Origin of the sequence: Alistipes sp. DJF_B185, assembly GCF_964250025.1 — a bacterium.
GTDB classification, from domain to species: Bacteria; Bacteroidota; Bacteroidia; order Bacteroidales; family Rikenellaceae; genus Alistipes; species Alistipes finegoldii.
In genome coordinates, this window is record NZ_CAXUDY010000008.1 from 57,672 (window position 1) to 107,086 (window position 49,415).

Here is a 49,415-nt window from a genome sequence, read left to right on the forward strand (position 1 = left end):
GGGGCAAGAAGCTCGACCACTTCTATTACGGCAGGCTGACCTCCGGGACGCCCGAAACGGCCGATTTCGAGATCGTCGTCGAGGACGGCATGGGCAACACCTACCGCACGTCGAAACTTCAGACCGACTTCATCGGATTCTGATTCCGGCCTGCAAAAAGCGATGCCGCGCTCCTTCCGGGGCGCGGCATTCCTTTCATGCGGAAATCCGTCAGCGGAGTCCCAGCTTGTCCATCATCCTGAGGGGATAGTTCGTGATGCCGTAGACATCGCTGCGGATGCCCTGATACCACTGCATCTGCTCGTCGGTGTCGATCTGCCACAGGCTCAGCCGCACCTTGTTTTCGGGAAAGCTCTTGGCCCGCTTGGTGTCCAGCCCGAAATCGGCGAGCTTCATGTTGGCCCACGGAATGTCTCTGGCGATGAAGTCGCCCGGTTCGTAGGCCGCCGCTCCGTACGACACGGGCCACGCCGAGCGGACCGCGGGAATCACCTTGTCGCGTATGGCAAGACGGCCGACGATGAATCCCACGAAATTCTTGGCCCTCTTCTCGTGGACGATTTGCGCGGCGGCGATGCCGGTCCGGCTCGCTTCCGCATTGCCGCCCGCCTCGTCGCCGAGCGTCTTGACGTCGATCCACAACTGCGTGCAGCCGCCTTCGAGCACCACGTCGATGAACTCCTCCAGCAGCGGCAGTTTCTCGCCGTTGGCCAGCGTGCCCTTGGCGCACAGCTCGGCATAGGTGGCGTCCTTGAAGCAGGTGTTGCCGAGGTAATAATCGTCGTGGTAGACGACCACTTTGCCGTCTTTGGTCAGGTGGATGTCGCACTCCGAGGCGAAGAGCTTCATCTCGACGGCCTTTTTCAGCCCGGCGACGGAGTTCTGCGGAAATCCGGTCTCGGCATAACAGCCGCGGTGCGCCACGACCTTGTTATCGACGGGTTCGGGTTCGGGATAGACCGCCGGTTCGCCCGTCTGCTCCCACCACCAGTCGGGCAGCGGTTCGTAATCGTCGTCGGAGCATGCCGCCAGCCATACGCAGGCCGCACAGCACACCATCAGCAGATATTTCAGCTTTTTCATCGTTCTTGTCGTTTTTGGACCGGGGAGCGCCCTTCGGCGGGCCGCACCCCGGTCGGTTGATTACTTCTTGACTTTGTAGTTTTTCACGCAGCGGATGCCCACAGCCGGGTTGCCGGCGTCGAGGTTGTCGTTGAACCAGTAGTTGCTCGTCGCCTTGACGTTGTTCAGACGCCACGTCTTCTTGGCCGAGGAGCCAATCAGCGGCACCCACGAATGGGCCGTGTCGCCGTACTGCCCGTAGCCGTTCTTGTTGAGCCGCCATCCGGTCGGATAGAGGTTGAAGTCGAAGGCGTCGGCGGCACGGGCGGGAGTGCTCGTCCAGCCCTCCTGCGCGCGGAGCCACGGAGCCACGTTGTTGGCGTTGGTGGCGACGAGTTTGGCGATGGTCAGCATCTCCTCCCGGACGGGATAGGTCCCATCGCCGCGCGAAGCTTCGAGCGCAGCATAGGCCAGGTCGTACCAGTCGCGGAAGTTGGCGATATGCCAGCCGTAGGGGCAGATGCCCTGAATCTGGGCCGAGAGCGCCGGATTTTCGGCGAAGAACCGCTCGTCGTCGGTCACGGCTTTCATCTCCGCGGACTTGAAGACGCGCGCCGTGATCTGCGTGCCGACGGCATCGACGAATGTCGAACCGACATTGTAGGCCGAAGGCCATTCGATCGAGGTGATGCCGCGGCCCAATCCGCCGGCGGGCGTGCCCAGCAGGATTTCATCGAGCGTATAGAGACGTCCGTGACGGTCCGTGACGGCCTGATCGCCCTTGACCGATCCGCCGCTCTCCTCTTCGTCGTAGGCGGGATTGCGCTCGATGTAGGGGTCTTGGGGATCGTAGCCGCCCGACGTCGCCGAGCCGGAATAGGCCGGCACCAGACGCGACCCCAGTTTCATCGCGCCGATCTCCGGACCGCCGTTCCAGTTCAGGTTGCGGGTCATCCATATCTTCACGCCGCCGTCCTTGGTCCGGAACGCCTTCGACGGGCAGGCGGCCGCCGCGTCGTCGGGCATGCAGTTGGCGATCGCTATGCGCGACAGGGTGTAGGTCATCGCATTGAGGTCGATGGTCAGCGTACGCATGCCGTCGATGTCGATCGCAGGCCCCGCGGGAACCGCATCCGCCGCCGAATTGAGCGTGACGATCCGCCCGTCGGCCGCAAGCGCGTAAGCGGGGTAGTAATCGGCGCGCAGCACGGTGTTGACGCGGATTTCGGGTGCATTCCCGGCGGTGAAATAGGCGTCGAAGCGGTAGACGCCCGTCTCGGACTTGGTCATGCGCCGGGCGAGTTCGAACCGGTCGTAATCGAACAGCGACGCACCCCAGACATAGCAGTAGAGGTCTTTGGCCAGCTGCGTGACAGGAATCTTCGCCGTAGCGGCGCTCGTCTCCTCGCTGCCGACCGTGATATAGACGTTGGCCGTGCGCGGCTGCTCCTCGTCGTCCCACGGCGCGGCCGTGAAGCGGATCACATTGCCGCCCAAGTCCTCCCACGAAATCCAGTCGGCGTCCTCGTCTCTGGAGACCGCATAGACGTCGCCCATGTTGGTCGTGAAGCTGACATCGACCGGGACGATCTCGTCGACGTTGAACTCGATCTGCTTCGGGTCCACCGTGACTTCGGCGTCGGGGTAGACGCCCGTCTGCACGACCCGGAGCGTCTCCTGCGTACCGTCGGCCGCCGTCAGGGTAACGGTCGCCGTGCGTTTGTAGGCCGTATTTTCGGTCGCGGTGATCCGGAATCCGCGGTGCGTGACGCCGTCGGCGTCGGTGACGCTGCACTCCGTCAGCGTGCACCACGTTTCGGTTTTGTCCGTCTCGGCGCTCCATGCCATCGACCTGCGTGCCTTGGGGTTGAGCGTGACGATGACGTTCTGTCCCTGATCCTCCTCGGCATTCCGCCCGGCGTTGTCGAGGGTCACGACTTCGGGCGAGAAGGCGATGCGTGTGGCCTGCACGTTGTTGTCCATGTCGTCGGTGTCCGCCAGCGGATTGCAGGCGCATGCGAGGGCCGCGGCGACGAGCGCAATATAACAGTTGATTTTCATTGTCGTTCGTTTTTCGGGTTATGTATCAATACCAGCCCTCCGTCTGTTTGAGCTTGGAATTCTTGATGATGGACTCCTGCGTGATGGGCCACAGGAGAATGTTGGCGTTGCTTTCGCGCTTGTCGGCGACATCCTTGTTGTAGTCCCAGACCGCGTCCAGACGGATCAGCGTCCACCACGTGCGCCCTTCGCCGACCAGCTCTTTGAGGCTCTCCTCGACGATGGCCCGTTTTACGGCCGCGTCGCTCTGATCGGTGTAGTGGGCGGCGTTGCCGTAGGCGCGCTTGGTGATTTCGCCCAGCGCCGTCAGCGCCCCGCCGTAGTCCTTCCGGTAGTATTTGATCTCGGCATCCATCAGGAAGGCCTCGGCATAGCGGTAGAGGATGAAGTCGGAGTCGAAAATGCGCGCGCCGCTTATCATCTGCCCGACGCCCTTTTCGGTCCACTCGATCGACTTGATCGTCGTGCCGTAGTCGGCCCTGTTGTAGGTCAGCTTCGTGCGCGTATCGCCCTCGACCGAGGTCAGCAGCGCCTTGTAGCGGTCGGTATACCACCACCACTGGTTGCCGCCGGTGATGGGCACCGGATTGTTCTGGTAGGCCGCTTCGACGTAGTTGCTGTTCCAGCCGAGGTAATACCCCGGTCCGTTGACGGCTTCGCCGTTGGCCTGATGGACGGCGAAGATCACCTCCTTGTTGAGCTTGTTGGCCGAGGAGAAGACCTGAGCGTAGTCGCTTTCCAGACGCGACGCCGAGAGGTTCAGCGCCTCGATGGCCTTCTCGGCCATGGTGAGGTACGACGAACCGCCTCCGGCGACGCGGTACATCCACAGCGCGTAGTCAGCCTTGAGCATCTGCACCGCGGCGGGCGTGGCTACGGCCTTGTCCGAATTGTCGGTCACGTACCGCTCGGCTTCGGTCAGGTCGCTTTCGATCCGGGCGAAGATCTCGGCCTTCGGCGCGCGGGGCAGGTAGAGGTCGCCGGCCGTGGATTCGTACCCCGTAAGGGCCAGCGGAGCGTCGCCCCAGATGCGTGCGATCCAGAAATAGCACCATGCGCGGGAGAAATAGGCGTTGCCCAGACTGAAATTGCGGACCGATTCCGAAATTCCCATCTCCGGCACGTGCTTGAGAATCAGGTTGGCCTGATTGACGGTCTTATACATGACGCTCCAGTCGGCATAGGCGTTGCTCGAAGACATGGTGCTGGTGCGCACCTGCGTCTGGTCCACGCCCGACAGCGTTTTGTTCGTGCCCGCGCCCCAGAGACCATTGCGAAATTCACCCCAGCAGAGGTAGATGTCGTGTACGCTCTTGAGCGCGTCGCGCATGTAGAGGTAGATGCCGTAGGTCGCCGTCTCGGCGTCGCTTTCGTCGATCCACATGTTGCTGGCCGAGAGCTTGTTGTCCTGCATGATATCGAGGTCGCCGTGGCAGCCGCTCATCGTGCACGCCGCAGCCAGCAGGGCAGTCAGTATCTTTTTGCATTTCATGGTTTGGTAGTTTTAAGGGGTTAGAACGTGAATTTGGCGCTGAACAGGATCTTGCGCGCGGGCGGATAGGGGCTGAAACCCGTAGCATAGGTCGAAGCCGAATTGTAGAGTCCCCCGGTGGTCGCCGCTTCGGGCGATACGCCGTGCACGGCCGTCCAGTAGTAGAGCGTGTTGCCCGAAACGGTCAGGGTCACGTCCTTCATGCCCAGCCGGCTCGTCCAGCGCACGGGAAGCTTGTACGAAAGCGAGATGTCGCGGATGCAGAGGTAGTCGCCCTTCTCGACGAAGACGTCCGACATGCGCGAGAAGTTGCGGTTGCCCCAGTCGGGGTCGTTGGCCGTGAAACGGGCGTACTTGGTCTTGTCGCCCGGCTGCGACCAGCACTGCTTCACGTCGTTCACCAAGTTCCAGTTGCAGTTGCCCATCGTCGCCATGAAGTAGCGCATCTGCATTTCGTTCTGGATCGAGTGGCCCAGCGCATAGTCCATGTAGATATTCAGCGACCAGTTCCGGTACCGGAAAGTATTGCCGATGCCGCCGGTCGAGTGGGGCGTGGCGTAGCCGAGCAGGAACTGGTCCTCCTCGTTGATGATGTCCCGGCCGTCGCGCTGCGTCGATCCCGCGCGGTTGACCCATTCGTAGTCGCCGATGTCCTTGCGTCCGGCGATCTGCCTGCGGTCCGAGCGGCGGTATCCGCGCGACGAAGCGTCGTACATCGCCGCATCGGCGTCGGCCTGCGTCTCGATGATGTGATCGACCTTGTAACCGTAGATGCGGCCCATGCGCTCGCCCTCGGCGATGCCCCCGAACTGGCTGCCGTCGCCGATGGTGATGCCGTCCATGCGGTTGCGCACGTTGCCGTTGTCGGGCAGCTTCAGCACCTTGTTCATGTTGAAGTTATAGGTGAAGTCGGTGGTCCACGTGAAGTCGCCGCGGCTGATGTTGACCGACGAAATCGCCAGATCGACGCCGTAGAAGCGGACCTTGCCCACGTTGGAGACCACCGAACCGTAACCGGTGGTGTTGGGCAGCGTCACGTCGAACAGCAGGTTGCGCGTCACTTTGTCGTAATAGTCGAAACTCACGCGCACCCGGTCGTCGGCCAGCCCCATGTCCAGACCGGCATTGACCTGCGTCGTGGATTCCCATGTCAGGTTGCTGTTCGGCATTTCGCCGGTCGTGGTGGTGGACATGCCGTTGTACTGGTACGCCGAGTTGTAACTGCCGTAGGTGTCGTAAAGCCCGATGCCGTTGTTGCCCGTCAGACCGTAGCTGGCCCTCAGTTTGAGCGAGCTGACCACCTTGTTCCGCGGCCAGAACGCCTCCTCGTCCACGATCCAGCCGGCCGAAGCCGCCGGGAAGTAACCCCAGCGGTTGCCCGCGGCGAATTTCGACGAGCCGTCGGCGCGCATGGTGAACGACAGCAGGTATTTCTCGCGGAAGTTGTAGTTGACACGTCCGAAGTAGGAGATCAGCACCTCGTCGGTCCGCGTGCTGGTCGGGTAGTTGGTGATGTTGGAGGTCCCGACGTTCAGCGTCGGAATCTTGTCCGATGCCGCCCCCTGCACGCGCGCGTCGATGCTGTTGTTCTTGTCCTTCATGTAGTCGTAACCGGCCACCACGTCGATGTTGTGGTCTTCGGCGAAGGTTTTCTTCCAGTTCAGGTAGGTCTGGAAGTCCATGCGGTTGGTCTCCGTGAAGGCCTCTTTCGTGGGCCGGATGTTGGTGCCCGTCGTGGGGTTGTTCTTCACGAAGAAGTGGCTGCGCGAATGGCGGTTGTGGTTCGAGAACTGGGCCACGGCGCGCAGGCCGTCCACGATCGCCCATTCGAGGTTGATGTTCACGCTCGACCGCTTGGTCGTCTCGCCCGTATCGCTGTAGTAATAGTTGTAGTAGGCGGCGGGCAGCGTGGTGTTGTTCGGCCCCATGGCGGGCGTTCCGGCCAAATCCTCCCCGGCTTCGGCGTCGTACCAGTCGCGGTGGGTGGCGGGTACCGAAAGGCCGCGGATCACCGAATTGCGCTTGTTGAGCGCCCCTCCGTCGAGCATCTGCCGCTCGATCTGCGAATAGTCGAAGGTCGTGGTCGCCGTCAGGCGTCTGGTCACCTTGAACGAGGTGTTGCCATGGAAGGTGAAGCGGGAGAATCCGGTGGCCATGCCGATGCCGCCGTCGTCCGTATAACCCGCCGACGCGGCATACCGGATGTTCTCGCCGCCGCCGTTCACGCCGATATAGTAGTTCTGCCAGAAGGCGTCGTCGAACCACTGGCTCTGCTGGTCGTTGTCTTGGAAAACGATGATCTTGCCGGGGTTCACCGGGTCTTCGATCCATTTGTAGCCTTTCGGCAGCGATTCGCCCGGATTGAGGTAGCGCGTCGTCCAGCGCGAAGCGGCGCTGTTGCCGGCTCCCGCCGATTCGGCGCCGTCAAGAATGCTGAGCGGGTCCGCGCCGCCGCAGTAGCCTTCGGCGATCGCCGGGCGCAGCGTGAGCAGGTAATCCCGGCCGTTCATCAGATCGAACTTCGTGGCCGGACTCTCATAGGCCCACTGCCCCTCGAAAACGATCTGCGGTCCCTTGTGGGGCGCGCCCTTCTTGGTGGTGATGAGAATCACGCCGTTCGATGCGCGTGAACCGTAGATACCGGCCGACGCGGCGTCCTTGAGCACCTCGATCGACTCGATGTCGTTCGGGTTCAGGCCCGCCATTTCGCGTACGGCGCCGTCCACCAGCACGATCGGATCGTTGGAGTTGTTGATCGACGAACCGCCGCGAATCAGGAATTTCGGCGCCGAACCCGGCGTAGCGTCGGTCGTGGCGACCTGCAAGCCGGCGATACGGCCTTTCATACCGTCCCCGACGAGGTTCACGGGCATGCTTTCGAGGGTTTTGCCGTCCATTTTCGAGATCGCCGAAGTCACGGTCTTGCGCGTCTGCGTGCCGTATCCCACGACCACGACCTCCTCCAGCACCGACTGGTCCTCCTGCATCGTGACGTCGATCACCGAACGGCTGCCGACCGGCTCTTCGCGTTCCGTGTAACCGATGTACGAGAAGAGCAGGACCGCGCCGGGCTCCGCCTCGACCGAATAGGTGCCGTCGGCCCCGGTGGTCGTGCCGCGCGTGGAGTCCTTCACCAGCACCGTGGCGCCGACCAGCGGGCTTCCCGCCGCGTCGCAGACACGGCCCGTCACGCTGTTCTTCCGCTGCGGCTCCGCAGTGCGGTCGTATGTCAGCACGACCGTGCGGTCCACGATTTTGTAGCGGAATCCCCGTTTGGTGAATACGTTATTCAGAATCCGCTCCAGCGGGGCGTTGCTCTCGCGTACCGACACGTCGCCCATCGGCATGGACGCCAGCGCCGATTCGTAGGAGAAAAGCACGCCCGTCTGCTTGGTGAAAGCGTCCGTAAAAGTCTGTAGGGTAGCGGACTTGACCGTTAGGTCCACATCGTGGTTTTTCCGGAAAGGGGAGCCTCCGTCGTCTTCGGCATAGGCCCTCAGGCTCAAGCCGGTAAACAAAAGAAGCATCGCCACTCCCCAACGGAAGATGGAATTTTTCTTCATGATTTTAAGGTTTGCGAAAAAGGTTAATTTGGGTGAAAAGCCCCGTCCGCGGCGGCCGTCCGCGGACGGGACAGGGGATAGCTATTTACCGCGCACGACCTCGCAGCGCTGTCCGGTCATGAATTCGACGATGTCGATGACCTCTTCGAGCGAGTTGGTGCGCAGGTAGTTGATGTCGTATCGTTTCCGGTTGTCGGGATCGGCTATGCGTATCCGCACGCCGTAATTCGATTCGATGCGGGCGATGATTTCGCCGATCGTGGCGTTCTTCATCGCCACGAGGTTGTAACGCTCCGTCACGAAATGCTCGGCGTAGATCTCTTCCACCTCGATGTCGTCCTTCGCGGCGTCGAACACGGCCCGCTGGTTGGGATGGAGCCGCACGAGATTATAGCCTTCGGGGGTCTGCAGGCGCACCGAACCGCGTTCGAGCACCACTTCGGTCAGCGGATCGGCGGCATGCGCCCTGACGTTGAACGCCGTGCCCAGCACCCGCACCGACAGGTTTTCGGTCTTCACCACGAAGGGATGCGCTTCGTCGTGCGCCACGTCGAAGTAGGCTTCGCCGTCGATGCGCACGATACGCTCCTCCGACCCCGCGCCGACCGCATATTGCAGTTCGGTCCCGTCCTGCATCCACACCTGCGTGCCGTCTTCGAGACGCAGGGCCGCAATTTCGCCGCTTTCATTCAGATAAGTACGGAACAACTCGTCCCCCGGCGTACCGATGCTGGCGAACCACGCCGCGGTTACGGCGACGGCGACCACCGCCACTGCGGCCGCAGCCAACGCCCAGCGGCGCCATGCGGGACGCCGCCGCTTCACCTCGCGGCGCATCGCTTCGTCGGCGTCGATCCGCGCGTTGAGCCGGCGCATCATGGCGTCGCAGCGCTCGCCGAGCTGTTTGGACGAAAGGGTTTTGTGGGCGCTCCAGATCGCGGCGATCTCGAAATAGAAGGTGCGGTGCTCCTCCCGTTCTTCGAGCCATGCGTAAAGCCGCCGCTCTTCGGCCTCGGTCGTTTCGTGATTCAGGTGCTTGTATAATACAGAATCGATGCTGTACAATACGGTGTCGTCGGTGTGTGCCAATGCGTATCTTTTTTAGGTGCTTGCATAATAACATACAGGCACCCCGGAGAAAATACCTACTCGGTACGGCAAATTTTTTCCTATCGCATGAACAGCAGGGCGAGCAGCAACAGCAGCTGCTCCTTGGAGAGCTTCCGGCGCAGTTGTTTGAGCGCCGCATACATATGATTCTCGACCGTACTTTGCGAGATGCCGAGCCGTTCGCTGATCTCGCGGTTCGAAAGGTCTTCGAGGTAGCTCAGTTTGAATACCTCGCGGCATTTGGGCGGCAGCGACTCGATCGCCGCGTCGAGACTCGCGCGCAGGTCGTCGGAATAGAGCTTACGGATGATCGGACTGTTGTCGGGCGCATAGTAGGCGCTGCCCATCGAGGCGATCCGCTCCTGATAGTAGGCGCGGTAATCGCCGGCGCGCCTGTTCTTGTCCAGATAGTTGAGCGCGCGGTTGTAAACCGAACGCAGCAGATATTTATACAGGGAGTTCGAATCGTCCAGCGCCGCGCGGTTCTGCCACACGTTGTAAAAGACGTCCTGCACCACGTCCTCGGCCCAGTCGTCCTTCATGAAAAGGCGGGCGTAGGAGACCAGCATGGCATAGTACCGGCCGCAAAGTTCGTCGAAAGCCTTGCGGTCGCCGTTGCGGATCCGTGTCGTAAGCAGAATTTTCTCCATCGGACAATCTGATTCGCCACAAAAGTAAACATTCTGAATTTATGAAACAATCCCCCGTGTTATTTTTAATTTTTTTGTAATTCCGTTAGGTGGTTTCGTCCGATCGGTTGTATTTAATATGTCACAACCGAACTACACGACCGATGGGAAAAAACCTCTTTCCGGCGCCGGACGCCGCAGCGCAGTCCCCGGCAGCCATACTCCGGCAGTACGGCGGCGTTTGCACGCACGACGGCACCTGCCGCCGCGCCTTCCCATCCCCGGCGCAGACACATCATGCGATTCTGGTAATCATCAATCATAGATAGAATGAAAAAAGCTATTCAATTCGGAGCGGGCAACATCGGACGCGGATTCATCGGCGCCGTGCTGGAAAAGGCGGGCTACCATGTGGTGTTCGCCGATGTGAACGAACAGGTCGTGGACCGGATCAACCGGGACAAGGGCTACACGGTGCAGATCATGGACACCGTATGCGAGGAGGTGCGCATCACCGACATTTCGGCCGTGGATTCGCGGAGTCCCGAACTCGCGCAGCAAATCGCCGAAGCGGAGATCGTCACCACGGCCGTCGGCCTTACGATCCTGCCCCGCATCGCAGGAGCCATCGCCGCGGGCATCGAGGCCCGCAGGGAGCAGGGCGTCGAGCAGCCGCTCAACGTCATCGCCTGCGAAAACGGCGTCCGCGCCACTTCGCAGCTCAAAGCCGCGGTGCTGACGCACCTCGACGCCGCCGGACAGGCCTACTGCGAGCAGTGCGTCGGCTTCCCCGACTGTTCGGTGGACCGCATCGTACCGCCCGTCAAGAGCGAAAACCCGATCGACGTGGTCGTCGAACGCTTCTTCGAATGGAACGTCGAGCGCGCCGCATTCAAGGGCGCCGTACCCGAAATCCCCGGCATGAATCCGGCCGACAACCTGATCGCCTACATCGAGCGCAAGCTCTTCACGCTCAACACGGGCCACGCCATTACGGCCTATCTGGGCCGCATGAAGGGCTACATGACCATCTGCCAGAGCATTTCCGACGAGCAGATCCACGCCGTCGTCAAAGCCGCCATGCGCGAGAGCGGGCGGGGACTGGTGGCGCGTTACGGCTTCGACCGCGACGCCCACTTCGCCTATATCGACAAGATCATCGGCCGCTTTACGAACCCCTACCTCTGCGACGACGTGACCCGCGTGGGCCGCGAACCGCTCCGCAAGCTTTCGGCGGGCGACCGGCTCGTAAAACCGGTCCTCACGGCCCGTCAGTACGGCATCGGCACGCCCAACCTGCTGCTGGGCATCGGCGCGGCCCTGCACTACGACAATCCGGAGGACCCGCAGAGCGTGGAGATGATCGCCATGACCGCACGGCTCGGCGCGGCGGCGGCCGTAGCCGAAATCGCGGAACTGCCCGCCGGCGATCCGCTGCCCGCGCTCGCCGCGCAGGCGTACGCCGAAGTAGAACGAATCATCCGCTAATCCCCGCCTGCGACATGAAAAACACGAAACTGCTACTGCTGGCCGCATGCTGCGCCGCAATCATGCCCGCCTGCGCCCAAGCCCCCCGGCTGCACACCGTGAAGATCGATTCGATCGAGGAGCTGCAGGCCTATTTCACCTACGATCCCGCGCGCGACGTGATCGTCAGCGGCCACCGTGGCGGCATGATGCCCGGCTATCCCGAAAACTGCATCGAGTCGTGCGAAAAGACGCTGTCGCTGATGCCTACCTTCTTCGAAATCGACTTCAGCTTCACCAAGGACAGCGTCATGGTGCTCATGCACGACCTGACGATCGACCGCACGACCACGGGCAAGGGCCTCGTCGCCGACTACACCTACGACGAACTGCGCCGCCTGAACCTCGTGGACCGCGACGGCAAAGTCACGCCCTACAGGATTCCGCGCCTGAAGGATGTGCTGGAGTGGGGCAAGGACAAGGTGGTCTTCAACTTCGACAACAAGTACATCAACACCAAAGGCGTGAGCGACGAGGTGCGCCGCGCGAGTCTCGACTACTATATCAGGCAGCTCCGGCCCGGCGGCGAGTGGTCCATGTACCACAACATCATGCTGAGCGTCCGCTCGATCGAAGAGGCGCTCTACTACTGGAACCACGGCATCCGCAACGTCATGTTCTGCGTCGAAATCAGTTCGATGGAGCACTTCCGGGCGTACGAGGCTTCGCCCATTCCGTGGAAATACATCATGGCCTATATCCGTCTGGCGGTCAATCCCGAACTCCAACAGGTCTACGATCTGCTGCACGCCGAGGGCGTGATGACGATGACCTCGATCACCGGATCGTCCGACAAGGTGAAGAATCCCCACGACCGCCGCGTGGCCTACATGCGCGAACTGCTGGCCGAACCCGACATCATCGAGACCGACTGTCCCTCCGAATTCATCGGCCTGCCGTGGTCGCGCGACGCGATCCACGCCCTGCAGGACGCCGCCATACGCGGCAACAGAACCACCACCGACCTGAAGTAAAACCCGAACCAACCTGAATAAATGTCTGCAAAACAACTCAATCCGGCATATGCCGGCATGACCGACCAACAGGTCAAACGTTTCAAATACTGGGAATTCCGCACCATGGCGATGTGCATCTTCGGTTACGCGCTCTTCTATTTCGTGCGCAAGAACCTGAGTATCGCCATGCCGTATCTCAACGAGGAGATGGGCATTTCGAAATCCGACCTCGGCCTCTTCCTCACGCTCCACGGACTGATCTACGGACTCTCGAAGTTCGTCAACGGCATCTGGGGCGACCGCAGCAACGCACGCTACTTTCTGGTCACGGGACTCGTTTTCTGCGGCATCTGCAACCTGCTCTTCGGATTCAGCTCCTCGGTGCTGGCGCTGGGCATCTTCTGGATTCTCAACGGCTGGTTCCAAGGCATGGGCGTCCCGCCCTGCACGCGGCTGATGACCCACTGGATCGTCCCCGAACGGCTGGCGACCAAGATGTCGGTCTGGAACACCTCGCACTCGATCGGCGCCGGACTGGCCATCATCTTCTGCGGCTATGTCGTCAGCCTGAACTGGGGCGCATGGTTCGACGCTTCGTCGATGCTCTCGCAGCACTGGCGCTGGTGCTTCCTGCTCCCGGCGACGATCGCCCTGCTGGGCGCGGCCGTCGTCTGGGCCTTCGTCCGCGACACGCCCTCGTCGGTGGGCCTTCCCGAACTCAAGACCGGCAAAACGGCCGAAAAACCGCAGTCCAAAGCGGAGGAGAAGGCCGAATACAAGGCCTTCCTGCGCCGCAAGGTCTTCCTGAATCCGACGATCTGGATCATCGCCGTGGGCAACTTCTTCGTCTACATCGTGCGCTTCGCCGTGCTGGACTGGGGACCGACGATGCTCAAGGAGCACCTGCACATGGACATCAGCCATGCGGGCTGGACCGTCGCGGCGTTCGAAATTGCCGGTATCGCGGGCATGCTGGCCGCAGGCTGGGCCACCGACCGTTTCTTCGGCGGCCGTGCGCCCCGCACGTGCGTCATCTGCATGCTGATGGCCGCCGTGTGTCTGGTGGGACTCTATTCGCTCAACGAGCATACGCCGCTGATCGTGGCCGTTGCGATTCTGATGGCCGCCGGATTCTTCATCTACGGCCCGCAGGCGCTGGTCGGCATCGCCGCGGCCAATATCGCCACCAAGCGCGCCGCCGCTACGGCAGGCGGTTTCTGCGGGCTGTTCGGCTACGGCAGCACGATCGTTTCGGGCTGGGGACTCGGCATGCTGGTGCAGTACACCGACTGGAGCATCGCGCTCTATACGCTGGTGGGCATGGCGCTCGTCGGCACGGCGATCTTCGCCGCCGCATGGAAAGCCAAACCCAACGGCTACGACGACTGACACGAGGTTTTAGGTTAATGATAATGTGTGAGCGAAATCCCCGCAGCCGTACGCGGCTGCGGGGATTTCCATGTTCAGCTATTTTCCGGTGCCGGGGCTATTCCACCGTCACGGACTTGGCCAGATTGCGCGGCTGGTCCACGTTGCGGCCCTTGTTTACGGCGATATAGTACGCCAGCAGCTGCAGCGGCACCGAGACGACGACCGGCATCAGGCAGTCGGTTATCACCGGAACCTCGATCGTGTAATCGGCGCTGCGGCGCACGTGCGTATCGTCGCGGGCGATCACGGCGATGATCTTGCCGCCACGGGCGCGGATCTCCTCGATGTTGCTGGCCGTTTTTTCGTAGGTATTGTCCGGCGTGGCGATGGCGACCGTCGGCATTTCGTTGTCGATGAGCGCGATCGCGCCGTGTTTCATCTCGGCGGCGGGGTAGCCCTCGGCGTGAATATAGGAGATTTCCTTCAGTTTGAGCGCGCCTTCCATCGCCGTGGGGTAGTTGTAGCCGCGGCCCAGATAGATGAAATTGTGGGCGTAGGTGAAGATCTTGGAGAGGTCTTCGATCCGCGGGCCGAGCTTCAGCACCTCTTCCAGTACGGCCGGAAGTTCCAGCAGGCCCTTCGCCACCTCACGGTAGTACTCCTCCGTCACGGCGCCCTTCTCGCGGCCCACGGCCAGCGCCAGCATCGCCATCACGGTCACCTGCCCCGTAAATGCCTTGGTCGAAGCCACGCCGATCTCCGGTCCCACATGGATATAGGCGCCCGAATGGGTGGCGCGGGCGATCGAGGAACCTACGACGTTGCAGATGCCGAAGACGAAAGCCCCGGCCTTGCGGGCCAGTTCGACGGCGGCCAGCGTGTCGGCCGTCTCGCCCGACTGAGACACGGCGATCACGATGTCGTCCTCGTAGATGACCGGATTGCGGTAACGGAACTCCGAAGCGTACTCCACTTCGACCGGAATCCGGCAGATATTCTCGATCAGGTGTTCGCCGATCAGCGCCGCGTGCCACGACGTACCGCACGCCACGAAGATGATGCGGCGGGCTTGGAGGAATTTCCTGCGGTTGTCGATCACGCCAGACAACTTCACCTCGCCCGTTTCGGGGTTGATGCGGCCGCGGATGCAGTCCACGATGGTCTTGGGCTGTTCGTAAATCTCCTTGAGCATGAAGTGCGGATAGCCGCCCTTTTCGAGCTGCGAAATGCTCATCTGCAGCTTCTTGATATCTATTTTGCCTTCATGGTTGTCCAGCGTGACGATCTTCAGCGGCTTGTTGCGGTTGATGACGGCGATCTCCCCGTCGTTCACGTAGACGAAATCCTGCGTATACTCGATGATCGACGCGGCATCGGAGCTGAGAAAGTACTCGCCCCGGCCGATGCCGATGGCCATGGGGCTGCTCTGGCGCGCCGCGATGATCTCGTCGCGGTTGTTCTTCTCGACCACGGCGATGGCATAGGCGCCGACCACCTGACGGAGCGCCTGCTGCACGGCTTCGAGCAGCGAACAGGCGTTGGTCGAGCGGATATATTCGATCAGGTTCACCAGCACCTCCGAATCGGTGCTGCTGCGGAACGTGTAGCCGTTCTCTTCGAGCGCATCTTTCAGCACCCGGTAATTTTCGATGATTCCGTTGTGTATCAGGGCGATATTCTCCGACTCGGAGCAGTGCGGATGGGCATTGACGTCGTTCGGGACACCATGCGTCGCCCAGCGTGTGTGCGCGATGCCGATATTTCCGCCCAGCTCCTTCCCCGCGAGGAAATGTTCGAGGTCCGAGACCTTGCCCTTGCATTTGTAAACGTTGAGCGCACCGTCCTCATCGACCATCGCCACACCCGCGCTGTCGTAACCGCGGTATTCCAACCGGTGCAAACCTTTCAACAGGATCGGACAGGCTTCGCGCCCGCCGACATATCCTACAATCCCACACATAATTCTTTCAGCATTTTTATCCCGTCAAAAATAAGAAAATATTTTAAAAACGATATTCGAACACCCCGAAATAAGAAAAAAAGCACCGATTTCGGTGCTTAAATGACATATTTCAGAATCTCCCGCACGAGCGTTTCATTGCCCGCAGCCTGCGACACTCCGCGGTCGGGCCTGAAGTCCGCAACGACGCCCCCGGCCTCCCGGACGATCAGATTCGCGGCGCACACGTCCCACTCGTGCAGATCCAGCTCCCAATAGCCGTCCAGAAGTCCCGCCGCGACACAACTCAGGTCGTAGGCCGCCGACCCCAGCCGCCGCACGTCCCGCACGTAGGGGATGATGCGCGCGACGTTGTCGCTGTTGTTGTCCGGATTGACGTCCTTGTCGTACGGGAATCCGGTGGCGATGACCGACGTGGCGAGGGTCTGCTTGTCGGAGACGTGCAGCCGCTTCACCTCGCCTGAGCGGCTCTTCATATAAGCCCCGCCGCCTTTCGACGCCCAGAACAGCTCGTTCAGGTAGGGTGCGTAGACAACTCCGACGATCGTCTCGCCCCGGTATTGCAGGGCGATCGAAACCGAGAAAACAGGAAGCCCCTGACTGTAGTTCGTCGTGCCGTCGAGCGGATCGACCACCCAGCGGTAATCGCTCCCGGCACGCCCCATCGAACCGCCCTCCTCGCCCAGTATCTCATGGTCGGGCCAGCGTTCCAAAATCGCCGCGGCGATGTAGGCTTCGCTCTCCTTGTCGGCGCGCGTAACGACGTCGTAGACATTGGATTTCGTGCGGATCGCCAGATCGTCGCCCCGGAAGTAGGCGAGCTGGATCTTTCCGGCGCCTTCGGCGAGCGGAAAGATGAAATCGAGAAATTCCTGATACATGGCCGCGCGCTACTTCTGCTCCGCGAAATACTTGTAGAACAGCGGAATGGTCTCGACGCCCTTGTAGAACTGTTCGAGTCCGTAGCTCTCGTTGGGCGAATGGATCGCGTCTTCGGCCAGTCCGAAGCCGATGAGCAGCGACTTGATGCCCAGAATCGACTCGAAACCGCTGATGATCGGAATCGAGCCGCCCGAATAGAAGGGCAGGGGTTTCTTGCCGAAAGTCTCCGCCACGGCCTTCTCCGCCGCCTTGTAGGCCGGCATGTCGGTCGGCGCGACGTAGGGCATGCCGCCGTGCAGCGACTTGACCGTGACCTTCACGCTCTTGGGAGCGATCGATTTGAAATATTTTTCGAACAGCTTGCTGATCTTGCGGTAATCCTGATTCGGCACCAGCCGCATCGAAATCTTGGCCGACGCCTTCGACGGGATCACCGTCTTGGTGCCCTCCTCGATATAGCCGCCCCAGATGCCGTTCACGTCGAGCGACGGACGCACGCCCGTACGTTCGAGCGTCGTGTAGCCCGCTTCGCCCTCCACGTCGCCGATCGAGAGCGACTTCTTGTAGGCCGCGAGGCTGAACGGCGCCTTGTTGAAGGCCTTGCGCTCGGCCGGAGTGAGCTCGCGCACGTCGTCGTAGAAGCCGGGGATCGTCACGCGCCCCTCAGCATCGACCAACTGCGCCACAAGGCGCGTCAGCACGTTGGCGGGATTGGCGACCGCACCGCCGAACAGCCCCGAATGCAGGTCCTTGTCGGGTCCCGTCACCTCGACCTCCATGTAAGCCAAGCCCCGCAAGCCGCAGGTGATGGAGGGGGTCTGCATCGAGATCATCGAAGTGTCCGATACCAATATAATATCGGCCTTGAGCATCTTCTTGTTCTGCTCGCAGAATTTGTAGAGACTCGGCGAGCCGATCTCCTCCTCGCCCTCCAGCATGAATTTCACGTTGCAGGGCAGGCACTCCTCGGCGCACATCGCCTCGAACGCCTTGGCGTGCATCCACAACTGGCCCTTGTCGTCGTCGGCGCCGCGGCCCCAGATACGGCCGTCGCGGATGACCGGCTCGAACGGCTCGGTCCGCCACTCGCTGCGCGGATCGACGGGCATCACGTCGTAGTGGCCGTAGACCAATACGGTCTTGGCCTTGGGATCGACCGTCTTCTCGGCGTAAACCACCGGATTGCCCTCGGTGGGAAACACCTCGGCATGGTCGGCGCCCGCCTTCACGAGCGCTGCGGCCAGCCATTCGGCGCACCGCGTCATGTCGGGCCGGTGCTCGCTCTGCGCGCTGATCGAAGGGATGCGCAGGAGATCGAACAACTCGCTGATAAAGCGATCTTTATTTGCGTCTATATATTTCTTTACTTTATCCATTTTTCCGGGGTTTTATTCGGTTTTCTTCAATACGTAGTTTTCGTCCAGCGGACCCGTCACGGGCTGCTTGTCGGCGTCGAGCCGGCGCAGGCGGTTCTCCTCGACCTTGTAGTACTCGACCTCCTCGCCGTTTTCGGGAGTCAGGGTCAGCAGGTTGCCCCTCACGGAGTAGCCGCCCTTCGTATCGAATTCCGCGTCACGGTCGATGTATTTCATGTGCAGGTCGAAAGTGCCGTCCTTTTTCAGTGTCAGACGGGTCTCGATGCCCGGACAATCCGCTGCCGGAAGCGTTCCGGCATAGGTGCCCTGATAGTCGAGCGAGGTCTCGGCCGTATGCATGTCGGGCGCTTCGGCGACGGTTTCGGCACCGCCGGAAGCAGCTTTTTTCTGTGTATTTCCGCCGCAGGCCGCAAGCAGGGCGGCCGCCGCGAGGATCAAAATTCCACTTTTCATAATCTATAAATTAAATGTTGCATATCGCTTTTATCTCGCCGATGAAACGCTGCGCCAGCGCATCGGCTTCCGCTATGGATTTCGCCTCGGTGTAGACGCGGATGATCGGCTCGGTATTGGACTTGCGCAGGTGTACCCAATTTTCCGCGAAGTCGATTTTAACGCCGTCTATATCGTTCACGTTTTCACCGGCATAACGCTCCTTTATCTCACGTAGCACTTTATCCACGTCGATCGCCGGCGTCAGCTCGATCTTGTTCTTCGAGGCGAAGTACGGGGGATAGGTGGCGCGCAGCTGCGTCATGGTCATCCCCTTGTGGGCGAGCCACGTCAAAAAGAGTGCCGTCCCGACCAGCGCGTCGCGGCCGTAGTGTAACTCCGGATAGATCACGCCGCCGTTGCCTTCGCCGCCGATCACGGCGCCCGTCTCCTTCATCTTGGCCACCACGTTCACCTCGCCGACGGCCGATGCGGAGTATTTGCCGCCGTGCCGTTCGGTAACGTCGCGCAGCGCCCGCGACGAGGAGAGGTTCGAAACGGTGTCGCCGCCCGGATTCTTCGACAGAATATAGTCGGCCACGGCAACCAGCGTATACTCCTCGACGAACATCGAGCCGTCCTCGCTGACCAGCGCCAGCCGGTCCACGTCGGGATCGACGACGATGCCCAGATCGGCTTTCTCGCGGCGGATCGTCTCCGCGATTCCGGTCAGGTTTTCGGGCAGCGGTTCGGGGTTGTGGGCGAATTCGCCCGTCGGGTCGCAGTTCAGCTCCACGACTTCGCACCCCAGCCGCCGCAGAAGCTCCGGCATCACGATGCCGCCCACGGAATTCACGGCGTCCACGACCACCTTGAAGCGGCGTTTGCGGACCGCCTCGGCGTCCACGAGCGGAAGCGCCAGCACCTGCTCGATATGCGTCCGGTTGAACGGTTCGCGCGAAAGCACATGCCCGATGCCGTCCACGCCGGGGTACTCGAAGCCCTCCTCCTCGGCCATCGCCAGCACGCGCTTGCCCTCGGCGTCGGTGAGGAATTCGCCGTCGGAGTTGAGCAGCTTCAGGGCGTTCCACTGACGCGGGTTGTGCGACGCGGTGATGATGATGCCGCCGTCGGCCCGCTTGGTGATGACGGCCATCTCGGTGCCCGGCGTGGTGCAAAGCCCGACGTTGATCACGTCGGCGCCGCAGGCCAGCAGGGTGCCCTCGACCAGATCGGAGACCATTTCGCCCGAAATACGGGCGTCGCGGCCTACGACTATGGTTAGTTTTTTGCCGGGATTCCGCTCGGCGATCAGACGTGCGTATGCAGTGGTGAATTTCACGACGTCGGGGGGCGTCAGGTTCTCGGCCTGCGCCCCGCCCACCGTGCCGCGGATGCCGGAAATGGATTTGATGAGTGTCATATTTTAAAGAGGTTTATCTATACATATATTTATGAAAAATTGTCTTCGAAGTTTTGATATTCGAGGTAAATATATTACTTTTATGCCAATTATGAAAATTAAAAACGACTATTATGAGAACGATTCCTGCTTCTGAATTGATTATCAACAACGACGGTTCGATTTTCCACCTGCACCTGCTGCCGGAGCAGCTCGCCGACACGGTGATTCTCGTCGGAGACCCCGGCCGCGTGGCCTTGGTTGCGGAATTTTTCGACACCAGAGAATGCGAAGTCGCCAACCGCGAATTCAAGACCGTGACGGGCACCTACAAGGGAAAACGCATGACGGTCCTTTCGACGGGCATCGGCATCGGCAACATCGACATCTCGGTCACGGAGTTGGACGCGCTGGCCAACGTCGATTTCGCCACCCGGCAGGAGAAGGCGCAGAAACGGCAGCTGACGCTGGTGCGTCTGGGCACTTCGGGCGCCATCCAGCCCGACATCAAGGTAGGGGAGTTCGTCTTCTCGCGCACGTCGGTGGGCTTCGACGGCCTGCTGAACTACTACAAGGGCCGCAACGACGTCTGCGACCTCGCCATCGAAAAGGCTTTCATGGAGCACGTCGGCTGGAACGAACTGCTTCCCAAGCCCTACTTCATCGACGCCGACAAGACGCTGTTCGAGCATTTCCGCGACGTGACGCGCGAGGGCATCACCATCGCCGCTCCGGGCTTCTATGCGCCGCAGGGCCGCTGGGTGCGCCTCGAACCGCAGGACGCGCGGCTCAACGAGAAGATCGAATCGTTCGACTACCACGGACGCCGCATCACCAACTTCGAAATGGAGGGTTCGGCGCTGGCCGGTCTGGCGGCCCTGATGGGCCACCGCGCCGCCACGATCTGCACGATCATCGCCCAGCGCATCGCCCAGAACGTCGATACGGACTACAAACCCTTCGTGCGCAAGATGATCTCCACGGCGCTCGACAAACTCGCAGTTTTAGAATAACAGAAACCATAACAGAAAATAAAGAAAGGAAACAAACGTATGAAATTTTCAGTATCAAGCTCGGCCCTGCTCTCGCTTCTGGCTACCACCGGCAAGGTTATCAGCAATAAGAACACGCTTCCCATCTTGGATTACTTCCTGATGGAGCTGAGCGGCAACGAACTGAAGGTCACGACATCGGACCTCGAAACGACGCTCATCGGCTCCATTACGGTAGACAGCGTGGAGAGCGAGGGAACCATCGCCGCACCCGCCAAACTGATGCTCGACTCCCTGAAGGAGTTCTCCGAACTGCCGCTGACCATCGACGTAAACGATAAGAACTGGGAAATCACGATCAACTGGAAGAGCGGTTCGCTCTCGATTCCCGGCGCGAGCGCCGTGAGCTATCCCGCCGTACCGCAGCTGAGCGCCGAGAAGAAGGAGCTGAGCATGGACGTGGATACGCTGGTCAACGGCATCAACAAGACGATCTTCGCCACGGCCGACGACGAACTGCGTCCCGTGATGAACGGCATCTACATCAATCTGGCGCCCGGCGCGCTGACGTTCGTGGGCACCGACGCGCACAAGCTCGTGAAGTACGAGTCCGAGACCGCGAACGAAGTCACGGCTTCGTTCATCCTGCCCAAGAAACCGGCCAACCTGCTCAAATCGGTGCTGCTGAAGGAGGACGACGCCATCGAGATGAGCTTCGACTCGAAAAACGCGCTCTTCAAGCTCAAGAGCCACACGCTCGTCTGCCGTCTGATCGAGGGCAACTACCCGAACTACAACGCCGTGATTCCGGCCAACAACCCCAACAAGGTGCTGGTGGACCGCGTCGAGCTGGTGAACGGCATCAAGCGCGTGGCGGTCTGCTCGAATCCGACCACCAACCTGATCCGCATGGACATCGGCGACAACCGGATCAACCTCACGGCGCAGGACATCGACTTCTCGGTGTCGGCCAACGAGACCATTTCGTGCAGCTACGACGGCGAGGAGATCACGATCGGCTTCAAATCGACGTTCCTCGTCGAGATACTCTCGAACATGGACACGCCGACCGTGGTCATCGAACTGGCCGACTCGACCCGTGCCGGCGTCTTCAAACCCGTATATGACGACAAGCAGACAAGCTCGACGCTCATGCTGCTCATGCCGATGATGATCAACGCATAACGGCCCCTCAGATGAAGTTAAACCTCAAGCGCCCGATCATCTTCTTCGACCTCGAAACGACCGGCGTGGACACCGCCAAGGACCGCATCGTCGAGATTTCGATGGCCAAGATCATGCCCGACGGCGAAGAGATCGTCAAAACCCGCAAGCTCAATCCGGAAATGCACATTCCGGAGGAGGCTACCGCCATCCACGGCATTACGGACGAGGACGTCAAGGATTGCCCGACCTTCGCGCAGGTCGCCAAATCGCTCGAACAGTTTATCCGCGGCTGCGACTTCGGAGGGTTCAATTCGAACCGCTTCGACCTGCCGGTGCTGGTCGAGGAGTTCCTGCGCGCGGGAGTGGACGTGGACTTCAAGCGCCGCAAATTCATCGACGTGCAGAACATCTTCCACAAGAAGGAGCAGCGCACGCTGGTGGCGGCCTACAAGTTCTACTGCGACAAGGATCTGGACGACGCACACTCGGCCGAGGCCGACACGCTGGCGACCTACGAGGTGCTCAAGGCCCAGCTGGAGCGTTATCCCGATCTGGAGAACGACATCGACAAGCTGGCCGAATTCTCGACCCGCGCCGAAACGGCCGACTACGCCGGACGCATCCTCTTCAACGAAAAAGGCGAGGAGGTCTTCGGATTCGGCAAATACAAGGGCCGCAGCGTGGAGGAGGTCTTCCGCATGGAACCGAGTTATTACGCATGGATGATGAACGGCGATTTCCCGCTCTACACCAAGAAGGTCATCACCGAAATCCGCATGCGCGAAAAACTGAAATGACGATGAAGCGACTTTGTGCGACAGTCTTGCTGCTCCTGTTGAGCGTGTGCGCCTTCGCGGTGCAGAAGTCGGGAACGATCGTTTACATCAACGGCTCGAAATTCTACATCCATACGGTGCAGCCCGGCGAAACGCTTTACGGACTGTCTAAGGCGTACGAGGTGGGCGAGAAGGTGATTCTTCAGTACAATCCGTCGGCAGGCGGCGGGCTGAAGGCGGGGGAGAACGTCAAGATACCCTTCGTGACGGCCGTGCCCGAACCCAAGTCGGAGCGGAAGCTGCGCAGGACCTTCGACTCCCACACCGTCGCGCAGGGCGAAACCCTGTACGCCATTTCGCGCAAGTACGAAATCCCGATCCAGACCGTCATCGAGGACAATCCGAGTCTCGATCCGACCAACCTGCGGCTCGGAGAGCGCATCCTGATCCGCAAGAAGGAGATCGGCTCCGAAGACGAGGCCGGCGCCAAGGAGCAGTGGGAAGCCTACCGCAATACGCTCAACAGCGTCGCCGAGGAGGGCTATGCCTATCATATGGTCAAGCCGGGCGAAACCTTCTATTCGCTGTCGCGCCGCTTCGGCATCACCGAAGAGCAGCTCGGCACGCTCAACGGAGGGCTGAAACCCGCCGACCTGAAAGCCGGAGCGATCATCAAGGTTCCGGGTTCTCCCGAAGAGCTGGCCGCCGGGGAGCGGCAGCCTGCCGACACCGTGCGCGCGGACTCCGTCCCCGACCTCTCCGCCGACAACAGGGTGAAGGAGATCGAATTCCGCGCACTGCGGCGCAGTGCGACGCTCGACGTCGCCCTGATGCTGCCGATCGCCGTCGACGGCGACGCCAATTCCAACTATCTGGAGTTCTATCAGGGATTTCTGCTCGGACTGGACAGCGTGAAGACCAAATCCGGCTATTCGATGAACGTCTGCCTGTACAACACGGCCCGCGATGCGGAGAAAATCCGCGAAATCACCGAGAGCGACGCCTTCCGCAATACCGACCTGATCATCGGTCCGGTCTACGAGGAGGGGCTGTATCCGGTCATCCGGTTCGCCGAGGAGCACAACGTGCCCGTCGTTTCGCCGCTGGCCAACATCACGGGCATGAACAGCGACGTGCTGTTCCAGATGGCGCCCGACCCGGCGCACAAATGGGAGAAGGCCGCCGAACTGGTGAACGGGGACCGGCAGGTAACGCTGATCTACACCGAAAGTACGGACAAGGAGTTCGAGAAGGAGATACTGACGCTGCTCGGCGATTCGGACTATAAGAAGCATACCTATAAATATGTCCATCCGTCGGCCCGCACGAACAGCAATTCGGGCGATCTGACGCCGCTGCTGGACAACGGCGCCGACAACGTATTCATCGTCATGTCCGACAACGAGGTGGACGTGGACCGCATTCTGGCGGCCATCGCTTCGGCCGACACCAACATATCGAGCCGCGGCCGCACGGCCCCCCGGTTCGTCGTGCTGGGCAATACGCGCTGGAACCGCATGAACAACATCGACCGCACGATGTTCTTCAAGGACCGCGTGATCTTCATCTCGACCTACCACGCCAAGCGCGACTCGCAGACGATTCTCGACTTCGACAGCGCCTATATCCGCTCCTTCGGGTCGCTGCCCACGCTCTTTTCGTACCGCGGCTACGATGCGGCGGTGATCTTCTGCCCCGCGATGTACAACGACATCGAGTACGACATGGAAGGCCGGAGTTACGCGCCCCTTCAGACCTCCTATCTCTTCGGACAGGGCGAGGAGCGCCACAACCACGTCAACCGCAGCTGGATGAGAGTCAACTACAACAGCGACTTCACGATAACCGTCGAATAGCAAGACTATGGCATCTTTGACAAACGCAATACCCGAAAAAACCATCGAGCGTCTGAGCGAATACCGCCGCACGCTGCTGGCCAGCCACAAACAGGGGATCACGCATATCTTCTCGCACGTGCTGGCGGGCATCCACGGCATCACGGCCGTGCAGGTCCGGCGCGACCTGATGCTGATCGGCTTTTCGAGCGATACGAAGAAAGGGTACGACGTGCAGGTGCTCATCGAATACATCAGCCGAATCCTCGACAGCCCTTCGCAGATGAATATCGCCGTGCTGGGCATGGGACACCTCGGACAGGCCATCACCAAATATTTCAACGGCAAGGGACTCAAACTGAAAATCACCGCCGCGTTCGACGTCGATCCCGGCAAGGTCGGCAAGACCATCGACGGCATTCCGTGCTATCACATGGATACGTTCGAAGAGATCGTCGAGGACAAGGACATCAGCATCGTGATCGTCTCCTCGCCGACGCAGGTGGCGCCCAGTCTGGTCGTTCCGATCATCAACGCCGGAATCCGTGGCGTGCTGAACTTCACCTCCACGCCGCTGAACTTTCCGCAGGGCATCGTAGTCGAGAATTACGACATCACCACGCTGCTCGAAAAAGTAGCCTACTTCGTCAAGGAGAACGAAGAGAAAAACAGCAGCAACACCTAAACAAAGAGCGGCAGGAGAGAGAGCAATGAGGGTTTTTCACGGTTTCGAAGCGCTTCCGCATTTCACGCATCCGGCGGTGACCGTCGGATCGTACGACGGCGTGCACAGCGGCCATCTGAAACTGCTGCGCACCGTGACCGCCGCGGCCCGCGGGCAGGGCGGCGAAAGCATCGTATTCACCTTCGAGCCGCATCCCCGCATCACGCTCGGCAAGGCCGACGGCCTGCGCCTGCTGACGACGCTCGACGAGAAAATCTGCCTCCTCGAACGGCTGGGGATCGACAATCTGGTCATCATCCCCTTCGACAGAGCCTTCAGCCGGCTGGCTCCGGACGAATTCGTCCGCGACTGTCTCGTAGGCCATACGGGAGCCGAAACGCTCGTCGTAGGCTTCAACCACCGCTTCGGACACAACAAGCAGGGCAGTTACGATTATCTGGACAGCCACGGCTTCGGCCTGCGCGTAATAGAGGTTTCCGAATGCGACGTGGACGCCGAAAAAGTAAGTTCGACGGTGATCCGGCGGTTGGTCGAAAAGGGCGAAATGGCGCGCGCCGCGCATCTGCTGTCGCACCCCTATCTGGTAATCGGCCGGGCGCAGCGGAACCGCATCCGGGTGGACGATCCGCTGAAACTCCTGCCCCCTCCGGGCGAATACGACGCACACATCAACGGCAAACCGGCCCGGCTCACGGTCGATGCCGCTCAGGAACTGATAACCCGCGACATACTGCCCGAAGGGCGTGTCGTCATAACATTTTAAACCATGCTGAGTTACGACTGTCAAATAAGGGTTTGGTACAAGCATACCGACCAGATGGCGATCTGCCACCACTCGAACTATATCTGCTATTACGAAGCCGCGCGCAGCGAATTGCTCCGCTGGCTGGGCATGTCCTTCGCCGAGGTCGAGAAGCGGGGTATCATGATGCCCATTCTGGAGGTGCAGTCCAAGTACCACCGCCCGGCCTATTACGACGAACTGCTCACCGTGCGCATCATGCTGAAAGAGCTTCCCACGGCCCGCATCAACTTCTTCTACGAAATCTACAACGAAAAGGGCGACCTGCTCAATACGGGCATGACGCAGCTGGGCTTCATCCACAGCGACACGCGCCGCCCGTGCCGCGTTCCCGACTGGTTCCTGCAGCTGGTCACCGACAAGTGGACGGAAGAGTAGAAGCGGCAGCGACACCTCCGATGATTCCCGCTACGGCAAGGCTCCGGAGCGACGCAATGGCGGAGACTCCAACGGAACGATACTGAAAAACACCGCATACGAAAGAACCGCACCCATCGGGATGCGGTTCTTTTTTCCGGAACGCGACTTCGGCTATTTTTCGATCAGCGAAATCGAACGCTGGATGAAGTCGGTCAGGTTCTTGCCCTTGAGCATGCCGTTGGTCAGCAGCGCAAGGTCGATGATCTGCTTGACGAGCCGGTTTTCGCCGCCGATCTCGCGCAGCCGCTCGTTGCGCTCGTCGCGCAGCGTGACGATCTTCTTCGACAGCTCCTCGCGCGTCGATTTCTCTTCGGGAGTCAGCTCCTCTTCCTTCTTGCCCTTCACCACCTCGTCGAAGCGGTTCTCCTCGGCTACCGCCGCGTCGATCTTCTTGGTGATCGACTTCAGCTTGTCGCCGTAGGCCTTCTCCGCGTCGGAGAGGATGTCTGCGACGATGGGGTGGTTGCCGTTAACCGCAATGGTGAAGTTGTCGGGCATCTGTCCGTAGAACTGGCTCATGCCGCCTCCGCCGCCCATCGCGGCCATCTCCTTCATACGGCGCATGAATTCGTTCTGCGTGATGACCACGGGCGCTTCGTCGGGCGACATGGCCTCGAACGAAATGTTGTAATGGATCTTGTCGTCCTTGGGCATCTGGCTCTCGAATACCGGGCGCAGCAGCTCCTGCTGGGCCTCGGTGAGCGACATCTTGATATTCTCCTCCTTCTGGATCAGCTTGTCGATCACGTCGCTGTCCACACGCACGAAGCGCGTCTCCTTGTTCTTCGACTCGTACCAGTTGATATAGTGGTTGTCCAGCTGACCGTCCATCAGCAGCACGTCGTACCCCTTGGCCTTGGCCGCTTCGAGGAACGTGTGCTTCTCCACGGGATCGTCCACATAGAGGAAGACGACCGTCTTGTTCTTGTCGGTCTGGTTCTCCTTCACCTTCTCCAGATACTCCGCAGGCGTGAAATACTTGCCCTCGATGTTCTTCCAGAGCATGAACTCCTGCGCCTTCTCGGAGAACTTCTCGTCGGTCAGGATGCCGTATTCGATGAATATCTTCAGATCGTCCCACTTCGCCTCGTAGTCCGCGCGCATGGTGTTGAACAGCTCCTGCAGACGGTCGGCGACCTTGCGGGTGATGTAGCTCGAAATCTTCTTCACGTTGGAGTCGCTCTGCAGGTAGCTCCGCGACACGTTGAGCGGAATGTCGGGCGAGTCGATCACGCCGTGCAGCAGCGTCAGGTATTCCGGCACGATGCCCTCGACCTGATCCGTCACGTACACCTGATTCGAATAGAGCTGAATCTTGTTCTTCTGTATCTCGAAGTTGTTGTGGATCTTCGGGAAATAGAGGATGCCCGTCAGGTGGAACGGATAGTCGATATTCAGGTGGATCGAGAACAGCGGCTCGTCGCTCAGCGGGTATAGCTCATGATAGAACTCCTTGTACTGCTCCTCTGTGATGTCGGCGGGTTTGCGCGTCCAAAGCGGATCGATGTTGTTGATGATGTTGTCCTTGTCGGTATCGACGTACTTGCCGTCCTTCCACTCCTTGACCTTGCCGAAAGCGATGGGCACGGGCAGGAACCGGCAGTATTTGCGCAGCAGCTCCTCGACCTTCGAACTTTCGGCGTACTCCAGCGAATCCTCCGAAAGATGCAGGACGATCGTCGTGCCGCGGTCATGCTCCGCATCGGTCTCCTCCATTTCGAATTCGGGCGTGCCGGTGCAGCTCCAATGCACGGTCTTGGCCTCTTTCTTATAGGATTTGGTGAAGATCTCGACCTTGTCGGCCACCATGAACGACGAGTAGAAGCCCAGTCCGAAATGACCGATGATCGACTGGTTCTTGTACTTCTCCATAAACTCCTCGGCGCCTGAGAAGGCGATCTGGTTGATATACTTGTCCACCTCTTCGGCGGTCATGCCCACACCGCGGTCGGTCACGGTCAGCGTTTTGGCCTCCTTGTCCACGGCGACGTGAATCGTCAGGTCGCCCAGCTCGCCCTTCATTTCGCCGATCGACGAAAGCGTCTTCAGTTTCTGGGTAGCATCGACCGCATTGGAAATCAGCTCGCGCAGGAAAATTTCATGGTCCGAATAGAGGAACTTTTTAATCACGGGGAAGATATTCTCCGTCGTAACCCCGATTTTGCCGTTTTTCATAGTTTTATATTTAGCTGTATTTTGATTCATTTCATCCAACCATCCATTAACAAACCGTGTGCCACCGCCCGTTTTCTGCCAAACTGTCAGTCGGGCATGACAAAGGCCGCCGTAAAAAGTTGCCGCGGCGGGATTTTTGCCGTATATTTGTCCGACTTCAAACAGTTACCACTATGGATTTTCTCTCTCTGGCAAAAAAGCGGTACGCATGCCGCAAATATGCCCCGGCAAAAGTCGAGCAGGAAAAGCTCGACATCATTCTGGAGGCGGGCCGCGTGGCTCCTACGGGCGCCAACCGCCAGCCCCAGCGGCTCATCGTCGTACGCTCGCAGGAGGAGATGGAGCGTCTGGCACGCTGCACCCGCGACTTCGGCGCTCCCTGCGCCGTCATCGTCTGCGCCGACACCGGCGAAGCATGGACCCGCAAATACGACGGTAAAACGATCAGCGACATCGACGCTTCGATCGTCACCGACCACATGATGCTGGCCGCAGCGTCGCTGGGGCTCGACACGCTCTGGATCTGCATGTTCAAACCCGAAGCCGTCCGCGAAGAGTTCCGGCTCCCGGAACATGTGGAACCCGTCAATATCCTGCTCATCGGCTACGGCATCGGCACTCCCGCCGATCCCGACCGTCACGACCTGCTGCGCAAACCGCTCGCGGAAACAGTCGTATACGAAACCTTCTGACCGGAACGGAAGCCCAAAATTCCCCGACGGCAAAGGCGGCGGTTTTTGCGAACCTCCGCATCCGCGCACACCGGAAGATTCCGGCTACAACCGACAGCAAAAAATAAGCGAAGGCCTCACGGGCCTTCGCTTATTTCGTATCTGCGCCGGTCAAGCGCGTTATTTGCTGCGCACGCAGCGCACCATCATGGCCGTCTGCGGGAGAACGCCATTAGCGGAGACGGAGCCTTTGGACGACTCCGTCGACATCAGCCACATCAGGTACGAATACTGCCCTGGCTTGGTCTCACTCGCATCGGGAGTCCAAACCGATATAATATTGGCGGACTTGACCGACAATCCGTCGTTGGCCAACTGTCCGGCGCTCGCCAGATAGACCTCCTGCATACCGTCGCTGCACATTCTGAACGCATAAGGCTCGAATTCTTTCGCCCCGTCGGCGACAAGTTCCAGAAGCTGCTCCGAAGTGGGCATACGCCACGTTCCGGCAGGCGCCACGAGCGAACACGGATCCACATCGCCGTAGGGAACGTCCGCATAGTTCGGAATCGACTGTTCGTCGGGTCCGTAAACCACACCCTGATATTTCGTCGAACTCGAAACCGTGCCTTCGAACTTGATGCCGTACTTGCTCTTCCACTTGAAGTACATACCGCGCTCCTTGGGTTCCGCAAAGGTATAGGCTCCGTCGACGACAGTCAGGTAGCCTTCGCTCCAAGTCACCGAGAAGGCGTTCGTCGCGGGGTTGGCCTCCTGCCGGACGCTCTTTCCGGTATCGGAGCCGTTGACCCAGATGGCGAGCGTGCGCTCCTCGCCCGCATTTTCGGGAACCGAGAACGAAACGGTCGGATTCTCCTTCGATCCGTTCTGCGTCAGCTCCAGCCCGTCGCTGCCTTTGATGACCACGGGGAACGACGCAAGGTCGCTCTCGCACTTTACACTCAGCGTAAACGCTTCGTAGGTGGCTTTCGACGGAGAGTGGGATATGTAATCCACATAGTTTTTCTTTCCCGGCTGTACGAACGAGATACCCGAATAAACCCGGTTGATGAACAGCCGCCATTCGCGGTTTTCGACTTCGTCGTTCTTGGGCACAGTCAGCGTAACCTCCGTCTCGGACGGCGATGCGTCGATGGACCGAATCTCCCCGTCCTCGGCTTCGATATCGACCTCGTAAGCCGGGAATTCACCCGGATCGGTCTTGACGGTAAGCTTGAACGAAGCATTGTCCGTCACCGAAGCCGGCGTATGCGACACATAAGAAGGCTGGCGGATATTCTTCACGCAGCGGAGCGAAGCCATGTTCGTGCCCGCAAGATCGTAATCCACCATCGAATAGTCGGCGTTGAGTACATAAATCACACCTTCACCCGCATAATTGGCGCCCAGTCCCCAATATCCGCCGAACTGAGACTTTCCGCTGATCTGCCCCGAAGCAAGTTCCAGCGCGCCGCAGAAAGGCATGAAATAGTCCGAGCTGAGATACCCCATGCCGGTAATGCCGTCCAATACATGCTGGTTCATGTAGTCTTCCCGGTCGTAAAGACAGAAAAGCTCCATATAAGTCGGCGTACGCAGCCCGGCATCGATCATCGTGCACGGATCGGTATTCGGCTGGCGGTAGGGGATGTCGGCCAGCGCCACCTGCACGGCTTCGGGCGTATAGGCCGTTCCGGCGTACGAACCGCCGTCCGACGGCACGCCGTATTTGCTGCCCTGACGGAAATAGAGTCCGAGGTCGGACATCTTGTCGGCAACGGCGAATTTACCGTCCATAAGCGTAACGTTGCCCTTCGCCCAATAGAAACCGGCCGTCAGTACGAGCGCGGCCTCCTGCCGGGCTTCGACGATCTTCGTCCATTGGGGTTCCGCACCCGCATCGGCCATCTCCACAACGATATTGCGTTCGTTCTCGGTATAGTTGCCCGCGATTTCGACGTCGATGCTCTCGGTCCGCTCCGTCACCGCCACCGGATCGCCGACCTTGTCGCCGAGCGTCACGCGGTACTGCCATTCGACGAAAATCGGATCGGCCGCACGGGTCTCGATGCTCGTGGTGAAACCGAGTTTGTAACCGCCGCCGTTGTAAGGAACCGTTTCCGGAATGGTCGTGGAGTCGTATTCGGTTACACAATAGTCTTTTAAGGCAGGCTCCTGTTCAGCCTCGACGATCCGAATCCACCGGGGGGGGGTAGCGGCATCCTCTGTTACAGCCATTTCCACGACGACCGCCCGCGGTTCCTTGCTGTAGTTGGAACCGATGACGACCGATACTTCCGTTTTGGGTTCGGTCACGGCTATCGCATCGCCGACAGCCTCACCGAGCGTCACACGGTACTGCCACGGTTCGAATACGGGAACGACCGGCTGGGAGCGAGTTTCGGTGCGGGTCGTAAAAGTCATCGTGTAGGCACCGCCTTCGGCAGGTATCGTCTCAGGAATGGTCGTCGATGCGAATTCGGTCACCGTATACTCCGTTTTTTTCGTCGGTTCCGTATTGTCGTCCGAACAGGCCGACAATACGACACACAACATGCCTAACGGAAGGCACAAGCATTTGAGTAAATTTTTCTTCATAGTACAAATTAAAAAATGAGTGGACGGCTAAAGTAGTGATTTTATTCCTCGCAAACAAACCCGGACGAACAAAAAAGTATAATCCGCACAAAATGAGAGATCGGCTAAATCCTTGTAAATATTGACATCTATTACAATTTATCATCACTAAGCCGAAGCATGCTTATATATTCTCCACATATCCAGTCAAAATAATACAAATCCACAGCAAAACAGGCCCCGTTACAAGCCGAAAACCACCTGAAATCGCAATCAGCATATCATTTTCGCACGCGGCACGGACATCCCTCAAAATCACCTATAGCGCAAAAAGACAGCGGGCCGAAATTCGGCCCGCTGTCTGCGTTGAAGAATCCGTACGGATTCCCCGTTTCGTAAATCATCCGGCAGGTCACTTGGCGTACAGCCGGAACTTCATGCGCCAGCTTTCGCCCGGAGCGACCGCCTGAAAACCTTCGGCCGCAGGGTCCGCGGCGTTCGGGGCGTTCGTCGTCCACGACTGCGGTTCGGGACAGCAGTAGGGCACCCGGCCGCCGTTGTTCCAGATCGTCCAATAGGTCGTCTGCCGATCGACCTCGTAGAAGGTGCGGACGCCCGTACGGAGATTCTCGACCAGCGCCCCCCGGAAAGGCTTGCCGTCCACCTCGATTTCGCGCAGCGTGAAGCCCGCTTCGATCGGCTCACAGTCCGTTACCCGCAATCCGCCTTCGCGCAGTCTGGCGAACTGTTCCGACAACGGCAACTTACGCCCTGTCGGGATATTACGCCCGCTCAGCTCAACTTGTTCTCCAACTGCGACGCGCATCACATAATCCGCCGCCTCACCGCCCGCAAAGGGAATCTGCATCGGCGTATGAAACCCGACGCCCACGGGCATCGGCTCCGCACTGCGGTTGGCGAACATCACCTCCTGCTCCAGCCCTTGGGCCGTAAGGCGGAAAGTGATCTTGCATTTGAACTCGTGCGGAAAGTCGCGGAAAATCGTGTCGTTTCCGGCGTTCGAATAGTAGCGGCACTCCACCAGCACCTCCTCCCCGGTCTCCCAAGCCTTCGACACGGCAAAAGGCTGGCTCTTGAGGATGCCGTGGTGGTAATGGTGCTCTTTGGCGTTCGTGATGGGAAAGCGGTAAGTCCGACCGCCGAACGTATAGCGCCCGTCCTCGATCCGGTTGGGCGGAAACAGGATCGGCAGTCCGAAGACATGCGGCCGTCCCTTGAACGTTTCGACCTCGTCGTCGGCCGGCGCCCGCAGAATCTCGGCGCCCAGCCGCGTATTGGTCAGCCGGATGAGGTTTGCGCCCATGCCCGGAATCAGCAGGGCCGTATAGTCGCCTTTCGAGAACTCGACGGCCCGCATCCCATGCCAGTCGGTGCTGCGGAGCATTTTAGAGCAGTCTTTCGATCTTCTCCGCGAGTGCGGCCTTCGGCGCGGCGCCTACCTGCTTGTCGACCAGTTCGCCGCCCTTGAGGAAGACGATGGTCGGGATGTTGCGCACGCCGTATTTCATCGTGATTTCGTCATTCTCCTCCACGTCGCATTTGCCGATCAGCACGCGGCCCTCGTATTCGGCGGCGAGTTCGTCCACGATGGGAGCGATCGTGCGGCACGGACCGCACCACTCGGCCCAGAAGTCGATGACGACGGGGAGTTCCGATGAAATTACTTCCTGAAAATTCTCTTTCGTGATTGCTAAAGCCATAATTATTAAGTTTTAAAATGTTATTATGCGATGGAATACTTTATCTCGTTATCGTCCAGATACGAAACCAGCGACTGCGTCAGACTCACCTTGTGGCTCTTCGAGAAGAGACTGAGCGAAACATGCGCTTCGCGGTCGATCACGCTGATGCGGAAAAGGGTCTCGCCCTTTGCCTCCTTCACCTTCTCCGTCAATTCGCGTACCAGCGTCGGGGTTACGTCCTCGACGGGCAGCAGCACGTTCATCTCCTTGATCATCGTGTCGCGCATCTCCGAGAGCTGCACCATCGAGATGATCTTGAACTCCAGCTCCTTGTCGTTATAGGGCTTGGGCTGGACCCGTCCCCGGACGAAGAGGAAATAATCCGAGAAGAGGTACTTGCGGAAATTCTCGTAATCCTTGCTGAACAGCGCGAATTCATGCGTGCCGTTGTAATCCTCCAGCACGAATTTGCCCCACGGCTTGCCGGTCTTGGTGATGAGGTTCTGCACGCTGACGACCATACCCGCGACGGCGATCTCCTGCCCCTTGAGCGCTTCGAGGTTTTCCAGCTCCGTGAGCTGGGTCTTGCACATGTGGTTGATGATGATCTTGTAGTCGTCGAGCGGGTGCGCCGAGAGGTAGAGACCGATCATCTCGCGCTCCTTGGCCAGCGTTTCGAGCTGGCTCCAGTCGGCGCATGCGGGCAGCACGGGGCGCTGGATGTCAACGTGTCCGCCACCGCCGAAGAGACTCTGCTGGGCGTTGTTCTTCTCGGCCTGAAAACGCTGGCCGTAACGCATCAGCTGCTCGATGAAGGTCACGCCCGTATTGTCGCGCGCGTCCGCACCGAAGAACTTGCCGCGGTGGAAGCCCGATATCGAGTCGAAACCTCCGGCATAGGCCAGATTCTCGAAACACTTGCGGTTTACGGCCGAGAAGTTCACGCGCTCCATCAGGTCGTATATGTCCTTGAAACGGCCGTTGGCGTTGCGCTCCGCGATGATGCTCTCCACGGCGGCTTCGCCGACACCCTTCACGGCCCCCAGACCGAAGCGCACGTCGCCCGCCTTGTTGGACGAGAAGGTGCGCATCGATTCGTTGATGTCCGGACCGAGCACACGGATTCCCATGCGCTTGCACTCGTTCATGTAGAGCGTGAGCTGCTTGATGTCCGCGAGGTTTCGGCTCAGCAGGGCCGCCATGAACTCCGAAGGGTAGTGGGCCTTCAGGTAGCCGGTCTGGTAAGCGACATAGGCATAGCAGGTCGAGTGCGACTTGTTGAAGGCATAGGAGGCGAACGCCTCCCAGTCGCCCCAGATCTTGTCGCAGATCTTCTCGTCGTGCCCGCGCTGCTTACAACCCTCGATGAACTTGGGCTTCATCTTGTCCAGCACGTCGCGCTTCTTCTTACCCATGGCCTTGCGCAGCGTGTCGGCCTCGCCGCCCGTGAAGCCGGCGAGTTTCTGCGACAGCAGCATGACCTGCTCCTGATAGACCGTGATGCCGTAGGTGTCGTTCAGGTACTCCTCCATGTCGGCGATCTCGTAGGTCACCGGCTCCTGCCCGTGCTTGCGGGCGATGAAGTTGGGAATGTACTCCATCGGGCCGGGCCGGTAGAGGGCGTTCATGGCGATCAGGTCCTCGAAGCGGTTGGGCTTCAGGTTGCGCAGGTGCTTTTTCATGCCGGGGGACTCGAACTGGAACAGGCCGGTCGTGTCGCCGCGGGCGAAAACCTCGTAGGTCGGCGCGTCGTCGAGCGAAATGCCGTCTATGTCCACATCGACGCCGTGCACCGCCTTGACGTTCTCCACGGCGTCCTTGATGATCGACAGCGTGCGCAGTCCCAGAAAGTCCATCTTGATCAGGCCGACGCTTTCGACCTCCTTGCCCTCGAACTCCACCACGTTCAGCTCGGCATCCTTGGCAATGGCCATCGGCGCGAACTTTTCGAGGTCGTCCTGACCGATGATCACGCCGCAGGCATGCACGCCCGTCTGGCGGATCGAGCCTTCCAGCTTCTCGGCGTATTTGAGCGTATTGCGGATCAGCTGGTTGGGCGACTCGCGCTCGGCGGCCAGCTCCGGAGACTCCTTGTAGACGAAATCGAACGGCGTCTCGCCGTGTTTCTTGTCGGGCGTGACCTTGTCGGGCACCAGCTTCGAAAGGCGGTCGCTCTCCGAGAGGGCCAGTTTCTGCACGCGGGCGACGTCCTTGATGGCCATCTTGGGGGCCATCGTGCCGAACGTCACGATCTGGGCCACGCGCTTCTGGCCGTACTTCTGCACGCAGTAGCGCAGCACGTCGGCGCGGCCGTCCTCGTCGAAGTCCACATCGACATCGGGGAGGGAGATGCGTTCGGGATTGAGGAAACGCTCGAACAGCAGGTCGTATTTCAGCGGGTCGATATTGGTGATCTTCAGACAGTAGGCGACCACCGAACCGGCGGCCGAGCCACGGCCGGGTCCCACCGACACGCCCATTTCGCGCGCGGCGCGGATATAGTCCCACACGATCAGGAAGTAGCCCGGAAATCCCATCCACTCGATCGTGCTCAGCTCGTATTTGATGCGCTCCTCGGTCTTTTCGTCCAGCACGTCGCCGTAACGCATGTGCGCGCCCTTGTAGGTCAGGTCCTTGAGGTAACAGTACTGTTTGGCGACCATCAACCGGTCCGAAAGCTCCTTGTCGCCGGCCACCAGCTCCTCCAGCTCCGGAACGGTGGCGCAGGCGCCGATCTTCGCCAGCATCTCCTCGTCCTCGATCTTCTTGACGAACGACTCGCGCAGTTCGCCGAGGGCGATCGGGAAATCCTCCGGCGGCGGGAAGTTGGGCATCAGCGGGGCGTGCGTCAGCTTGTAATCCTCGCACTTGTCGGCGATTTCGAGCGTCGTGGCCAACGCTTCGGGATGGTCCGGGAAGAGCGCCGCCATCTCTTCGGGCGACTTGAGATACTCCTGAAACGTATAGCGCATACGGTTCGGATCGTCCAGATCGCGGCCCGTATTGAGACAGATCAGATGGTCGTGCGCCACGGCATCCTCGGCGAGGATGAAGTGCACGTCGTTCGAACAGATATACTTGACGCCGTATTTGGCCGCCAGCTCCAGAATCACCTTATTGACGCGCAGCTGGTTTTCGTAGACGTCCGCGTCCTTCTGCGGATCGCCCGAAGGGTGCAGCTGCAGTTCGAGGTAATAGTCTTCGCCGAAGATGTTCTTGAACCACTGGACCACGCGCTCGGCCTCCTCGATGTCGTTGTGCATGATGGCCTGCGGCACTTCGCCGCCCAAGCACGCCGAGCAGCAGATCAGCCCCTCGTGATACTGTTCGATCAGCTGCTTGTCGATACGCGGCTTGTAATAAAATCCCTCGGTAAACGAGTAGGAGACCATCTTGCAGAGGTTGTGATAGCCTTCGAGGTTCTTGGCCAGCAGGATCAGGTGGTCGCCGGCCTTCTCGTCCTTGTCCTTCTCGAAGCGGTTTTTCACCACGTAGACCTCGCAGCCCAGAATCGGCTTGACCCCGGCGTCCGTGGCGGTATCGTGGAAGTTCTTGACGCCGTACATGTTGCCGTGGTCGGTAATGGCGATGGCGTTCATGCCGAGGGCCTTGGCCCGCTTGATGAGCGGCTTGATGGCGGCGGCGCCGTCGAGGATCGAATACTGGGTATGTACGTGCAGATGGACGAAATCGGGCATGGTTCTAACTCCTGTTTTTATGGCTGAACAAAGATAGCGATATTTCCGCAGATTTCGTGGCAGGGCTATTGCATTTTATCAACAAAATGCTTAACTTTAAATATCCAACCAATACCGAGAAATTATGCAAGACGAAACCATGGTTGTATTAGCGGAATACAACACCATCACCGAAGCCGAGATCGCCAAATCGATGCTCGACAGCGCAGGTATCTGGTCGATGATCCGCAACGAATATATGTCGGCCATATACCCCATAGGCACCATGCCCGCACAGGTCGTCGTCCGCGAGGAGGACGCCGAGAAAGCCAAAGCGATGCTGCGGCACAGATAGAACGGCAAGAGCTTCCGGAGGTTCCGGAAGCTCTTGTTTTATCGTCGGGACGGTCGGCCCGCCAACGGGACGGCCTCACGCTTCCGCCGGCCGGATTCGTCTCCGCCCGGCGTTCCGGGAGCGTCATTCGGCCATCCCCAGAAAATTGACCCCGTATTCATAGGCGGTCCGCTGGGGCACTCCGCGCACCTTGCGGGGCGTCCATTTGCCCTTACTGCTCCTGATGACGCGGATCATCTCGCGCGACAGCTTCTCGTCGGGCGACTTGATTACCTTGCCGATGGTGATTTTCCCGTCGGGTTCGATGTAGAAGCGCACGCGCACGACGCCTTCGCCTTTCGCGCCGCGGCCGGTGAACCTTCCGTCATAACGCAGGCGCATCGTCAGCCGCCAGCTGTAGGTCGTCGGCTTCCCGTCCTTCATCGCCGGAGTCCACTTTTCGAGCCGCCCCAGCGCCTCGGTCATCGCCTCGCGCGTGCGGGGCGTCGCCGGCTCCACGCCGACCGAATCCTTTCCTTCGCACGTGTTGTCCAGAAACCGCCACTGCGTCACATTTCCCGTCTCATCGACCGTAAAGCCAACGACGACCTGCGACGAAAGCTCGGCGGCGGGAATCTGCGCCGCATCGACGATCTTCTCGGTCTCGCCGATAAGACGCGCCATAAAAACGCTTCGCATCCGACCCCTGAAAGCGGGGCGGCACGGTCTCCTGAGCCGCGGCGTCGCACCACACGGCCAGCGCCGACAAACAGATAGCCATTCGCTTCATACTGCTGTTGTTTTTCAAGGTCATTCGTTCCAAATCCGCCACGAGGCCTCGGCCTGTTCGCGCAGCATCGTTTCGCCGTTGAGAATATGCGCCCCCCGCTGACGTCCGTAGTCGAGGAACTGCGTCAGGGGCGGGTTGTACACCAGATCCAACAGATAGTGTCCGGGCGTCACGAAACCGTAGGGAATCCGCGGCGCGGCATCGACGGCGGGGTAGGTCCCCACGGGCGAAGCGTTGACGATCAGACGGCTCCGCTCCACGACTTCGCACGGCAGATCGTCGTAGGTATAGTTGCCCTTCGCCGTGTCGCGCGACACCAGATCGAACGGGATTCCGCGCTCGGCCAACACATACTGCACGGCCTGCGAAGCGCCGCCCGTCCCCAGCACCAGCGCATGTTCGGGCTGTTCCCCGCCCAGCAGTTCGTCGAGCGAGGCGCGCAGTCCGACCACATCCGTATTATGGCCCGTCAGCGAGCCGTCGGCCGCACGGCGCACGCAGTTCACGGCCCCGATCATCCGGGCGTCGTGGGAAAGGGCGTCGAGCAGCGGCATCACCTCGCGTTTGTAAGGTATCGTGACGTTGAATCCGCACAGGTCGGGCGTACGGGCCAGCAACCCCTCCAGCGCGCCGATGTCCGGCAGTTCATACAGCGCATAGGCGCAGTCCGCAATCCCTTCCCGTTCGAATTTGGCGGCGAAATAGGCAGCCGAAGCCGAGTGCCCCAGCGGGCGTCCGATCAGTCCGTAACGACGCATGGCCTACTCCTCCCGTTTTTTCACGACGATACGCGCCGCCAGCTCGATGCAGTAGATCGTGAGAAACCCCACGACGCAGAGCACGACGGCCTCGCCCAGCAGGGCGTCCTGCTGCGCAAGGGCTTCGAAACGCCCCGGCGCTACGTTGCGCTCAACGAGCGGCATGATCTTGCCGTGGCTGTCAGTATAGGTCTCGACGACCTCCTTCCACGGCCACACCTTGTTGAGCGAACCGACCATGAACCCCATGAGCACCGCGACCGTCACGTCGTGCCAGTGCTTCAGCAGCCATGAGAGCAGGTGCGAAAAGCTGATGATGCCCGCCGCGGCGCCCACGACGAAAATCACGATGACGGGAACGTTCAGATCGCCCACGGCCTGCATGATGAACTGGTACTTGCCCAACAGCAGCAGGATGAAGGCGCCCGAAATACCGGGCAGAATCATCGCACAGATGGCGATCGCGCCCGAAAGCAGGATAAACCACCGCGTATCGGGCGTCTCGGCGGGCGTGGCGACGGTGATCCACCACGCCGCGGCGGCGCCGATCAGACATGCCGCGACGGTCTGCACCCGCCAGCGTCCGATCTGCTTGGCCACCAGCAACGCCGAAGCGACGATCAGACCGAAGAAAAACGACCAGATGGCGATCGGATGGTTCGTGAGCAGGTAGGTCATCAGCCGGGCCAGCGAGAAAATCGCAATGGCGATGCCCAGCAGCACGGGCAGCAGGAATCGGCCGTTGATATGCCGCCAGAATTCTTTCAGCCGCAGCGTGCCGAGCAGCCGCAGGGCGGTGGCGTCAACGCTTTTGATCGACTCGATCAGTTCTTCGTAGATGCCCGAAATGAAGGCGATCGTGCCGCCCGAAACTCCGGGAACGACGTCGGCCATGCCCATGGCGCAGCCCTTGAGCGTAAGTAACAGATATTGGGAAAACTTCATAATCCTGAATTTAGCCACAAATATACGAAAATTGCGGGAATCGCACACACTCCGCCAACAGACGCTCCGCACGAAGAGAGCGTGCGACAGGTTTCCGGCATCGAAAACACCCCCGCCAGAGCCAAACTCCGACAGGGGGGGGGAATCGTTGAAACCGGACATGCCCGACAGCCTTATTCCGGCCGGGAAGGCTATACGCCGACCTTTTCGCGCTCCCGACGCTCGAAGAATTCGGGTTTGCTGCGCCGGATAAACGCGACGACCTCGCTCAGTCCGTCCGAAAATTTCTCGAAATCCTCCTTGTACAGGAAAATCTTGTGCCGGTCGTACGAAAAACTGCCGTCGGGGTTGGTCACCTTGCGGCTCTCGGTTATCGTCAGGAAATAGTCGCCGCCGCGCGTGCCCCGCACATCGAAAAAGTAGGTGCGCCGGCCGGCTTTCACGGCCTTGGTCAGAATCTGGTCTCCATATTCCTCCGCGTCGCGGCGAGGCGTTGTCAGGGGTGTCATGGCGTGGTAGTTTTGGGATTGGGCTAGGATTAATTTTGTATAACGAATATAAGCAATTTAATCCTAAAATCCAAAACTTTCCGCCTTAATTTTCAGGCATCAGCAGCGGGGCTCCCTCACGTTCCCAGCCGCCGAGAATCTCCACCGCACGCCGATAGGCGCCGTTCTGCGCCGGGTTCATCACCCGGTAGAAAGCCCCCGTATCGAACAGCCGCTGCGCCACGAGCGCCTTCAGCTGGACGCGCATCAGCGGCTCCGATGCCGCAAAACCCGCCTCGTCGAACTCCACGCCGCGCTCCGCCCCCAGCGCCGTCAGGCCCGTGAGCATCTCCTTCCCGACGCCGAAAGCGGCGTCGAAAGCGGCGAAATCGGGGTAGGCGCGCTCCAGCCTGCCGCGCTCGCGGTCCATGTACGAGATGACGTATTCATTGACCACGCCGCGGCGGATCAGATTGGCGTAGTAGACCGAGAATCCCGCAGTATCGGCTTCGACCATGACGTCGGGACGGATGCCGCCGCCCCCGTAGACCGTGCGGCCCGTGCGCAGGGTCCGGTACTCCGGCGCCCCGGCGTCGAGCGAATCGCGCACCGCATCGTCGTAGCGGCGCAGGTGGTCGAGGTAGTATTCGCGGCGTTTGCCCTTCTCGTAGGGACGCTGGATCACACGCCCCGAAGGGGTGTGGTAACGGGCCACGGTGATACGCACGGCCGAGCCGTCGCCGAGTCCGATCTGACGCTGCACCAGCCCCTTGCCGAAGCTCGGACGGCCCACGACCACGCCGCGGTCCCAATCCTGCACGGCCCCGGCGACGATCTCGCTGGCCGATGCCGAGTTCTCGTCGATCAGCACCGCCAGAGGCCCGTCGGGCGCCTCACCGTCGTGCGGATTGCGCAGCGACATCGGCGGCACGGCGCGTCCTTCGGTCGAGACGACCAGCGCGCCCCGCGGCAGGAAGAACCCGGCCATTTCGACCGCCTGCTCCAGCAATCCGCCGCCGTTGCCCCGCAGGTCGAGGATCAGGCTTTGGGGCCGGCCCAGCTTGTCGAACGCCTCGCGGAACTCCGACATCGTCGTGCGTCCGAAACGATTGACCTTGATATAGCCCACGCCGTCGGCGGCCATATAGGCCGCATCGACCGTGTTGAGCGGAATCTTGTCGCGGACGATCACGAAATGCAGAGGCGCCGGCTCCCCGTGGCGCACGACGTAGATTTCGACCCGCGTGCCGGTCTTGCCGCGCAGGTGCTTCGGCACGTCGGTCTGCTTGAAGCCCACGGCGTCGAGCGTGTCGATGCGCACGATGCGGTCGTTGGGCATGACGCCCACGCGCTCGGCAGGCCCGCCGACGATCGTATTGACCACGATCACCGTATCCCGCAGCACATTGAATTCGATGCCGATGCCGCTGAACTCACCGTCGAAACTCTCCTGCACGCCCTTCATATCCTCCGCGCCGATATAGGCCGAATGGGGGTCCAGCTCTTCGAGCATCCCCTCAATGGCGCTTTCGACCAGCGGCCCCATCTCCACCTCGTCGACATACAGCCCGTCGAGGTAGCGGTAAACCTGCATCAGTTTCCGCAACTGCTGTGCGGCCCCGATCTCCTGCGCCGCGAGGGGCAGGGCGAAAAGGGCGGTGAAGAAAAGTAAGACGATACGCATAGCGATAGAATTTTAAGATTCGACAATTTAAAAAACCGGCCGTACTGCTCCGGACAAGCCGGTGCCGCAGCACGACCGGGATATCGGTTTTCGGGGTGCGCCTAACGCCGGGACTCCAAATCCGCTGCCAGAGCGGCGAAAGGCACCTGACGCTGCTCGCCCGAACGCATGTCCTTGACCGTCGCGGCCTGCGCCTCCAGCTCCTGCGAGCCGATGATGACCACGTAGGGGATGCTCCGGCGGTTGGCGTACTCCATCTGCTTCTTCATCTTGCCGCACTCAGGGTAGATTTCGGCGGCGACGCCCGCATCGCGCAGCGAGCGGAGCAGCTGCAGCGACGCGGCCTCCTCCTCGGCGCCGAGGTTGGTGAAGAACACCCGCGTCGTGAAGCTGACCTCTTCGGGGAAAAGGTTCAGCCCCGTCATCACGTCGTATATGCGGTCCGCGCCGAACGAGATGCCCACACCCGACATGTTGGGCATGCCGAAAATGCCGGTCAGGTCGTCGTAACGGCCGCCGCCGCAGATCGAACCGATGGCGAAATCGAGCGCCTTGACTTCGAAGATCGCCCCGGTGTAGTAATTCAGTCCGCGCGCCAGCGAAAGATCCAGCTCCACCGTCAGGCCGATGCCCGACCGCTGCACGTAGCCGAACACGGTCTCCATCTCCTCGATGCCTTTCAGGCCCGTCTCCGAGACCGCCAGCACCTCGCGCAGTTTCGTGAGCTTCTGCGAATTATCGTCGCTCAGCTCAAGTATCGGTTGCAGTTTGTCGACCGCCTCCTGCCCAAGTCCGCGCTCCAGCAGTTCGGCCTTCACGTTGTCCAGCCCGATCTTCTCCAGCTTGTCGATGGCGACGGTAATGTCCATCATCTTGTCGGCGTGGCCGATCGCCTCGGCGATGCCGAAAAGAATCTTGCGGTTGTTCATCTTGAGCGCCACGCGGATGCCCAGCGCACGGAACACCCGCTCGACGATTTCGATCAGCTCGACCTCGCACAGCAGCGACCGGGTGCCGATAACGTCCACGTCGCACTGGTAGAATTCGCGGTAACGGCCCTTCTGCGGCCGGTCGGCGCGCCATACGGGCTGCACCTGATAACGCTTGAACGGGAACGTCAGCTCGCCCTGATGCTGCACGACGTAACGCGCGAAAGGCACCGTAAGGTCGTAGCGCAGGCCCTTTTCGCAGATTCTGGACGCCTGACGCACCTCGTCGTCCGACAGCCCCGCGGCGTAATCGCCCGAATTGAGGATCTTGAACAGCAGTTTGTCGCCCTCCTCGCCGTATTTGCCCAGCAGCGTCGAAAGGTTCTCCATCGAGGGCGTTTCGAGCGGCGCGAAGCCGTAGGTGCGGAACACCCCCTTGACGGTGTCGAAAATATACTGGCGGCGCATCATCTCCGCAGGGGAGAAGTCGCGCGTGCCCTTGGGTATGGACGGTTTTTGTATTCCCATTTTATTTCGTGTTTATCAATCTTTGTGCGGACTACTCTTCGATCAGTTTGCGGTATTTCACGCGGTGGGGCGTCGTATCGCCTCCCTGCGCCTTCTTCCACTCCTCGTACTCGCTGTACGATCCCTCGTAGAAGACCACCTTCGAGTCGCCCTCGAAGGAGAGGATGTGCGTGGCGATACGGTCGAGGAACCAGCGGTCGTGGGAGATCACCACGGCGCAGCCCGCGAAGTTTTCGAGACCCTCCTCCAGCGCACGGAGCGTATTGACGTCGATGTCGTTGGTCGGCTCGTCCAGCAGCAGCACGTTGCCCTCCTCCTTGAGCGCCAGCGCCAGATGGAGACGGTTGCGCTCGCCGCCCGACAGCATGCCGCACTTCTTCTCCTGATCGGCGCCCGAAAAGTTGAAGCGCGCCACGTACGCGCGGGCGTTGACCTGCCGGTTGCCCAGCATAATCAGGTCCGTGCCGCCCGAAATCACTTCGTAAACGGTTTTCTCAGGGTCGATCGACTTGTGCTGCTGGTCCACATAGGCCAGCTTCACGGTCGGCCCCACGCGGAACGATCCGCCCGTCGGCGTCTCCAGCCCCATGATCATCCGGAAGAGGGTGGTCTTGCCCGTACCGTTGGGTCCGATCACGCCCACGATGCCGGCGGGCGGCAGCGAGAACTCCAGATGCTCGTACAGCACCCGGTCGCCGAACGCCTTCGACACGTCGTGCGCCTCGATCACCACGTCGCCCAGACGCGGACCGTTGGGAATGAATATTTCGAGTTTCTCCTCTTTCTGCTTGGCGTCCTCGTTCATCATCTTGTCGTAGGCCGACAGACGGGCTTTCGACTTGGCGTGACGCCCCGACGGCGACATGCGCACCCACTCCAGCTCGCGTTCGAGGGTCTTGCGGCGCTTCGACTCCTGCTTCTCCTCCATGGCCATGCGCGTGGTCTTCTGGTCGAGCCAGCCTGAGTAGTTGCCCTTCCACGGAATACCCTCGCCGCGGTCCAGTTCGAGAATCCAGCCCGCCACGTTGTCGAGAAAGTAACGGTCGTGGGTCACGGCGATGACCGTACCCTTGTACTGCTGCAGGTGCTGTTCCAGCCAGTCGATCGACTCGGCGTCGAGGTGGTTGGTCGGCTCGTCCAGCAGCAGCACGTCGGGCTGCTGCAACAGCAGGCGGCACAAAGCCACGCGGCGGCGTTCGCCGCCCGACAGCACCTTCACCGACTGGTCGGGATCGGGACACCGCAGGGCGTCCATCGCGCGCTCCAGCACGCTGTCCAGCTCCCAGCCGTTCACCTGATCGATCTGCTCGTACAGCTCGCCCTGACGCTCGATGAGCTTGGCCATCGTGTCGTCGTCCATCGGCTCGCAGAGCTTCATGTTTATCTCCTCGTACTCCTTGAGCAGGGCCACCGTCGCGGCGCAGCCCTCTTCGACCACCTCCCTGACGGTCTTCGAGTCGTCGAGCTTAGGCTCCTGTTCCAGATAGCCCACCGTGTAACCCGGCGAGAAGACCACTTCGCCCTGAAAGTTCTTGTCGATGCCCGCGATGATCTTCATCAGCGTCGATTTACCCGAACCGTTCAGACCGATGATGCCGATCTTGGCTCCGTAAAAGAAAGAGAGGTAGATGTTGTTAAGGACCTTTTTCTGATTGGTGAACGTCTTCGAAACGCCTACCATCGAAAAGATGATTTTTTCGTCTGCCATATTATTATTGTTCGTTGTTCCGATTTTCCTATCCGGCAAAGATAATAAAGATTCCGCAATCTTCCGACACGAAACGACAAATTAGGGTCGGGAACCGCACACCGTTCCGACCGAGAGAGAGCCGGCTTTCCGGCAGGGACTCCCTGCGCCGCAAAAAAAGCGGCCCTGCACCGTTCCGATACAGGGCCGCCAGCTTGCGAACTCCGTCAATAGTTCTCTTTCTTCGGCTCGAAGTAGGCCTGCGGATGCTTGCAGGCGGGGCAGAGCTTGGGAGCCTCTTCGGCTTCGATGACGAAACCGCAGTTGCGGCACTGCCACCAGATCTTGCCGTCGCGCTTGAAGAAGTTGCCGTCCGTCAGGCGGCTCAGCAGCTTGAGGTAGCGGCGCTCGTGCTCGGCCTCGACGGTCGAGATCATCTTGAAGGCCGTGGCGATTTCGATGAAGCCCTCTTCCTCGGCCACCTTGGCGAACTCACGGTAGAGAACATCCCACTCCTCCTTTTCGCCGTGAGCGGCAGCCAGCAGGTTCTCGGCAGTGGTTCCGATCGGACCGGTGGGGTAGCTGGCCGTGATCTCCACGTCGCCGCCCTCAAGGAACTTGAAGAAACGCTCGGCGTGCTCCTTCTCCTGTTCGGCCGTCTCGGCGAACACGCCTGCGATCTGCTCGTAACCCTCCTTTTTCGCCTTGCTGGCGAAGAATACGTAACGGCTGCGCGCCTGACTTTCGCCGGCAAACGCCTTCAGCAGATTCTGCTCGGTCCTTGTACCTTTAATGCTCTTTTCCATAATCTTATATTGTTTAGTGTGTGTCGTTTATTTCCGTACAGCAAAGATAGGAAAATCCCCGACAATTCGCCAAATTATCTTCATCGTTTGTTTTTATACGGCTATTCGGATTACTTATAGACCCGATCGAGCATCTCCGCCACGTCCTTCCGGAACAGGGAATAGGCCGCCGGCAGAGCCATCGTGTCGCCGACCTCAGGCGGAACGATCCGGTAGCCGGGCATCGCCACCCACACCGGCACCGGGTCGAGCGTATAGGTCATACGGCCGTCGGGATGCCGCACGGCTTCGATTTCGGCCATCAGCCCTCCGTCGCAGTAGCGGCGGCGCTGATTGGAGACGAAGTTGCCCAGCGAATAGAGCACCACGTGCGATGAATCGGTCTCGAAGGGCTGCACCACGTGCGGATGGCTTCCGACGATCAGGTCCGCGCCGTTGCGGCGCAGAAAGCGCGCCAGCCGCCGCTGTTCGGCATTCGCCTGCCGTTCGTATTCGTTCCCCCAGTGGATGCAGACCGCGATGCAGTCCGGCGATCCCTCGCGCGCCGCGGCCAGATCGGCCGCCATGCGCACCGTGTCGATCAGGTTTACCCGCACGCCCTCCGGCACGGGGATTCCGTTGGTGCCGTAGGTGTAGTTGAGCAGTGCGAAGCGCACGCCGCAGTGTTCGAGCCAAAGCGGATTGTTGGCCGCACGGTCGAGGCTGTCCGTAAATACGCCCGTATGCCGGATGCCGCACCGCCGAAGTTCCGCGACGGTCGTATGCACCCCGGCGCCGCCGCCGTCGCAGCAGTGGTTGTTGGCCAGCACGGCCACATCGACCCCGGCGTCGCGCAGTGCGTCGGCCAGCGCCGCCGGAGAGCGGAAACAGGGATAGCCCGTATAGCGGTCGGTGCGGGTGAGCGTCGTTTCGAGGTTCACGATCACCAGATCGGCCGCACGGAAGCGGCGGTGCAGATGAGCGAACACCTCCCGGTAGTCGAACCCCGTTTCGCGGCGGGCCGCCGTGACCTGCGGCAGATGCTGCATCACGTCGCCCCCGAACAGCAGCCGCACGCGCACCGGCTTGGGCGGCGGAAGGGCAGACTCCCGCTCCGACTGCTTCGCCGGAACGCAGCACGCCGCCGCCAGCAGCAGCCACGGAAGAATATGTCGAGCGGATATTTTCATGGTATGCGCCCCAAAGTTAGCTTTCCGTAGGATAAAATCCAAAAACCGCACTATATTTGCCGTCCCGAACCGCCGAGCACGGTTTTTGCCGTCGTTCGGGATGCCGCGCGGCGCAGGCCGCGGCAAAAACGCGCAGCGGTGCGGCAGGCCGCTTTGCAACGCCGCCGTGCGCCGCAGGCTCCGGCCCGCATCTGCCGGCGGTGGAAGGGAACGCACCGCGCTTAGACACGGCGCAGGCCATGACAGACGCCAACGCGAAAAAACGTCGAACATATGCGTAACATAAGTAATATAAAGGGAGTGCTCTACGCCGTTGTCTCTTCGGCCACGTTCGGGCTGATCCCGCTCTTCTCGATCCCGCTGCTTCATGCGGGCATGGCCTCGCCGACGATTCTCTTCTACCGCATGCTGCTCTCGGCGGCCATCATGGCGGCGGTGGCGTTGCTGCTGAAACGCAACTTCCGCATCTCGCGGCGCGACTTCGGCGTGCTGGCCGGCCTGAGCCTGATGTACGCCGCCACGTCGCTGGGACTGCTGCGCTCGTACGATTACATACCGAGCGGCGTGGCCACCACCGTCAATTTTCTCTATCCGCTGGTGGTGACCATCGTCATGACGCTCTTTTTCCGCGAACGCAGTTCGGTGTGGATCGTCATCGCAGTCTTCATTTCGCTCGTCGGCGTGGCGCTGCTGGCGTGGGGCGACGCGGGAAACAACGATCCGGGACGCGGCCTGATCTATGCCGGGACGACCGTATTCACCTATGCGGTGTATATCATCGGGGTGATGAAGAGCCGCGCCGGACGACTCGACCCGCTGATCGTGGCGTTCTACGTGCTGACCTTCTCCGCCGCGGTGTTTCTGGTCTACGCCCTCTCGACGTCCGGCATCGCGGTAGTCCACACATGGCACATCTGGCGCAACCTGCTGTTGCTGGCCCTGCTCCCGACGGTGCTCTCCAACCTGACGCTGGTGCTGGCGATCAAGCATATCGGCTCAACGATGACTTCGATCCTCGGCTCGATGGAACCCCTGACGGCCGTACTGGTCGGCGTCGTCCACTTCGGCGAAGGCTTCGACCTCGACTCCGCGGCCGGACTGATTCTGGTCGTCACGGCAGTCATCATCGTCATTCTCCAGACCAATCACACGCCCCAGACTCCGCCGGCAAACATTCCGCCCACGCAGCCGCAGGAGTAAGACGCTGTCCGCCTTACACAGCCGAAAATCGCGGCCGCAGCCCGCTCCATTCCGCGCCGGAGGGCGACTCTCTGCCCGCAGGCGATCCGCCGCGTCGCGCCGACTGCCGTTCAGGACCGGCTCGGCGGCAGGCAGGCGCAACGGCCGGATTATTTCTTCTTCCGGTTCGGATTGGCCGGGAACCATCCCTTCGCCACACGTCCGCGCTGCTCGAACAGCTCGCCGATCGACCAGAGCGACGACGCGCCCCAGACGGCCAGCAGGGTGGACCAGAGGATATGCCGCACGGCGACCGACGCCGCGATCGCCGCGACGCCCATCAGCAGGAAAAACCACCAGCAGCGCACGCCGAAGTAATATTCGCCCTTGATTACGAAGGGGTGGAACAGACCGATGATCAGAAACGTAGCGACGCCGATCACCAGCCCCGTAAGGTTGTATTCCGTCAGAAATTCCATCATGATTCAGCAACAGTTTGAAAGCAAATATACGAAAAAAAAGAGCGGCCCTTTTCGGGGTTCGGTATTTGTAGGTAAAGAGAAGCGCAGAAAAGAGCAAGTATCAAGTTCACAGATATTTGATTCTCTCTTCTGCATATGCTCCAAGCAATAAAAAAGCAGAATCGGGCAGGTTTGACGGTGAGTTTTGTTACTTATCCGTTACCTGCCCGAAATGCTTTTGTTTGCATTAAGGCGTTTGTTTTCAGTTTGTTGCATCGGATTTCCGCATAACAAATAACTTGACTTAACGTTTAACCCATCCACAAAGTTCAAGTTATTATGCAACGCAGCACT

The 49,415-nt window shown here is 60.2% G+C and carries 40 protein-coding genes (1 of these 40 only partly in view); 14 read left to right on the top strand and 26 right to left on the bottom strand.

The window, feature by feature from the left end:
* A protein-coding gene (locus ACESTR_RS11475; RefSeq protein ID WP_130062743.1) for a calcineurin-like phosphoesterase C-terminal domain-containing protein crosses the window boundary here: on the top strand, nucleotides 1–143 show its 3' portion. 1,459 nt of this gene lie to the left of the window's left edge; 143 of the gene's 1,602 nt are visible here — the last part of the coding sequence; the start codon falls outside the window, past its left edge; its stop codon occupies nucleotides 141–143.
* Nucleotides 144–210: 67 nt separating this feature from the next.
* On the opposite strand, the gene ACESTR_RS11480 is transcribed toward ACESTR_RS11475, so the two are convergent.
* The 6 genes from ACESTR_RS11480 to ACESTR_RS11505 all read right to left on the bottom strand — a co-directional run bounded on the left by ACESTR_RS11480 (nucleotide 211) and on the right by ACESTR_RS11505 (nucleotide 9,938).
* Entirely contained in the window at nucleotides 211–1,083 is an 873-nt protein-coding gene (locus ACESTR_RS11480) for a glycerophosphodiester phosphodiesterase (RefSeq protein ID WP_278432904.1), read from the bottom strand.
* Between the two features lie 60 nt (nucleotides 1,084–1,143).
* Nucleotides 1,144–3,123, bottom strand: a complete 1,980-nt coding sequence (locus ACESTR_RS11485) for a BACON domain-containing protein (RefSeq protein WP_373179303.1) — start codon at nucleotides 3,121–3,123, stop codon at nucleotides 1,144–1,146.
* A gap of 25 nt (nucleotides 3,124–3,148) precedes the next feature.
* Entirely contained in the window at nucleotides 3,149–4,615 is a 1,467-nt protein-coding gene (locus ACESTR_RS11490) for a RagB/SusD family nutrient uptake outer membrane protein (protein ID WP_373179304.1), read from the bottom strand.
* Between the two features lie 20 nt (nucleotides 4,616–4,635).
* On the bottom strand, nucleotides 4,636–8,178 hold the full coding sequence (locus tag ACESTR_RS11495; RefSeq protein WP_022044603.1) for a SusC/RagA family TonB-linked outer membrane protein: 3,543 nt from the start codon (nucleotides 8,176–8,178) through the stop codon (nucleotides 4,636–4,638).
* An 81-nt stretch (nucleotides 8,179–8,259) separates the two neighbouring features.
* Entirely contained in the window at nucleotides 8,260–9,267 is a 1,008-nt protein-coding gene (locus ACESTR_RS11500) for a FecR family protein (protein ID WP_244076667.1), read from the bottom strand.
* Between the two features lie 80 nt (nucleotides 9,268–9,347).
* Complete coding sequence (locus tag ACESTR_RS11505; protein ID WP_244076668.1) at nucleotides 9,348–9,938, bottom strand: RNA polymerase sigma-70 factor; 591 nt, start codon at nucleotides 9,936–9,938, stop codon at nucleotides 9,348–9,350.
* 309 nt (nucleotides 9,939–10,247) lie between these two features.
* On the opposite strand from ACESTR_RS11505, the gene ACESTR_RS11510 reads away from it, so the two are divergent.
* From ACESTR_RS11510 to ACESTR_RS11520, 3 genes are read left to right on the top strand one after another with little or no spacing between them, the layout of a single operon-like run.
* Nucleotides 10,248–11,405: a mannitol-1-phosphate 5-dehydrogenase gene (locus tag ACESTR_RS11510; protein WP_278713704.1), complete on the top strand. Its 1,158-nt coding sequence runs from the start codon at nucleotides 10,248–10,250 to the stop codon at nucleotides 11,403–11,405.
* Between the two features lie 14 nt (nucleotides 11,406–11,419).
* Nucleotides 11,420–12,418 carry a glycerophosphodiester phosphodiesterase family protein gene (locus tag ACESTR_RS11515; RefSeq protein ID WP_130062746.1) on the top strand — a complete coding sequence of 333 codons (999 nt, stop codon included), beginning with the start codon at nucleotides 11,420–11,422 and terminating at the stop codon, nucleotides 12,416–12,418.
* A 21-nt stretch (nucleotides 12,419–12,439) separates the two neighbouring features.
* Nucleotides 12,440–13,789, top strand: coding sequence for an MFS transporter (locus ACESTR_RS11520; RefSeq protein WP_009599005.1), 1,350 nt, complete (start codon nucleotides 12,440–12,442; stop codon nucleotides 13,787–13,789).
* Between the two features lie 97 nt (nucleotides 13,790–13,886).
* Here the strand turns inward: ACESTR_RS11520 and glmS are convergent, their stop codons facing one another.
* From glmS to glmM, 5 genes are all read right to left on the bottom strand, one after another.
* Complete coding sequence (gene glmS, locus ACESTR_RS11525) at nucleotides 13,887–15,731, bottom strand: glutamine--fructose-6-phosphate transaminase (isomerizing) (protein WP_009598971.1); 1,845 nt, start codon at nucleotides 15,729–15,731, stop codon at nucleotides 13,887–13,889.
* A 98-nt stretch (nucleotides 15,732–15,829) separates the two neighbouring features.
* Complete coding sequence (locus tag ACESTR_RS11530; RefSeq protein ID WP_373179305.1) at nucleotides 15,830–16,612, bottom strand: inositol monophosphatase family protein; 783 nt, start codon at nucleotides 16,610–16,612, stop codon at nucleotides 15,830–15,832.
* Between the two features lie 9 nt (nucleotides 16,613–16,621).
* Complete coding sequence (locus ACESTR_RS11535; protein WP_009598961.1) at nucleotides 16,622–17,989, bottom strand: dipeptidase; 1,368 nt, start codon at nucleotides 17,987–17,989, stop codon at nucleotides 16,622–16,624.
* A gap of 12 nt (nucleotides 17,990–18,001) precedes the next feature.
* Nucleotides 18,002–18,442: a copper resistance protein NlpE gene (locus ACESTR_RS11540; RefSeq protein ID WP_195559673.1), complete on the bottom strand. Its 441-nt coding sequence runs from the start codon at nucleotides 18,440–18,442 to the stop codon at nucleotides 18,002–18,004.
* A 10-nt stretch (nucleotides 18,443–18,452) separates the two neighbouring features.
* On the bottom strand, nucleotides 18,453–19,844 hold the full coding sequence (gene glmM, locus ACESTR_RS11545) for a phosphoglucosamine mutase (RefSeq protein ID WP_130062750.1): 1,392 nt from the start codon (nucleotides 19,842–19,844) through the stop codon (nucleotides 18,453–18,455).
* Nucleotides 19,845–19,954: 110 nt separating this feature from the next.
* Between glmM and ACESTR_RS11550 the strand changes: the two genes are divergently transcribed.
* The 7 genes from ACESTR_RS11550 to ACESTR_RS11580 are packed head-to-tail and all read left to right on the top strand — an operon-like array spanning nucleotide 19,955 to nucleotide 26,458.
* Nucleotides 19,955–20,836: a nucleoside phosphorylase gene (locus ACESTR_RS11550; RefSeq protein ID WP_279063878.1), complete on the top strand. Its 882-nt coding sequence runs from the start codon at nucleotides 19,955–19,957 to the stop codon at nucleotides 20,834–20,836.
* A 39-nt stretch (nucleotides 20,837–20,875) separates the two neighbouring features.
* Nucleotides 20,876–22,000, top strand: a complete 1,125-nt coding sequence (dnaN, locus tag ACESTR_RS11555) for a DNA polymerase III subunit beta (RefSeq protein ID WP_009598983.1) — start codon at nucleotides 20,876–20,878, stop codon at nucleotides 21,998–22,000.
* An 11-nt stretch (nucleotides 22,001–22,011) separates the two neighbouring features.
* Nucleotides 22,012–22,779 (top strand): 3'-5' exonuclease, encoded by a 768-nt coding sequence (locus tag ACESTR_RS11560; RefSeq protein ID WP_009598946.1) that lies wholly within the window; start codon nucleotides 22,012–22,014, stop codon nucleotides 22,777–22,779.
* Entirely contained in the window at nucleotides 22,776–24,614 is a 1,839-nt protein-coding gene (locus ACESTR_RS11565) for a LysM peptidoglycan-binding domain-containing protein (RefSeq protein WP_373179306.1), read from the top strand. Before ACESTR_RS11560 ends, ACESTR_RS11565 begins: the two co-directional genes overlap by 4 nt.
* A gap of 7 nt (nucleotides 24,615–24,621) precedes the next feature.
* Complete coding sequence (locus ACESTR_RS11570; protein ID WP_009598972.1) at nucleotides 24,622–25,278, top strand: redox-sensing transcriptional repressor Rex; 657 nt, start codon at nucleotides 24,622–24,624, stop codon at nucleotides 25,276–25,278.
* A gap of 25 nt (nucleotides 25,279–25,303) precedes the next feature.
* On the top strand, nucleotides 25,304–26,041 hold the full coding sequence (locus ACESTR_RS11575) for an FAD synthetase (RefSeq protein WP_014776467.1): 738 nt from the start codon (nucleotides 25,304–25,306) through the stop codon (nucleotides 26,039–26,041).
* A gap of 3 nt (nucleotides 26,042–26,044) precedes the next feature.
* Nucleotides 26,045–26,458 carry an acyl-CoA thioesterase gene (locus ACESTR_RS11580; RefSeq protein WP_130062753.1) on the top strand — a complete coding sequence of 138 codons (414 nt, stop codon included), beginning with the start codon at nucleotides 26,045–26,047 and terminating at the stop codon, nucleotides 26,456–26,458.
* Nucleotides 26,459–26,611: 153 nt separating this feature from the next.
* Here the strand turns inward: ACESTR_RS11580 and htpG are convergent, their stop codons facing one another.
* Nucleotides 26,612–28,675 (bottom strand): molecular chaperone HtpG, encoded by a 2,064-nt coding sequence (htpG, locus tag ACESTR_RS11585; protein ID WP_022044616.1) that lies wholly within the window; start codon nucleotides 28,673–28,675, stop codon nucleotides 26,612–26,614.
* A 173-nt stretch (nucleotides 28,676–28,848) separates the two neighbouring features.
* On the opposite strand from htpG, the gene ACESTR_RS11590 reads away from it, so the two are divergent.
* Nucleotides 28,849–29,367, top strand: a complete 519-nt coding sequence (locus ACESTR_RS11590; RefSeq protein WP_373179307.1) for a nitroreductase family protein — start codon at nucleotides 28,849–28,851, stop codon at nucleotides 29,365–29,367.
* A 159-nt stretch (nucleotides 29,368–29,526) separates the two neighbouring features.
* Here ACESTR_RS11590 and ACESTR_RS11595 read toward each other — a convergent pair whose 3' ends face one another.
* The 4 genes from ACESTR_RS11595 to dnaE form a co-directional block, all read right to left on the bottom strand.
* Nucleotides 29,527–31,833: a hypothetical protein gene (locus tag ACESTR_RS11595; protein WP_373179308.1), complete on the bottom strand. Its 2,307-nt coding sequence runs from the start codon at nucleotides 31,831–31,833 to the stop codon at nucleotides 29,527–29,529.
* A gap of 502 nt (nucleotides 31,834–32,335) precedes the next feature.
* Nucleotides 32,336–33,328 carry an aldose 1-epimerase gene (locus tag ACESTR_RS11600; protein ID WP_373179309.1) on the bottom strand — a complete coding sequence of 331 codons (993 nt, stop codon included), beginning with the start codon at nucleotides 33,326–33,328 and terminating at the stop codon, nucleotides 32,336–32,338.
* Between the two features lies 1 nt (nucleotide 33,329).
* Nucleotides 33,330–33,644, bottom strand: a complete 315-nt coding sequence (trxA, locus tag ACESTR_RS11605; protein ID WP_276720135.1) for a thioredoxin — start codon at nucleotides 33,642–33,644, stop codon at nucleotides 33,330–33,332.
* Between the two features lie 23 nt (nucleotides 33,645–33,667).
* Nucleotides 33,668–37,324: a DNA polymerase III subunit alpha gene (gene dnaE / locus ACESTR_RS11610; RefSeq protein ID WP_270389165.1), complete on the bottom strand. Its 3,657-nt coding sequence runs from the start codon at nucleotides 37,322–37,324 to the stop codon at nucleotides 33,668–33,670.
* A 124-nt stretch (nucleotides 37,325–37,448) separates the two neighbouring features.
* On the opposite strand from dnaE, the gene ACESTR_RS11615 reads away from it, so the two are divergent.
* Complete coding sequence (locus tag ACESTR_RS11615) at nucleotides 37,449–37,658, top strand: DUF2007 domain-containing protein (protein ID WP_009598952.1); 210 nt, start codon at nucleotides 37,449–37,451, stop codon at nucleotides 37,656–37,658.
* Nucleotides 37,659–37,781: 123 nt separating this feature from the next.
* Here ACESTR_RS11615 and ACESTR_RS11620 read toward each other — a convergent pair whose 3' ends face one another.
* The 9 genes from ACESTR_RS11620 to ACESTR_RS11660 all read right to left on the bottom strand — a co-directional run bounded on the left by ACESTR_RS11620 (nucleotide 37,782) and on the right by ACESTR_RS11660 (nucleotide 47,421).
* On the bottom strand, nucleotides 37,782–38,321 hold the full coding sequence (locus tag ACESTR_RS11620; RefSeq protein ID WP_302267536.1) for an energy transducer TonB: 540 nt from the start codon (nucleotides 38,319–38,321) through the stop codon (nucleotides 37,782–37,784).
* Nucleotides 38,322–38,447: 126 nt separating this feature from the next.
* Complete coding sequence (locus ACESTR_RS11625; RefSeq protein WP_009598981.1) at nucleotides 38,448–39,185, bottom strand: shikimate dehydrogenase family protein; 738 nt, start codon at nucleotides 39,183–39,185, stop codon at nucleotides 38,448–38,450.
* A 3-nt stretch (nucleotides 39,186–39,188) separates the two neighbouring features.
* A complete protein-coding gene (locus ACESTR_RS11630) occupies nucleotides 39,189–40,130 on the bottom strand; it encodes a DUF368 domain-containing protein (protein WP_237958927.1) in 942 nt (313 codons plus the stop codon).
* A gap of 191 nt (nucleotides 40,131–40,321) precedes the next feature.
* A complete protein-coding gene (locus tag ACESTR_RS11635) occupies nucleotides 40,322–40,639 on the bottom strand; it encodes a DUF3276 family protein (protein WP_227042806.1) in 318 nt (105 codons plus the stop codon).
* 85 nt (nucleotides 40,640–40,724) lie between these two features.
* The gene (locus ACESTR_RS11640; RefSeq protein WP_373179310.1) at nucleotides 40,725–42,302 is read right to left on the bottom strand and encodes a S41 family peptidase; all 1,578 of its coding nucleotides are present in this window, start codon (nucleotides 42,300–42,302) and stop codon (nucleotides 40,725–40,727) included.
* Between the two features lie 101 nt (nucleotides 42,303–42,403).
* The gene (gene hisS, locus ACESTR_RS11645) at nucleotides 42,404–43,759 is read right to left on the bottom strand and encodes a histidine--tRNA ligase (protein WP_009598940.1); all 1,356 of its coding nucleotides are present in this window, start codon (nucleotides 43,757–43,759) and stop codon (nucleotides 42,404–42,406) included.
* A gap of 31 nt (nucleotides 43,760–43,790) precedes the next feature.
* Nucleotides 43,791–45,467, bottom strand: coding sequence for an energy-dependent translational throttle protein EttA (gene ettA, locus ACESTR_RS11650; RefSeq protein ID WP_009598991.1), 1,677 nt, complete (start codon nucleotides 45,465–45,467; stop codon nucleotides 43,791–43,793).
* 206 nt (nucleotides 45,468–45,673) lie between these two features.
* On the bottom strand, nucleotides 45,674–46,252 hold the full coding sequence (gene rbr / locus ACESTR_RS11655; protein ID WP_009598975.1) for a rubrerythrin: 579 nt from the start codon (nucleotides 46,250–46,252) through the stop codon (nucleotides 45,674–45,676).
* Nucleotides 46,253–46,362: 110 nt separating this feature from the next.
* Entirely contained in the window at nucleotides 46,363–47,421 is a 1,059-nt protein-coding gene (locus ACESTR_RS11660) for a CapA family protein (protein WP_278434062.1), read from the bottom strand.
* A gap of 273 nt (nucleotides 47,422–47,694) precedes the next feature.
* Between ACESTR_RS11660 and ACESTR_RS11665 the strand changes: the two genes are divergently transcribed.
* Nucleotides 47,695–48,621 carry a DMT family transporter gene (locus ACESTR_RS11665; RefSeq protein ID WP_009598966.1) on the top strand — a complete coding sequence of 309 codons (927 nt, stop codon included), beginning with the start codon at nucleotides 47,695–47,697 and terminating at the stop codon, nucleotides 48,619–48,621.
* A 149-nt stretch (nucleotides 48,622–48,770) separates the two neighbouring features.
* On the opposite strand, the gene ACESTR_RS11670 is transcribed toward ACESTR_RS11665, so the two are convergent.
* On the bottom strand, nucleotides 48,771–49,079 hold the full coding sequence (locus tag ACESTR_RS11670) for a DUF4491 family protein (RefSeq protein ID WP_009598945.1): 309 nt from the start codon (nucleotides 49,077–49,079) through the stop codon (nucleotides 48,771–48,773).
* Between the last annotated feature and the right edge of the window lie 336 nt (nucleotides 49,080–49,415).

What these genes read in the sequence shown, in the direction of transcription:
- ACESTR_RS11580 (WP_130062753.1), top strand. Translation starts at nt 26,045, where the DNA reads ATGCTGAGTTACGACTGTCAAATAAGGGTTTGGTACAAGCATACCGAC.
- ACESTR_RS11510 (WP_278713704.1), top strand. Translation starts at nt 10,248, where the DNA reads ATGAAAAAAGCTATTCAATTCGGAGCGGGCAACATCGGACGCGGATTC.
- ACESTR_RS11625 (WP_009598981.1), bottom strand. Translation starts at nt 39,185, where the DNA reads ATGCGTCGTTACGGACTGATCGGACGCCCGCTGGGGCACTCGGCTTCG.
- ACESTR_RS11520 (WP_009599005.1), top strand. Translation starts at nt 12,440, where the DNA reads ATGTCTGCAAAACAACTCAATCCGGCATATGCCGGCATGACCGACCAA.
- ACESTR_RS11490 (WP_373179304.1), bottom strand. Translation starts at nt 4,615, where the DNA reads ATGAAATGCAAAAAGATACTGACTGCCCTGCTGGCTGCGGCGTGCACG.
- ACESTR_RS11630 (WP_237958927.1), bottom strand. Translation starts at nt 40,130, where the DNA reads ATGAAGTTTTCCCAATATCTGTTACTTACGCTCAAGGGCTGCGCCATG.
- ACESTR_RS11665 (WP_009598966.1), top strand. Translation starts at nt 47,695, where the DNA reads ATGCGTAACATAAGTAATATAAAGGGAGTGCTCTACGCCGTTGTCTCT.
- ACESTR_RS11505 (WP_244076668.1), bottom strand. Translation starts at nt 9,938, where the DNA reads ATGGAGAAAATTCTGCTTACGACACGGATCCGCAACGGCGACCGCAAG.
- ACESTR_RS11485 (WP_373179303.1), bottom strand. Translation starts at nt 3,123, where the DNA reads ATGAAAATCAACTGTTATATTGCGCTCGTCGCCGCGGCCCTCGCATGC.
- ACESTR_RS11575 (WP_014776467.1), top strand. Translation starts at nt 25,304, where the DNA reads ATGAGGGTTTTTCACGGTTTCGAAGCGCTTCCGCATTTCACGCATCCG.
- htpG (WP_022044616.1), bottom strand. Translation starts at nt 28,675, where the DNA reads ATGAAAAACGGCAAAATCGGGGTTACGACGGAGAATATCTTCCCCGTG.
- ACESTR_RS11615 (WP_009598952.1), top strand. Translation starts at nt 37,449, where the DNA reads ATGCAAGACGAAACCATGGTTGTATTAGCGGAATACAACACCATCACC.
- ACESTR_RS11540 (WP_195559673.1), bottom strand. Translation starts at nt 18,442, where the DNA reads ATGAAAAGTGGAATTTTGATCCTCGCGGCGGCCGCCCTGCTTGCGGCC.
- rbr (WP_009598975.1), bottom strand. Translation starts at nt 46,252, where the DNA reads ATGGAAAAGAGCATTAAAGGTACAAGGACCGAGCAGAATCTGCTGAAG.
- glmM (WP_130062750.1), bottom strand. Translation starts at nt 19,844, where the DNA reads ATGACACTCATCAAATCCATTTCCGGCATCCGCGGCACGGTGGGCGGG.
- ACESTR_RS11660 (WP_278434062.1), bottom strand. Translation starts at nt 47,421, where the DNA reads ATGAAAATATCCGCTCGACATATTCTTCCGTGGCTGCTGCTGGCGGCG.
- ACESTR_RS11530 (WP_373179305.1), bottom strand. Translation starts at nt 16,612, where the DNA reads ATGTATCAGGAATTTCTCGATTTCATCTTTCCGCTCGCCGAAGGCGCC.
- ACESTR_RS11640 (WP_373179310.1), bottom strand. Translation starts at nt 42,302, where the DNA reads ATGCGTATCGTCTTACTTTTCTTCACCGCCCTTTTCGCCCTGCCCCTC.
- ACESTR_RS11620 (WP_302267536.1), bottom strand. Translation starts at nt 38,321, where the DNA reads ATGGCGCGTCTTATCGGCGAGACCGAGAAGATCGTCGATGCGGCGCAG.
- ACESTR_RS11565 (WP_373179306.1), top strand. Translation starts at nt 22,776, where the DNA reads ATGACGATGAAGCGACTTTGTGCGACAGTCTTGCTGCTCCTGTTGAGC.
- ACESTR_RS11495 (WP_022044603.1), bottom strand. Translation starts at nt 8,178, where the DNA reads ATGAAGAAAAATTCCATCTTCCGTTGGGGAGTGGCGATGCTTCTTTTG.
- ACESTR_RS11670 (WP_009598945.1), bottom strand. Translation starts at nt 49,079, where the DNA reads ATGGAATTTCTGACGGAATACAACCTTACGGGGCTGGTGATCGGCGTC.
- glmS (WP_009598971.1), bottom strand. Translation starts at nt 15,731, where the DNA reads ATGTGTGGGATTGTAGGATATGTCGGCGGGCGCGAAGCCTGTCCGATC.
- ACESTR_RS11600 (WP_373179309.1), bottom strand. Translation starts at nt 33,328, where the DNA reads ATGCTCCGCAGCACCGACTGGCATGGGATGCGGGCCGTCGAGTTCTCG.
- dnaN (WP_009598983.1), top strand. Translation starts at nt 20,876, where the DNA reads ATGAAATTTTCAGTATCAAGCTCGGCCCTGCTCTCGCTTCTGGCTACC.
- ACESTR_RS11590 (WP_373179307.1), top strand. Translation starts at nt 28,849, where the DNA reads ATGGATTTTCTCTCTCTGGCAAAAAAGCGGTACGCATGCCGCAAATAT.
- ACESTR_RS11480 (WP_278432904.1), bottom strand. Translation starts at nt 1,083, where the DNA reads ATGAAAAAGCTGAAATATCTGCTGATGGTGTGCTGTGCGGCCTGCGTA.
- ACESTR_RS11515 (WP_130062746.1), top strand. Translation starts at nt 11,420, where the DNA reads ATGAAAAACACGAAACTGCTACTGCTGGCCGCATGCTGCGCCGCAATC.
- ACESTR_RS11570 (WP_009598972.1), top strand. Translation starts at nt 24,622, where the DNA reads ATGGCATCTTTGACAAACGCAATACCCGAAAAAACCATCGAGCGTCTG.
- ettA (WP_009598991.1), bottom strand. Translation starts at nt 45,467, where the DNA reads ATGGCAGACGAAAAAATCATCTTTTCGATGGTAGGCGTTTCGAAGACG.
- ACESTR_RS11635 (WP_227042806.1), bottom strand. Translation starts at nt 40,639, where the DNA reads ATGACACCCCTGACAACGCCTCGCCGCGACGCGGAGGAATATGGAGAC.
- ACESTR_RS11560 (WP_009598946.1), top strand. Translation starts at nt 22,012, where the DNA reads ATGAAGTTAAACCTCAAGCGCCCGATCATCTTCTTCGACCTCGAAACG.
- trxA (WP_276720135.1), bottom strand. Translation starts at nt 33,644, where the DNA reads ATGGCTTTAGCAATCACGAAAGAGAATTTTCAGGAAGTAATTTCATCG.
- ACESTR_RS11535 (WP_009598961.1), bottom strand. Translation starts at nt 17,989, where the DNA reads ATGGATAAAGTAAAGAAATATATAGACGCAAATAAAGATCGCTTTATC.
- hisS (WP_009598940.1), bottom strand. Translation starts at nt 43,759, where the DNA reads ATGGGAATACAAAAACCGTCCATACCCAAGGGCACGCGCGACTTCTCC.
- dnaE (WP_270389165.1), bottom strand. Translation starts at nt 37,324, where the DNA reads ATGCCCGATTTCGTCCATCTGCACGTACATACCCAGTATTCGATCCTC.